This is a genomic window from Dissulfurirhabdus thermomarina (assembly GCF_012979235.1).
Classification (GTDB): Bacteria; Desulfobacterota; Dissulfuribacteria; order Dissulfuribacterales; family Dissulfurirhabdaceae; genus Dissulfurirhabdus; species Dissulfurirhabdus thermomarina.
This window is the reverse complement of sequence record NZ_JAATWC010000006.1, coordinates 1-56,216: the sequence shown is the minus strand read 5'-3', so window position 1 is coordinate 56,216 and position 56,216 is coordinate 1. Positions and strand designations below refer to the sequence as shown.

Genomic DNA, 56,216 nt, shown 5'->3' with positions numbered 1-56,216 from the left:
GGGAGCATGGTCCAGTCGAACTCCGTGGCGGTGGTCCTCCGCGAGGAATGGGGAGTGCCCGTCGCGGTCACCGGGGGGGTGCTGGCGGTGATGACCGGGGTGGTGATCATCGGCGGCATCCGGCGCATCGGGCGGGTGACGGAGCGCCTCGTGCCCGTCATGGCCGTCTTCTACGTGGCCGGTTCCCTCCTCGTCCTGCTGCTCCACCTCGACCGGCTGCCCGGGGCCCTCGCCCTGATCTTCCAGGGGGCCTTTCACGGAACGGCCGCCGCCGGGGGCGCGGCGGGGGCCACCGTGGCCGCGGCCGTCCGCTACGGGGTGGCACGGGGGGTCTTCTCCAACGAGGCGGGCCTCGGCAGCGCCCCCATCGCCCACGCCGCGGCCCGGACGGAGAGCCCCGTCCGCCAGGGCCTCGTCGCCATGACCGGGGTCTTTTTCGACACCATGGTCATCTGCACCATGACCGCCCTCGTGATCCTCACCACCGGGGCCTGGACTACCGGGGAGACCACCAGCACCCTCACCCGGCTGGCCTTCGAGCAGGGGCTTCCCCGGGGCGGGGGGGTCATCGTCAGCCTGGGGCTTGCCGTCTTCGCCTATTCCACCATGATCGGCTGGTCCTACTACGGCGAGGAGTGCATCGAGTACCTCCTGGGCCTCCGGGCCCGGATGCCCTACCGCTTCGTCTTCTGCGCGGCCATCGCCCTCGGGGCCTTCCAGAGGGTGGACGTCGTCTGGAACCTCGCCGACACCATGAACGGCGCCATGGCCATCCCCAACCTGGTGGGGCTGCTGGGGCTGTCGGGCCTCGTGGCCCGGCTCACCCGAGAGACCATGGCGCACCCGGAGCGGCTCTTCTCCTGACGGGGCGGCGCCGCCTCGCCACGAGCGCGCCTTTCCCATCCGCCGGCACCCGTGGTAGAAAGTCTCCAGGGCCCCGCGGGGCCCCGATTCCCCGCCGACCGGGCGGCGTGTTCACGGGAGGACGAGGCGGCATGGGCCGGGCCCGCATCCTGGTGGTGGACGACGAGGCCGACATCCGGCAACTGCTCGTCCACCATTTCACCCGCAACGGCTACCATGTCGAGGCGGCGGCCACGGGCGAGGAGGCGCTCCGGGCGGTCCGTGCCGCCCCCCCGGACCTCGTGGTCCTGGATCTCATGCTCCCGGGCATGGAGGGGCTCGACGTCTGCCGGGTCCTGAAGGGCGATCCGGCCACCCGCGGTGTCTCCGTGGTCATGCTGACGGCCCGGGGGGAGGAGGCCGATATCGTGGCCGGCCTCGAGCTCGGGGCCGACGACTACGTCACGAAGCCCTTCAGCCCGCGGGTCTTGGTGGCCCGGGTGCGCGCCGTCCTCCGGCGCCGGGCGGCTCCCGCCCCGGCGGCGGGTGAGGTGATCCGTGCCCACGGCATCGTCATCCACTCAGGCCGCCACGAGGTCACCGTGGCTGGCCGGCCCGTGGACCTCACTCCCACCGAGTTCCGCCTGCTCCGGTACCTGGCCGCGCGGCCCGGCTGGGTCTTCACCCGCGGCCAGATCGTCCGGGCGGTGCACGGAGAGGACTACCCGGTCACGGAGCGGTCGGTGGACGTCCAGGTGGTGGGCCTCCGGAAGAAGCTCGGCCCGGCCGGCGGGGTCATCGAGACGGTTCGGGGCGTGGGATACCGGTTCCGGGAGGAGGCGTGAAGGGGCGGCGGCTTCAGTGGCAGCTCTTCGCCGCCTTCGCGGGGGTCTCCCTCCTGGTCTTCTCCGGGCTCACCTGGCAATACGTGGACGCCATGCGCGGTTTTCACCGCGATCAGGCGGCGGCCGGCCTCGAGCAGGTGGCCCGGGGGCTCTTGCCGGAGATCCGACCCCTGGTGGCCGCCGGGCGCCTGGCGGCGCTTCGTGCCCTCTGCCGGCGCGCCGGCCGCGAGGCCGGGGTCCGCATCACGGTCATCCTGCCCGGCGGGCGCGTGGCGGCCGACTCGGAGCGGGATCCGGCCACCATGGACAACCACGCCGACCGGCCCGAGGTCATGGCCGCCCTGGCGAGCGGGAGGGGGGTGGCCGAGCGCTACAGCCACACCCTGCGCACCGAGATGCTCTACGTGGCCGTGGCGGCGCCGGAGGGCGCCGTGGTGGTGCGGGCGGCGCTGCCGGAGACCTCCGTCCGGGCCGCCCTGGCGGGGCTTAGAGGGCGGCTCCTGGCGGTGGCGCTGGCCGTCCTGGCCCTGGCCCTGGGAGCGAGCTTCCTGGTCGCGCGGCGGATCAGCCGCCCGCTGGAGAACCTCAGGCTCGGCGCCCAGCTCTTCGCCGAGGGGGCCCTCGACTACCGCCTCCACGTGCCGGACTCGGAGGAGACCCGCGGGCTTGCCGCGGCCATGAACGCCATGGCGGCGCAGCTGGGCGATCGGCTCGAGACCATCCGGCGCCAGCGCAACCAGACCGAGGCCATCCTCTCCAGCATGCGGGAGGGGGTGGTGGCCGTGGACGCCGACCGGCGCGTCATCACGGTGAACGAGGCGGCGTTGCGGCTGTTCCGGCGCAGGGCCGAGGACGTGTGCGGCCGTCCCATCCAGGAGGTGCTCCGCAATCCCTACCTCCAGCGCTTCCTCGGAGACGTCCTCCACGACGGCGCCCCGCGGGAGGGGGAGATGGTGCTGCGGGTGGGGGGCACGGAGCGCAACCTGCATCTCAACGGAACGATCCTCCGCGATGCCGCGGGCCGGAAGATCGGGGCGGTGGCGGTGCTCCACGACGTGACCCGGCTCCGCCGCCTCGAGCATCTTCGGCGCGACTTCGTGGCCAACGTCTCCCACGAGCTCCGGACGCCGGTGACCTCCATACGGGGGTTCGCCGAGACCCTGCTGGACGAGGAACTCGACCCGGCCGAGCGGCGGCGGTTCCTGGAGATCGTCCACCGCCAGGCCGAGCGCCTGGGCGACCTGGTGGAGGACCTCCTGGCCCTCTCGCGGATCGAGCGCGAGGTGGAGGCCGAGGCGGTCCGACTGGAGCCCGGACCGGTGGCGGCCGTGGTGCAGGGGGCCGTGGAGGCCTGCCGGCCGGCCGCGAAACGCCGGCGGGTGCGCCTTTCGGCGGAATGTCCGGCGGACCTCGAGGCGTCCATGGAGCCGCGGCTCCTCGAGCAGGCCCTGGTGAACCTCCTGGACAACGCGGTGAAGTATTCGCCGGAGGGCGGCGAGGTGGAGGTGACGGCCGCCCGGGAGGGCGGCGAGGTGGTCGTCCGGGTCCGGGACCAGGGCCCGGGGATCCCCCGGGAACACCTCCCGCGCATCTTCGAGCGCTTCTACCGGGTGGACAAGGCTCGAAGCCGGGAGCTCGGAGGCACCGGTCTGGGGCTCGCCATCGTGAAACACGTGATGCAGGCCCACGGGGGCCGCGTCACCGTGGAGAGCGAACCGGGCAAGGGGAGCGTCTTCGCGCTGCACCTTCCGGGGTGAGGGGCCGGCCGGCACGACCTCGGCCGCGTCGCCCGTCGTTTCCAACAGGTGGCCGGACCCGGCGGGTGGTGGCTTGACGGTCGGCAGATCGTCTGTTGAACAGGCTCAAAGAAAACAAAGGTTGCAAACACGAGTCATTTGGGTGGAGTTGTCTGTGAAGTGTTGCGCGCGTTATCCGGCCCCGCGATTCTACGTGAAATCTTCTGCTAAACTCTGGAGCAAAGAGGAGCGAAAGACGGAGAACCCCTTTCCCTGAATTCAAGGCCAATGGGGTGCCGGCAGTGTCGCAAGGGGACCGTCGAACGAATTTGAGGGATCAGTATGAAAAAGACATGTGTTTTTGGGATCATGATGGTCTTCTTGTTGTGTTCCTGCACGCGCGTCTATGTATATCCAGTTGATCCAGATGCAAAATATAACCGCAAGGAGCAGGTGCAGATCTTGCCCGCGTTTCCGGAGGTACCTTATAAAAAAATAGCCACAGTAGAGGCAGATTTTCTTATGGCGCGGGTATCTGTGGATCCGGGGAGGGTGGGCGGCCCCGTATCCCCAAGGCTAGAGGTTTATTATCACCTGCCGGAGATCCCCGTAGGTTCCATCAAGCCGAACTACATGAAAAAGATCAAGGAGAAGGCCGGTGAGTTCGGCGCAGACGCGGTGGTCATGACCGGGTCGCTATTATCAAGTGCGGAGGGATCGTTTCACGGGGTGGCGATCAGGTTCGTCGATGGTGGTGCGCATGACCGCGCGGATGGACTTGGCACGGGCCGATCGAACCGTGACTCACTCTAAATTTTTCACGCGGAGTGGGAGGCCGGGCGGGTTGTCCGGCCTTTTCAGCACCGATGCCGTTTGTCCCAAGACGCCGATGTGAGATGTCCTCCCGGTCAAGCTGGGGCATCCTTGCGGCCTCCGGCAGAAGGGGGGGGAGACAGGCGCTGAAGCCCCGGCGGTTCGGCCCAATGCCAGCTGAAAGCCGCCACGGATCCAGGCGGTAAAACGGAAAGAGGAAGAGAGGCGGTGTCGCCGGGGCGCCTTTGCCGGCTCGGGCCCGCCGGGGTCAGTGGAGGGGGGCCTTGCCTGCCGGGGCGGCGGACGGTTCGCCCGGCGGGGCGGCGGACCGCACCAGGACGGCCTCCAGGGCCTCCGGCGGCTCGGGGTGACCGAAGAGGAACCCCTGGGCCTCGTCGCAGCCCACCTCTTTGAGGAAGGCCCACTGCTCTCCCGTCTCGACGCCCTCCGCCGTGATCTTGAGGTTCAAGGCGTGGGCCATGGCCACCATGGCCCGGAGGATGGCGGCGCCTTCCCGGTCGGCGGGGACGTTGGCCAGGAAGGCCCGGTCGATCTTGAGCTCGTCCACCGGGAGCTGCTTGAGGTAACCGAAGGAGGAATACTCCTTCCCGAAGTCGTCCAGGGCGATCCGCACGCCCAGGCCCCGGAGGCGGTTGAAGACCTGGAGGTTGGCCTCCAGGTTCCGGATGGCCATGGTCTCGGTGACCTCGAGCACGAGCTCGCCGGGCGGGAAACCCGTGGCCTGCAGGCAATCGGCGACCATCTCCACCAGGTTGCGAGCCGCGAACTGCCGCCCCGACAGATTCACCGACAGGGCGAGCGGGGGCAGCCCCCGCCGCCGCCACTCCATCATCCGCCGGCAGGCCTCCTCGAGCACCCACCGCCCGGCGGGCACGATGAGCCCCGTCTTCTCCAGCATGGGGATGAAGGCGCCGGGGGGCTCCAGGCGGCCGCCCGGCCGCTGCCACCGCACGAGGGCCTCCACCCCCGTGGCGCGTCCCTCGGCCACGTCCACCTTGGGCTGGAAGTGGACGGTGAACTCCCGGCGTTCCACTGCGGCACGGAGTTCACCCTCCAGCCGCAGGCGGTCCATCACCTGGCGGTTCATCTCCGCGGTGCAGAGCCGCACGTTGTTCGGCCCCTCGCAGCGGGCGCGGTTTAAGGCCACGTTGGCGCTCCGGATCAGGGCCTCCGGGTCCGCGCCGTTTTCGGGGAAGAGGGCCGCGCCCACCTGGACCTCGAGGTAGACCTCCGCCCCGTCCTTGAGCCGGAGGGTGGGGGTGAGGGCCTGGACCAGCTTGAGACCCACGGCGACCGCTCCCTCCGGGTCGTCCACCTCGGGGAGCAGGACCCCGAACTGGTGGGCCCCGGTCCGGGCCACGGTGTCTTCCTCTCGAAGGCACCGCGTGAAGAGGCCCGCGGCCTTGCGCAGCACCCGTTCCGCGGTCTCGTGGCCCCGGGATTCCACCACGTCGGCGAAGTTGGCGAGCTCCACCAGGAGGACCGCGGCACCCGCCTCCTGGCGCTTCGCCACGGCGAGGTGCCGCCGGAGGTGGTCACGGAAGGCGGCGATGTTGGGCAGCCCGGTGACCGGGTCGTGCCGGGAGAGGTAGTCGAGGCGGACCTCGGCCTCTCGCCGGGCGTAGTAGCCGGCCAGCATGGCCGCCGCGGTTCGGACGGCCCGAACGTCTTCCGGGTGCCAGGCGTCGGGCCGGGCCCGGCCCGAGAAGGCGAGGAAGCCGAAGGGGGCCCCGCCCGGGAGGTCGAGGGGCACGGCGAGAAGCGCCCCGGTCTTTCCTCCCGGCGGCGAGATGCGCAACCCGCCCGCTCCGGGGGGGAGCGCCGAGACGTCCATCACCACGGCGGCGTCGCCGCCGGCCATGGCCTCCCGGAGCCATGCGGCGGCGGCCGGGTCGGGGGCCACGGGGCCCGCCTCGGGGGCCGGGGCGCCGCGGGCGTGCCAGGAGGCGACCCGGGCGAAGCCCTCGGAGGCGGACCAGCGGTAGATGCCGGCACGTTCGGCCCCGGCGGCCTCGGACAAGATGGCGAGGGCCTCACCCGGGGCCGCCTCCCGGTGGGTGATGAGGAGCTGGGCGAGGCGGTTCAACCGGGCCTCCATGTCGAGCCGGCGGCGGAGGTCGCGCTCCATGGCCCGGCGCTCGGTGATGTCGAGGAAGGTGAGCACGACGCCCACGGTGTGCCCGTCGCGGACCACGGGCCGGGCCCAGTACTCCACGGGGAAGGACGTCCCGTCGCATCGCCAGAAGAGGTCGTCGTCGGCGTGGACGATCTCGCCCCCCACCACCGCCCGGCAGATGCGGCAGTCTTGCTGGATGTGGGGGGTGCCGTCTTCCCGGGTGTGGTGGACCAGGGCGTGGAGGTTCTGGCCGAGGAGGTCCGAGGCGGCCTCGTAGCCCAGCAGGCGCAGGGCGGCGTCGTTGGCGAAGGTGCACCGGCCCGCCGGGTCCAGGCCGAGGAGGCCCTCGGCGGTGGAGTCGAGGAGGAGGCGGACCTCCCGTTCCTTCTCCCGGAGGCGGTATTGGTAGGCCACGGTGTCGAGCCGGTGACGGAGAAGTTCCAGGGCGAAGGAGACGCCCTGGGCGGCGCGGTCCAGGATCTCCACCTCGTCCGCCTCGAAGTAGTTCGGGACGTCCGCGTAGACGTTCAAGGCCCCGAGGATCCGCCCCCGGGCCACCAGGGGGAAGGCCGCGGACGAGCGGAAGCCCCGGCGGAGGGCCGCCTCGCGCCACGGGCGCATGGCGCCGTCGGCGGCGATGTCGTTCATGACCTGGGGCCGGCCCTCCAGGATGGCCCGCCCCGTGGGCCCCCGGCTGCGCGGGTCGGCCTCGTCCACGCTCACCCGGAGCCCCTCCAGGTAGTCCAGGCCGTGGCCGTGGGCGGCCGCCGGCTCCACGGCGCCGTCCGGGGCCACGAGGCCGATCCATGCCATCCGGAGGCCGCCGGTCTCCACGGCGATCCGGCAGGCCTCCCGGAAGAGGGTGTCGCGGTCTCCGGCCCGGAGGGTGGTGGTCACCACCTCGCCCAGGAGGGCGAGGAGGCGGTTCATGCGGTGGACCTTGAGGGCCCGGACCTCCCGAAGGAGGGCCCGCCGGTAGAGGAGGGCCGAGGCGGCGAGGGCGGCGAGGGCGACCCCCCGCATCCAGAGCTCGTGGGGGGCGGTGGGGAAGAGGGCCCGGGAGAGCGGGGTCCCGGGGAAGAAGACGAGGTGCCCGAGGCTCTCCACGAGGAGGTAGAGGAGGACGCCGCCGATGAACCACCCCCAGAACCGGCGGGACGGGCGTCTCCAGGCGGCGGGGTGTCGTCGGGTGCGGGTGCGGTGCACGGGTCTTCGGGCTCCCTCCTCACCTTGTCGGCCGGTCGCCCCCCGGGCATGAACCGGGCGGGCGGCCGGAGCCGCCCCGGATGCCGGGCCGGGTGAGGGCGAAGTCGTAGCGGACCGGGTCGTCGGTGCGGATCCGCCGGAAGGCCGCCGTCACCTCCAGGACGGCCTTGAGGTCCGGCCGCGGGCGCCGAGTGAAGCCGAGCCCGCGGACCATCCGGTGGAGGTGGGTGTCCAGGGGCACCAGGAGCAGCGACGGGGCCACGGCCCAGCCACCGGGGTCCACGTCGTCCCGGCGCACCATCCACCGGAGGTAGAGGTGGAGGCGCTTCGAGGCGCTCCCCTTTGCCGGGTCCGGCAGCAGCGTCGCCACGGGACCGGGGGCGAGGCCCCGGAGCTCCCGGGCGAAGGCCTCCACGGCGGCCGCCGTGGTTTCGTGGCCCGGCCGGAGGCCGGCCCGGAAGCAGGCCTCCAGGGACCCGTGGCGGTGGATGGCCCGGCCGGCGGCGGCCAGCAGGGCCGCCACCTCGCCCCCGCCGCTGAAGCGGTGGCGGAAACCGGACAGGAGGCAGGCGAGCTCCGCCGGCCCCGCGGCGCTCACGCGGGCCGCCGGGGCGGGGCCCAGGAGATCCAGGACCCGGCCCACGGCGGCCAGGATCTGCCGGACCCGCCCGTAGGCCAGGGCGGAGGCCACGAGCCCGGCCACTTCCCGGTCCCGGACGTCCGGGTACCGGTAGAGGAACTCGAGGGGATCGGGGTGGACCAGGGCGCGGCGGTTGCGGCGCCGGTAGAGGGCCTCCATGCGGCGCCGCAGGGCGGTGTCGGCGTCGGGGCCGGCCGCCACGGTTTCAGGCGAGCCGGGTCTCGCCGGCGGCGAGGTCCTCGAGGGCCGGCCGGTCCAGGATCCGGATCCGGGGGCCGTCCACGCGGACGAGGCCGCGGTCCGACATCTTCCGGAGGATGCGGGAGAGGGTCTCGGGCGTGGTCCCGAGGAGGCCGGCGATCTGGGCCTTGGGGATCTCGAGGACCACCGGCGCGGCGCTCCCGGCCCCCGGCAGCGCCAGCAGGTAGGCCGCCAGCCGCCCCGGCACCTCCCGGAGGGACAGGTCCTCGATGAGCCGGGCGAAGCGGTGGAGCCGGCGGGAGAGGACCGCCAGCATGCCCAGCGCCAGGGACGGGCGCCGCGTCACGAGGTCCACGAAGGCGGCCCTGGGGAAGAAGAGGAGCCGCGAGGGTGCCAGCGCCACGGCGTTGGCGGGAAAGTGCCGCCCGGCGAAGACCGCCGCCTCGCCGAAGGGGTCTCCGGGGCCGAAGAGGTGGAGGATCTGCTCCCGGCCCTCGGCCGAGAGCTTGAAGATCTTCACCCGGCCCTCCAGCACCACGTAGAAGCCGGTGCCCTCGTCCCCTTCCGAGAAGACGGCCGCGCCGGCGGGCACCGAATGCTCCACGGCGATCATGGCGAGCTCCCGGAGGTCGTCCTCCGGGAGCCCCTCGAAGAAGGGGATGGCGGCGAGGCGGCGCGGCACGGGCGGAAAGCTCCTCGACGGGGATCGGTGGCGTCATGGTAACGGATCCGGCCGGGGCCCGCCACGTGCCGCCGCGTTTTGCGCCGCCGCCCGGCTTCGTGGTAGAAGAGGGACATGGACCGGGAACGCGGCAGCGGCGGGCGGGGCGCGGAACCCGTCGTGGACTACGGCCGCTGCAACGGGTGCGGGGCCTGCGTGGAGCTCTGCCCCGGGGTCTTCGAACTCCGCGACGACAAGGCCTGGGTGGTGGACCCGGCGGGTTGCGGGGCCTGCGATTGCGGCCGGGCGGTGGTCATGTGCCCGCAGGACGCCATCTCGCTGGCCTGATCCTGGGCCGGGAAGGAGGACGGCGGATGCAGATCGGGATGATCGGCCTCGGGCGGATGGGCATGAACATGGCCCGGCGGCTGCTGCGCGGGGGGCACGAGGTGGCCGCCTACAACCGGACGGCGGAGAAGGTCCGCCGGATCGAGGCGGAGGGCGCCGCGGGGGCCGACTCCCCGGAGGCCCTGGTCCGACTCCTCGACCCGCCCCGGGTGGTGTGGCTCATGTTGCCGGTGGGGCCGCCGGTGGACGAGCACATCGAGCGCCTGCGCCCCCACCTCGGGCCGGGGGACCTCGTGGTGGACGGCGGCAACAGCGACTTCCGGGACGACCTCCGGCGGGCCGAGGCCCTCGGGGCCGAGGGCATCCGGTACGTGGACGCCGGGGTGTCGGGGGGCGTCTGGGGCCTCGAGAAGGGCTACTGCCTCATGCTGGGAGGCGGGGCCGACGACTATCGCCGCCTCGGGCCCGTCCTCGACACCCTGGCCCCGCCGGGCGGGCACATGCACTGCGGGCCGGTGGGGGCCGGCCACTTCGTCAAGATGGTCCACAACGGCATCGAGTACGCCCTCATGGAGGCCTACGGGGAGGGCTTCGAGCTCCTACGGGCCTCCCCCTACGGGCCCCATCTCGACTTCGGGGCGCTGGCGGCCCTCTGGAACCGGGGGAGCGTCATCCGGTCGTGGCTCCTCGAGCTCCTCGAAGACGTCTTCCGGGAGGACCCGGGCCTCGAGGAGGTCCGGGGCGTGGTGGCCGATTCCGGGGAGGGCCGGTGGACGGTGCGGGAGGCGGTCCGGCTCGGCGTGCCGGCCGACGCCATGGCCCACGCCCTCTTCAAGCGGTTCGCCTCCCAGCGGGAGGACCTCTTCTCCGACCGGGTGGTGGCGGCGCTCCGCCGGGCCTTCGGCGGGCACGAGGTGCGCCGGGCCGGCGGGGGAGGCAGATGACCGGCGGGCACGCCCGCGCCCGGGTCCTCCGCGAGGGGCCCTTCTGCCTCGAGGACCGGCCGCCGCCCTGCGGGGTGGTGATCTTCGGCGCCTCCGGGGATCTCGCCCACCGGAAGCTCCTTCCGGCCCTCTTCGCCCTCCACCGGCGGGGACTTTTGCCGCCGGCCTTCTTCGTCTTGGGGTGCGCCCGCTCCCCCCTGGGCGACGATGGGTTCCGGGAGCGGGTCCGGGCCACCCTGCGGGCCCGATTCCCGGACCGGCCGGCCGGCGCCGTGCGGGCCTTCGCCGACAGGCACGCCTATCTCAGCGGCGACTACGACGACCCGGCCTTCTACCGGCGGCTCGGGGAACGCCTGGCCGGGCTCGAGGCCGAGGCCGGAACCGGGGGCAACCGGCTCTTCTACCTCGCGGTGCCGCCCGGCGTGGCGCCCCGCATCATCGAGGGCCTCGGCGCCGCGGGCCTCGCCCGGGAGGAGGGCCGGGGCGGCGCCTGGGCCCGCGTGGTGGCGGAAAAGCCCTTCGGGCGCGACCTCGCCAGCGCCCTGGCCCTGGACGAAAGGCTCCACCGTGTCCTCTCCGAGCGCCAGATCTACCGGATCGACCACTACCTGGGCAAGGAGACGGTCCAGAACATCCTCATGTTCCGGTTCGCCAACGCCATCTTCGAGCCCGTCTGGAACCGGCGCTACGTGGACCACGTCCAGATCACCGTGGCCGAGGCCGCCGGGGTGGAACACCGGGCGGGCTACTACGAGGGGGCGGGGTGCCTGCGGGACATGTTCCAGAACCACATGCTCCAGATGCTCTCCCTGGTGGCCATGGAGCCGCCGGCCTCCTTCGGGGCGGACCGGGTGCGGGACGAGAAGGTGAAGCTGCTCCGGGCCGTCCGCCCCTTCCCCCCGGAGGAACTCGGCCGCTGGCTGGTCCGGGGGCAGTACGGGCCCGGCGGCACCGGAGACGACCGGGTGGCGGGCTACCGGGAGGAGCCCGGGGTGGCCCCCGACTCCCGGGTGGAGACCTTCGTGGCCGCGCGGCTCCTCGTGGACAACTGGCGGTGGAAAGGGGTCCCCTTCTACCTCCGTTCCGGCAAGCGGCTCGCCCGGCGCGTCAGCGAGATCGCCATCACCTTCAAGGAGGTGCCCCACTCCATGTTCGAGGGGCTGGTCCCGGCGGAGCCGGCCCCCAACGTCCTGGTGCTGAACGTCCAGCCCGAGGAGGGCGTGGCGCTGTCCATCCAGACCAAGAAGCCGGGGCCGAAGTCCTGCCTCACCATCCTCTCCATGGACTTTTCCTACCGGGACGTCTTCGGCGTGGAGATGCCGGAGGCCTACGAGCGCCTCCTCCTCGACTGCATGCTCGGCGACCAGACCCTCTTCCTCCGGCACGACGACATGGAGGTGGCCTGGTCGCTGCTCACCCCGGTGCTGGAGGCCTGGGCCGAGGAGCGGCCGGGGGTGGGCGAGGTGTACCCGTACGAGCCCGGCTCGTGGGGGCCGGCGGCGGCCGACGGCCTGCCCGGCGCGGACGGGCGGGGCTGGCGGCGACCCTGAGGTGCGCATGGGCGTGGAGATCAACAGGTTCCGAGACGCCGATGCCATGGCCGAGGCGGCGGCGGGGCGCGTGGCGGCGGCGGCGCGCCGGGCGGCGGCCGAGCGGGGCCGGTTCACCCTGGTGCTCGCCGGGGGGCGGACGCCGGAGGGACTCTACCTCCGGCTGGCCGCCGACCCGTGGCGGGCCCGGGTTCCCTGGGAGGCGGTCCACGTGTTCTGGGGGGACGAGCGCCTCGTGCCGCCGGAGGACCCGGCGAGCAACTTCGGCCGGGCCCGGGGCCTCTTCCTCTCCCGGGTGCCGATCCCGCCGGGGAACGTCCACCCCGTGCCCTTCGACCCGGACCCCGCCCGCGCTGCGGCGGCCTACGAGGCCCGGCTGCGGGCCTTCTTCAAGCCGGAGGGGGGCGGCCTGCCCGCCTTCGACCTCGTGCTCCTCGGCCTCGGCCCCGACGGGCACACCGCCTCCCTCTTTCCCGGGGCGCCGCCGGCCCCGCCCGGGCGCTGGGCGGCGGCCGTGCCGGCCCCCGACGCCGAGCCCCGGCTCCCCCGCGTCACCCTGACCTTTCCCGTCCTGAACCGGGCCCGGGAGGTGTGCGTCCTCGCCGCCGGCCCGGAAAAGGCGGCCCTGGTCGGCGAGATCCTCGACGACCCGGCCGCCGCGCGCCGTTACCCGGCGGCCATGCTCCGCCCCGAGGGGCGGCTGGCCTGGTACGTGGCGGCGGGCTGAACCGGCCGCGCCGGGACCCCCCGGAGAAAAAACACGGGCTTGATCCAGGTCAAGGCGCCGGCCCCCCCGGGCGTCTAGGATGGGGACACGATGCGGCGGGGGCCGGCACCGGGCCGGTGCCCCGGAGGCCTTCCCCCCGGAACCGAGGAGACGACGCGACGTGGAATGGGAGAACGATGCCCGGGAGACCCTGAGAAGGGTGCCCTTCTTCGTTCGGGGGCGGGTGCGCCGCCGGGTGGAGGACGCGGCCCGGGCCGCCGGGGCCCGGCGGGTCACCCTGGCGCACCTCGAGGCCTGCCGCCGGCGCTTCCTCGCGGACATGTCCGACGAGGTCCGGGGTTTCCAGGTGGAGACCTGCTTCGGGCCCGCCGGGTGCCCCAACCGGGCCGTGGCCTTCGAGGGATTCGCGGACGAGCTGGAGCGGCGCCTCGAGGCCCGGGACCTCAAGGGGTTCCTCCGGGCCACGGTCCGCGGGCCGCTCAAGATGCACCACGAGTTCCGCGTGGCCGTCTCCGACTGCCCCAATGCCTGTTCCCGGCCCCAGATCGTGGATGCGGGGTTCATCGGGGCCGTTCGGCCCCGGGTCACCGGCGAGCCCTGTATCGGGTGCGGGGCCTGCGAGGCGGCCTGCCGCGAGGCGGCGGTCCGGCCGGGCGGGGAGAAAGAGGCCCCCGCCGTGGACCCGGACCGGTGTCTCGCGTGCGGCGCCTGCATCCGGGCGTGCCCCACGGGCGCCCTGGCCGCCGGCGAGAGCGGCTTCCGGGTGCTCGTCGGCGGGCGCCTCGGCCGCCACCCCCGGCTCGCCGAGGAGCTGCCGGGGATCCACCCGCCGGAGGCGGCCGCGGCCCTGCTGGACCGGGCCTTGGACCTCTTCACGGGCGACAACCGCGGCGGCGAGCGCTTCGCCGACATCCTGGAGCGGACGGGGCTTCGGCCCCTGCTGCCGGCGGCGGAGCCGGATTTGACATCGAACCCTAATGCCTGAAACTCTTAAAAAAGGAGGCGACGACATGTTTTGTTTCCAGTGCGAACAGACGGCCAAGGGAACCGGGTGCACCCAGGTGGGGGTCTGCGGCAAGCGGCCCGACGTGGCGGCCCTTCAGGACCTCCTCCTCCACGTCCTCAAGGACCTGTCCCGGGTGGCCGTGGCCGGCCGGAAGGCCGGGGTGACGGACCCCGAGGTGAACGCCTTCACCGTGGAGGCCGCCTTCTCCACCCTGACCAACGTGGACTTCGACCCCGAGCGCTTCGTGGCCCTCATCCGGAAGGGGGCGGCGCTCCGGCGGGCCCTGGCGGAGAAGGTCCGGGCCGCCGGCGGGGACCCGGGTGACGACGCCGAGGCCGTGGTGCCGGCCGAGACCCTGGAGGGCCTCGTGGCCCAGGGCGAGCGGGTGGGCATCAAGGCGGATCCGGAGATCGACCCCGACATCCTGAGCCTCCGCGAGGCGGTGGTCTACGGCATCAAGGGACTGTCCGCCTACGCGGACCACGCCCGGATCCTCGGCCGCGAGGACGACGAGGTCTACGCCTTCGTCCACGAGGCGCTGGCCGCCACCCTCGACGCCGAACGCGGCCTCGACGACTGGCTCGACCTCGTGCTCCGGACCGGGAAGACCAACCTCCGGGCCATGGAACTCCTGGACGAGGCCAACACCGGGACCTACGGGCACCCCGTGCCCACCCGGGTGCCCCTCGGCGCCCGGAAGGGGAAGGCCATCCTCGTCTCGGGCCACGACCTCAAGGATCTCGAGGAGATCCTTCGCCAGAGCGAGGGGAAGGGGATCTACGTCTACACCCACGGGGAGATGCTCCCCTGCCACGGCTACCCGGGGCTCAAGAAGTATCCCCACTTTTACGGACACTACGGGACGGCCTGGCAGAACCAGGCGAAGGAGTTCCCCCTCTTCCCCGGTCCCATCGTCATGACCACCAACTGCATCCAGCGGCCCATGGAGAGCTACCAGGACCGCATCTTCACCCGGGGGCTCGTGGGCTGGCCGGGAGTCCGGCACATCCCCGACCTGGACTTCACCCCGGTGATCGCCAAGGCCCTCGAGATGCCGGGCTTTCCCGAGGACACGGACAAGGGGTCGGTGATGGTGGGCTTCGCCCGCAACACCGTGCTCTCCGTGGCGGACAAGGTGGTGGCGGCCGTCAAGGGGAAGGCCATCCGGCACTTCTTCCTGGTGGCCGGCTGCGACGGGGCCAAGCCGGGGCGCAACTACTACACGGAATTCGTGGAGAAGGTGCCCGCCGACTGCGTGGTCCTCACCCTGGCCTGCGGCAAGTTCCGGTTCTTCGACAAGGACCTGGGGGAGATCGGGGGGCTGCCGCGCCTCATGGACGTGGGACAGTGCAACGACGCCTACTCCGCCATCCGGATCGCGGGGGCCCTGGCCGACGCCTTCGGCTGCTCGGTGAACGATCTCCCGCTCTCCCTGGTACTCTCCTGGTACGAGCAGAAGGCGGTGGCCATCCTCCTCACGCTCCTCTACCTCGGGATCAAGGACATCCGGCTGGGGCCGACCCTGCCGGCCTTCCTCTCCCCGGGCGTCCTGGACGTGTTGGTGCAGCGGTTCGGCATCCGGCCCATCACCACGCCCGAGGACGACCTCCGGGCCATCCTGGGATGAGGCCCGCGGCGGTGGGGCGGCGGCCATGAAGTGCCCGGGACAGGACAGCCGGTACTGGAAGGGCGACGCCATCTTCGAGGTGGCGTGCCCGAAGTGCGGGACCCAGGTGGAGTTCTTCAAGGACGACGCCACCCGCCGGTGCCCGGGGTGCGGCCACCGCATGGCCAACCCGGGCATGGACTTCGGCTGCGCCGCCTACTGCCCCTACGCGGAGCAGTGCCTCGGCGCCCTGGCGCCGGCCGTCCGGGAGCGCCGCGGGGCCTTTCGGGACCGGCTCTCCCGGGCGGCCAAGCAGGCCCTCGGGACGGATTTCGGCCGGATCGGGCACCTTTCCCGGGCGGCGCGCCATGCCGAGACCCTGGCCCGGGCCGAGGGGGCCGACACCGGGGCGGTGCTGGCCGCCGCCCACCTCGCCGTTCTGGGACTTGCCCCGGCCGACGCCTCGGCCTTTCTCCGGGAGCTCGGGGCGGAGGAGGCGCTGGCCGGGGCCGCGGCGGGCATCCTCGCGGAGTTGGGCACCGGTTCCCCGGCCGGCCTCGAGGCCCGGGTGGTGCACGACGCCGAGATCCTGGCCGCCCTGGAGGCTGCGGGCCGAAGGGGCGGCCGGCCGCCGGCGGCGGAGCTTTTGACCCCGTCCGGCCGGGCCGCGGCCGCCGAGCTGACCGAAACGATACCGGGCGAGGCCCCCGGCAAGGAGACACCATGACCAAGATAAAACGCCAGATCATCGAGATCGACGAGGAGCTGTGCAACGGGTGCGGGGAGTGCGTCCCCAACTGCGCCGAGGGCTCGCTCCGCATCGTGGACGGCAAGGCCCGGCTCGTGGCCGAGAATCTCTGCGACGGCCTCGGGGCCTGCCTCGGCCATTGTCCCACCGGGGCGCTCCGCATCGTGGAACGCGAGGCGGACCCCTTCGACGAGGCCGCCGTGGAGGCCATGCTGGCGGCCCCGGGCGGGGCGGCGGGCCCCGCCTCCGAACCGGCGGCGTCGCTGCCCTGCGGGTGCCCCTCGGCCCAGGTCCAGGACTTCGGCGCGGCCGGGGCCTGCCAGGCCGCCAACCGGCCGGTGCGCCTCGATGCGCCCCGGGCCTCCGCGCTCACCCACTGGCCGGTCCAGATCCGGCTGGTGCCGCCCACCGCCCCGTTCCTCAAGGACGCCGACCTGCTGGTTACGGCCGACTGCGTGCCGGCGGCCCACCCGGACTTCCACGGGACGCTGCTCCCCGGGAAGGTGGTGCTGCTCGGGTGTCCCAAGTTCGACGACGCGGCGGCCTACGTGGCGCGGTTCACGGAGATCTTCCGCACGGCCCCGGTCCGGTCGGTCACCGTGGCCCGCATGGAGGTGCCGTGCTGCGGGGGACTGCCGGCCATCGTCCGCAAGGCCGTGGAGGCCGCCGGCCGCCCGATCCCGGTGCGCGAAGTGGTGATCGGCACCCGGGGCGAGGTGCTCCGGGCCGAATGACGCCCCCGGCCCACGGGGGACAGGAAAAGGAGGAGGTCATCATGAAGAAGGGAAGACGGATGCTCTGGATCGCTTCGGCCGCCGCGGCGGTGCTCGCCCTCGCCGCGGGGACGGCCATGGCTCGGCCCTCGCCCTGCGAGGACTGCCACAAGAAGATCTCGCCCAAGATGGTGGAGGACTTCAACCGGGGGAAGATGTCCCGGGTGCTGACCTGCAAGAGCTGCCACGGGACCGCCCACACCAGCGAGAAGGACGTGGCCAAGGCCCAGCTGCCCACCATCGCCACCTGCAAGCGTTGCCACAAGAAGCAGGCCGAGCAGTACCTTTCGGGCAAGCACGCCCTGGGCCTCGTCGCGGTCCAGGCCATGCCCCGGACCCACATGCAGCCGAAGGCCTTCGTGGAGGGGCAGAAGGGCTGCGGCGGCTGCCACACCCTGGGGCTCACCGGGCCCGAGCAGCGGGAGACCGAAGGCCGAAGGTACTACAAGTACGGCATGGATTGCCAGAACTGCCACACCCGCCACGCCTTTTCCAAGGCCGAGGCCCTTGAGCCCGAGGCCTGCCAGACCTGCCACATGGGCTTCGACCACGCGCAGTGGGAGATGTGGTCCGGTTCGAAGCACGGCGTCACCTACCTCATGAACCGCGCCATCGCTCCCGACCGGCGCGACCGCGCCCCCAAGTGCCAGACCTGCCACATGCCCGGCGGTGACCACCGGGTCTTCTCGGCGTGGGGCTTCCTGGCGGTGCGGCTGCCGGAGGACGACGCGGAGTGGATGGGCTACCGGGCCACCATCCTGAAGGGGCTCGGCGTCCTCGACCCGGAGGGCAACCCCACGGCCCGGCTCGACATCGTGAAGGCGGGCAAGGTGGCCCGGCTCACCAAGGCGGCCTTCGACGAGGAGCGCGCCCGGTTCGTCAAGGTGTGCGAAAAGTGCCACTCCCCCAACTTCGTCCGCGAGAACTTCAAGAACGCGGACCTCATGGTGAAGGAGGCGGACAAGATGCTGGCCGAGGCCATCGAGATTGTGGCCGGGCTCTACAAGGACGGCGTCATCGAGCGCCGGGAGGGCGCCCCCGCCTACCCGGATCTCCTCACCTTCTACGACGTGAACACCAAGATCGAGGAGGTCCTCTACGAGATGTTCATGGACCACCGGATGAAGGCCTTCCAGGCGGGCTTCCACATGAACCCCGACTACGCCACCTGGTACGGGTTCGCCAAGATGAAGAAGGACCTCGTGGAGATCCGGGAACTGGCGGCGAAGATGCGCCGCGAGCACGCCGCCACGCCCTAGCGGCGGGGCCCGGAAAGACCACCCGGGTTCCCGTCGGGGGACGGCCCGCCGCGGCGGGCCGTCCCCTTTTTCGTCGGGCGGCGCGTCAGTCGTCGCAGCGGCAGAGCTCGTTCACCTGGCGGTGGAGGGCCTTGGCCTTTCGCTCGTCCAGGGAGAGGGTGGCCATGAGGTCTGTGACGCCGAGCTCCATGAGGTCCCGCAGGAGGATGATCCGGCGCTGGACGAGCCGGTCCACGAGGCCGCGCTGGATCCCGGAGACGATGGTCACCGGGTAGAGGCGCTTGGCCTCGATCATGCGTTCGAGGCTCCCGTTCCGGGGGTGGCGCCACCCCATGATCTTGAGCCCCGCGCACTCGGCGTAGCGGACCGCGTCCCCGGTGCACCGGGTGTTGGTCACCAGCCACCCGGAGAAGGCCCGCCCCGGGTGACGGGCGGCGAGGACGGGTTCGAGGTCCCGCATCCGGGAGTGGACGTAGAGGGCCACCTTGACGTCCGAGGTACGGGCCGCGGTGTTGTGGTACTTGCACTCCATGGCGTAGACGCGGGTCTCGTCCACCGCCACCACGTCCACCTCGTGGGTGACGCACCGGCCCTCCACGAGGGCCCCCACCTCCACGCTGTAGCCGTAGTTGCGGAATATCTCGCCCACGTAGCGCTCGAAGGGATACCCCGTGGGCCCCAGGCGAAAGAGGGCACGCTTCAAGGAATAGCGGAGCCCGGAGGCGTGGTGGAGCCGGTTGAGGTGTCGGCGGGCGAGGCGATAGATCCGCTTGGTGCTGGTCTCGGGGGGGACCTCGCGAAGGACGCGCCGGACGATCTCGTCGGCGGTGGCCGGGTCCGCGCCCGAGCGGAGGAGCGAGGCGCGGAGCTTTTCGGCGTCGAAGGCCTCGACGTCGCCGGTGGATTTCTGGACCGTGACGGGCTTCATGGCGGCGGGTGCCGATGGACGCCCCCGGCGGCTCCACCGGGGACGTCCGCGCCGGCGGGAAGAGGCCCCGGCGGCGCCGTCGGGTTTCCCGGGACGGTATTTACCAGATGCGCCGGGCCGGCGCCAGCCGCTCCTTCCGGCCGGCGGGGCCCTCAGGCCTTGGGCGGGGTGTTGTAGAGGAGCCAGTAGAGACCCAGGACGCGGCAGACCTCCACGAAGCGCTGGAAGTCCACGGGTTTCACGATGTAGCTGTTGGCACCGAGGCGGTAGCTCTCTTCCAGGTCCCGGTCCAGGGCCGAGGTGGTGAGCACCACCACCGGGATCAGGGCCGTCCGGGGGTCGGCCCGGAGGCGGCGCAGCACCTCGAGCCCGTGCACCTTGGGAAGGTTGAGGTCGAGGAGGACGACCTTCGGAAGCGGGCCCGCCGCGTCCCCGTCGCCCAGGAGGCGGTCCAGGGCCTCCTGCCCGTCGCGGACCACGTGGACCCGGTTGGCGAGCCGGTACTTGCGGAAGGCGTGGAGGGTGAGTTCCACGTCGTCCGGGTTGTCTTCCACGAGGAGGATCTCGGGGGCGGATTCAGGCATCGGTTCGTTCTCCCAGTGTGAAGTAGAAGGCGGCGCCCCGGCCGGGCTCGGACCGGGCCCAGACGCGGCCGCCGTGCCGGGCGACGATCCGGTGGACGATGGCGAGGCCGAGGCCCGATCCCTCGAAGTCTTCCGGCCGGTGAAGGCGCTGGAAGGCCTGGAAGAGCATGCCGGCGTGGCGCATGTCGAAGCCCACGCCGTCGTCCGTCACCCTGTAGGCGCCCCGGCCCGGGGGAAGGGGCCCGCCCGGGGGCGGCGGAGGCGAGGGGTCGAAGCCCACCGCCACGTGGGCCGGGTCCCGCCCCCGCGAGAACTTGAGGGCATTGCCGAGGAGGTTGGCGAGGACCTGGCGGAGGAGGTCGGGGTCCCCTTGGGCGGGGGGGAGCTCCCCCAGGGAGAATTCCACCCGCCGGCCTTCCCGCTCGGAGCCGAGTTCTTCCCAGACCCGGCGGGCGAGGGCCCCCATGTCCACCGTGCGGGCCTTCGGGACGGGCCCCCGGGAGAGGCGGGAGAGCTCCAGCAGGTCGTCGATGAGCCGTCCCATGCGGCGGGCCCCGTCCCGGATGCGGGCGAGGTGGCGCCGAGCCTCCGCCGGAAGGGCCTCGGCGTAGTCTTCCTCGAGGATCCGGGAGAAGCCGTCCATGGACCGGAGCGGGGCCCGAAGGTCGTGGGAGACCGAGTAGGTGAAGGCCTCCAGCTCTCGGTTGGCCGCCTCGAGTTCGGCGGTCCGCTCGGCCACGCGCCGCTCCAGTTCCCCGGCGAGGCGGCGGAGTTCCTCCTCGGCCCGCTTCCGCTCGGTGATGTCCACGAAGGCGGCCTGGATGGCGGGGCGCCCGTTGAACTCGATGCGGCTCGAGGAGACCTCCACCCATCGCACCGTGCCGTCCCGGCGGATGCCGCGGAACTCGTATTTGGGCGGGACGTCCTCGCCCGAAAGACGGGCCCGGACACGGCGCAGGACCTCGTCGCGGTCCTCGGGGTGGATCAGGGCCACGGCCTCCTCCGCAGTGAGGGAGAGGAGCTCCTCCACCGAGTAGCCGGCGATACGGGCATAGGCGGGGTTGACGAAGACGATTCGGAGGTCCTGCACCACGATGAGGCCCTGGAGGGACTGCTCCACCATGGTCCGATACCGGGCCTCCGACTCGCGAAGGGCCTGCTCGGCCCGGTTTCGCTCCGCCTCCCGGCGCAGGTTCTCGATGCCCAGGGAGACCGCCGCCGCCATGTCTTCCAGGATGGAGACGATCTCGGCCTGGAAGCGGCCCGTGCGGCCGGTATAGAGAGCCAGGACACCGGCGGGGGCCCCCTGCACCCTGAGCGGAAAGGCCGCCAAGGCCCGGAGCCCCAGGGCGACGGCGCGGTCGCGCCACGGCGCCGGCCCCGGATGCGTCCGGAGGTCGTGCACCACCACCACCCGGTCCTGTGCCAGGGCGTCGGCCAGGGGCTCGCCCGGGGCGGGGGCGGCGCCGTCCGGGTGGAGCTCGGGAAGGTGGGCGGCCGCCGGCCCCGCCGCGGCCTCGGTACGTAGTACGCCGCCCCGGGGGTCCGAGAGGGCGATCCAGGCCAGGACGCAGCGGCCCTCCAGGGTGAGGAGGCGGCAGACCTGGCGGCAGAGTTCCCCCCGGTCGGCGCAGGTGGCCGCGGCCCGGTTGACCTCTCCCAGGAGGGCCAACACCCGGTTCTGATCCTGGAGGCGGGTCACGGTGCCCCGGAGCTCCGCCACCGCGGCCTCGAGGTTGGCGCGGCGGCGCTGGAGCTCCGTCACCTCCGCCCGGGGGCCCGGCATATCCTCTGCTGCTTCCGGGCCGGTCCTTTGTGGCGCCTTGTGCTTGGCCATCGTCTCGTCTCCTCGGGCGGCGGGGCCCCGTGCCCCTCGTCTCTCCTCATCTACTCATTCATACCGGGCGGGGCCTGTCAAGGAGGGGCGCCTCCTCCCCGGCGCCCGCGAAGTCTCGACGTCCGTTCCGGGTTTGACTCCGGGGCGGCCCGCCCCTATCATCGACCCGTGCGCCCGCCCATCCGGCCCGGCCCGGCGGGCGCCACCCGGCCATGATCCTCGTCGACGTCCCCGCCGAACGCACCACCGCCGCCACGGACCTCCTCCTGGCGGCCGTCACCCTCTGGGCCCTGGTCCGGGTCCGGGCGTTTCGCCGCCGCCATCCCTTCAAGTCGACCCTCTGGACATGGGTCTTCGCCTTGTCCGGTGCCGCCGCCCTGGCGGGGGCCTTGGTCCACGGCGTCGTGCTCCCCGGGGTGGTGTCGGCCTGGCTGTGGCGGGGCATCTACCTCTGCCTGGGCGTGGCGGTGGGGCTCTTCGGCGCCGGGGCGGCGCTCGACCTCCGGGGGGAACGGGCGGGGCGGATCGGGGCCGCGGCCGCCGCGGCGGCGGGCGGGGTCTCGCTCGCGCTCACCGAGGCGGCGGGCGGCGACTTCTCGGCCTTTCTCGCCTTCGAGGCGGCGGTCATGGCCTTCGTCCTGGCCGCCTACACGTGGTTGTGGCTGCGGCGGCGGTTGCCGGGGGCCGGGGCGGTGGCGGCGGCCGTGGTCCTCAGCGGGGCGGCGGCGGTGGTCCAGGCGGGCGGCGCCGAGCTGACCCTGGCCTGGACCTTCGATCACAACGGGCTCTACCACCTGGTGCAGGCCGCCGCGGTGGTGGTTCTCGCCGGGGGGCTCCGGGCCGGCCTTTCGGCCGCCCCCGGGCACCCGGCGGCGCGGGTTTAAGCGCGGCCGCCCGGATGCCGATCAGAGAGGCATATGGAGTGGGTTTCCTCGACACCCGGCGCCGGGCTTTGCGCCCCGGGCGCCGTCTTCCGGGCCGGAACCGGCCGGCCGGCGGCCCCGCCCGGATCCTCCCCGCGTCCCGGATCCTCGGGCCGTGGTCCCGCCGCGGCGGGCCCTTCCGCCGCTGTGCCCTCGCGGATCTGAACCCCGGGACAACATCCACCAGGAGGTTGCCATGACGTCGTCCATCTTTTTGAGCGTGGTCCCCGGCCACCCGGTGCTGTCGATCCTCATATGGGTCGTGGTGGGCATCGTGGCCCTGTACTTCGCCCGGAGTTACGCCCACCAGGCCATCCGCTCCGTCTTCCGCGTGGTTCGAAACGCCATGCGGGTGGCGGCCCGGTCGGTCTTGATCGCCGAGCGGAACGTGGTGGAGCGGAACCGCGAGGTGCTGCTTGCCGCCGGGCTCGAGAACGTGGAACGGTTCGTGGAGCGGGAGTTCCACCGGGTGGACGCGGTGGTGGAGCGCGATCTCCAGGGCTACCCGGCACTCCACCGGAAGCTGTCGGAGCAGATCGCCAAGATCGACGAGGACTACCGCGAGAGCACCGACGCGCCGCCGCTGCCCCCCACCTGGGTGAACGCCGTGGAGGCCGTGGCCAAGATCCCCGACCCGGGCAACAACATGGTGGCCTCCATGCTGGGGGACATCCACAAGACCCTGGTCAAGCAGCAGAAGCAGGCGCTGGCCGAGTACCGGGAGGCCACCAAGAAGCGCCACGCCCTCCTCAACAAGATGATGCCCTACTGGCGCCGGATGTCGCAGACCCTCGAGGACGTCGGAAAGAGCATCTCCGGCCTCCAGGAGCGGGCCAAGGCCATCGACGCCCGGATGCAGGAGTACGAGGAGATCCAGCGGGGCACCGACCGGGCCATCCGGATGCTGTCCTCCTCCGCCATGACCCAGTTCTTCATCTCGGGCTTCGTGCTGCTCATCGCCATCGGCGGCGCGGTGATCAACTTCAACCTCATCGCCCTGCCCATGTCCGAGATGGTGGGGGGCGGCAGCTACATCGGCGGCTTCCGCACCGCCGACGTGGCGGCCATGGTCATCATCCTGGTGGAGACGGCCATGGGGCTCTACCTCATGGAATCGCTCCGTATCACCCGGCTCTTCCCGGTGATCGGGAGCCTCGACGACAAGCTCCGGGTGCGGATGATCTGGATCAGCCTCTCCATCCTGGTGATCCTGGCCGGGGTGGAGTCGTCCCTGGCCTTCATGCGCGACATGATCGCCGCGGACATCCATGCCCTGCGCGCCTCGCTGGGCAGCGGCGAGGAGGTGGCCGCCTCGCCGAGCAAGATCCCCATGATCGGCCAGATGGTCATGGGTTTCATCTTTCCCTTCGCCCTGACCTTCGTGGCCATCCCCCTGGAGTCCTTCGTCCACTCGGGTCGGACGGTGATGGGGTCGGCCCTGGCGGCCTTTCTCCGGTTCGTGGCCTTCGGGCTCCGTTTCGTCGGGAACGTGGCCTACTACACCGGCGCCGCCCTGGTGGCCATCTACGATCTCCTGATCTTCCCGCCGCTCTGGATCGAGAACTACGTCCAGTCGCGGGGCGCCGAGGCCGCCAAGTCCGGCGGCCGGCCGGCGGCCCGCAAGGCGGCGAAGATCGCCGTGGAGGAGGTGAGCACGAAATGAAGACCTGCAAGAGACTCGTCCTGTTCCTGGCGGCGGCCGTGTGCCTCTGGCTCCCGCTTGCCGGGTGCGCCGACACCACCAGCCATTCCACGGGGGTCTACATGCTGCTGGACACCTCGGGGACCTACGCCCGGGAGCTTCGGAAGGCCCAGGCCATCCTGAACTACCTGCTCGGGACCCTCCAGCCCGGCGACTCCCTGGCCGTGGCCCGGATCGACAGCGGCAGCTTCAGCGAGAAGGACATCGTGGCCAAGGTGACCTTCGACCGGCGGCCCTCCGCCTCCAATGCCCAGAAGCGGGCCTTCGCCCAGAAGGTGGACGACTTCGTGAAAAGCGTGAGGGGCTCGGCCCACACCGACATCACCGGCGGTCTCCTCCAGGCCGTGGAATGGCTGAACGAGACCGGCGCGGGGCGGAAGTACATCCTGATCTACTCCGACCTCGAGGAGGACCTCGTCAAGGGCCAGGTCCGGGACATCCCCCTCCAGCTCAAGGGCTTCCGCGTGGTGGCCCTCAACGTCACCAAGCTCCGCACCGACAACATCGATCCGCGCCGCTACCTCAACCGCCTGGACTACTGGCGCGAGCGGGTGGAGAAGGGCGGCGGGGAGTTCCGGGTCATCAACGACCTCGAGCGGCTGGAGAAGATCCTGGCCGACTGACGCCGCCTGTGCCGGCGACGCAGGGGACCGGGCCGCCGCGGCCCGGTCCCTTTTGTGTGCCCCCGGCGTCGGTTGTGCCGAGAAGGAATTTGTTTTATTTTAAAATTATTAAACCTTTCATGGAGAGAGATACTTCCCCCTCGGTATGCCATCTGGAGATCGATGGTTTTCTTGCGTAGAGGCCTCGAATGGAAGGCGTGACACCTTCGGCCTATTGCCGCCCCCTGCCCTCTGTGGAGCCGAAGGCGTCGATGGCGGAGCCGGAAAAAGCGCGACGAACTGTTTGAGCCCCGCGAAGCGGGGCGAGTTCTCGTCGCGCCCGGCTCCGCCGAGACGCCGAGGGGACCCCGTTCCGCCCCGCCTTGGCGGGGGGACGGGGCTCCACAGTGGGCTGCCTTTTCTTTTGGTTACTTTTCTTTGGGCACGCAAAGAAAAGTAACGCCCGCCGCAGGCGGCGACGGTTCCATGCCTCAGCAAAGTTGTCGAGTCTGGATTCGTTGTGCGGGTTCGGGGTTGGAAGAGGGCCAAGCTCAATAGTTTACATGTCCCGCGGCGTTAGGGGTATCGGGCAATGAATTCCGCCGCCCACAAAAAATTGATCCATAACTATCTCAACTGGGAGGATGTTGAGAAAAGGCTTGATAGTTACGAGTTCATAAAAGCGGTATATCCCATTAAAGACCTTCTCTGTTGTTCTGAAACGGCTCCATATTACTGTCATTATCTCGCATGGCGCCTCGGAACATGGAAGAGAGATGAATTTTTTGAGTTTTTTAACGATTTGCTTAAGATTGGTGTCAAGCTGGAAGGCTGGGAAAATAATAAGAATTTACTCAAGAGCTGCGATTATGATGTTTTTTGGGGGCTCTTATGGCAGTTACAGGTAGCCAAATTTTTTTGCGACCAAGGGCATACAGTGACGTGGATGAACTCTCCTGCCCCTGACTTGAGAGTTACGGCCGGAGAGTCTTATTTTTTTGTCGAGTGTTATACTTATAGAAAATCTTTTAGAATACTTTCTTTTATAGAAGAATTGTTTTTAAAGATAGACCCAAGAATAAGAGTTGATTATAGGGCTTGCACAAAATTATCTATTCCAGATGACAAGAATGGTCTCAATAGATTCTTGGATGAGTTGTTTCGTCCATATATTAAGCCTGAGTTCTTGAGAGAGAAAATAAGGGAGTCAAAAACTTGTCAGCCAGTAGAATTACCTGTCCCTGATGCAGCTTTTCATCTCTATGTTGAGGGAGATGACCCATCTAAATATGTTCCAAGTTGTAACGCAACTGGAGGACCTGATTTATATTTAAAAAACGTTCTTCATGAACTCATTAAAAACAAGCAAAATTCGAACAAGCTCAGCAAGCATCATCCAAACATTTTGGCGGTCAACTGTATACTTCAGCATGACCTTGAATGGGTTTTTGATGAACACCAAGCAGTTGGAGAACAACCATCTATCGATCTGGGGAAAAATCTGGACGGAGTCCTCGTGTTCAGGTGTGGGATAAATGAGTTGCCATCGCCACGGAATTGTCTTTTGAGGAGGATTGGGCCCGCCTTGGAAGCTGTAAGAGGCCATGTAGATTTTTGAGAGGTTTGATGCACTCTCCGTGAAATGGTTGAGGTGGTCTCCATTTCCTGAACGGGGGAATGTCTCTCAGAGAAATTCCCGGTCCGCAGGCTACCGATATTTGCGCTGGGTCGGTGCATTTCCATTCCCGGGGAGATAGGCAGAGTCGTGCCGTCGGCTGTGGTGCACCGGCGGCGGTGGGTCTGGACGGTCGGTTCCGTGCGAAGAGGCCGGGCTTGGCGGGAGGACCATTGCCGACAAGACACTGAGGGCGCCGCCGTGTCGATCTCCGTCGTCATCCCCATGCTCGAGACCCGGCCCGGGCTGGTGGAACGGGCCGTGGCCAGCGCCGCGGCGCCGGGTGTGGAGGTGCTGGTGGTGGACGGGGGCAGCGGCCGCGCCGCCGTGGAGGCGGCGGCGCGGGCCGGGGCCCGGGTGCTGGAGTCCCCCCCGGGGCGCGCCCGCCAGATGAACGCCGGGGCCGCGGCCGCCGGCGGCGACGTCCTGCTCTTCCTCCACGCCGACACCCGCCTGCCGCCGGGCTACCCCGACCAGGTGCGCCGGGTGCTGGCCGCGCCCGGGGTGGCGGCCGGGGCCTTTCCGCTCCGGATCGACGGGGGCCGGCGGGGCTACCGGCTCATCGAGCGGCTGGTGGACTGGCGCTCCCGCCGGCTCGAGACTCCCTACGGGGACCAGGCCCTCTTCCTTCGCCGGGAGGTCTTCGCGGCCGCGGGCGGATTCCCGGACCTGCCGATCATGGAAGACTACGAGATGGTGCGGCGGCTGCGGCGGATGGGCCGCATCGGCCTTGCGGACGACCCGGTGGTGACCTCCGCCCGCCGGTGGGAGCGGCTGGGCCTCTGGCGGACCACCCTGTGGAACCGGGCGCTGGTCCTGGCCTACCGGGCCGGGGTCGCCCCGGAGCGGCTGGCGCGGCTCTACGGGACGGCGGGGCGGACGGACGGGGCCTAGCCGAGCTCGCGGGACCGCCGGGCCGCGGCCTGCACGCAGTCCATGAGGAGCCCCTTGAAGCCCCCTCGCTCCAGGACGTGGAGGCCGGCGATGGTGGTGCCGCCCGGGCTCGTCACCATGGCGGTGAGCTCGCCTGTCCCCTTGCCCGTCTCGCGGCAGAGGCGCACCGCGCCCTCCAGGGTCTGGAGGACGAGTTCCTCCGCCACGGGGCGGGGGAGCCCCTCGCGGACCCCGGCGTTCACCAGGCCCTCCACGAAGGCGAAGACGTAGGCCGGGCCGCTCCCGCTGAGGCCGGTCACGGCGTCCATGAGGCGTTCTTCCACCACCACCGTGGTCCCCACGGCCCCGAGGACGGCCCGGGCGGTGTCCAGGTCGCCGGGACGCGCCGCCGAGCCCGCGCACAGGGCCGCCGCGCCCTTCTGGACCAGGGCGGGGGTGTTGGGCATGACCCGGACCACCCGGGTGCCCGGGGGGAGGGCGGCCTCGAGGGCGGCCAGCCGCACCCCGGCGGCGATGGAGATCACCAGGTGGCGGTCGGTGACGGCCGGGGCGATCTCGGCGAGGACCGGGGCGATCACCTGGGGCTTCACCGCGAGCACCGCCACGTCGGCCCCGGCCAGGACCTCGGCGTTGGAGGCGGCCGCGGTGACCCCGTAGGCGGCGCGGAGGTGGGTGCTCCGCTCCGGCGAGGGGTCGAAGACGAGGATGCGCCCGGGCGCCGCGGCGCCGCTTGCGAGAAGGCCCTTCACCAGGGCCTCGGCCATCATGCCGCCGCCGATGAAGCCGATGTGGAGGTCGAGTGGGGCTGCCGTCATGGGGTCGCTCCCTCGGCCGGATTGCCCGCCCCCGGGGGGGCGGCGGGCGCGGCCGTCACGGCTGGATTTCTAGCCCCCGGCCCCAGGGGTTGTCAACCGCGGCCCCGGACCGGGCGGTCCGACGGGGGGCGACCGGGCGCTCTTGCCCGTTGTCAGGGGCTTTTGAAGATGTTAGGGTCGAAACCATGGAATTCGAACTCAAGTGGGTGGCCTGGGAGATCACCCGACGGTGCAACCTCCACTGCGTCCACTGCCGCTCGTCCTCCGAGCTGGAGGTGGCGGGCCACCCGGATTTTCCCACCGAGGAGGCCTACCGGGTCCTCGACGACATCGCCACCTTCGCCAAGCCGGTCATCGTCCTCTCGGGCGGCGAGCCGTTGCTCCGGGCCGACGTCTTCGACATCGCCGCCTACGGGACGGAGAAGGGGTTCCGCATGTGCCTGGCCACCAACGGGACCCTGGTGACCCCGGAGACCTGCGAGCGCATGAAGGCGGCGGGCATTCGGATGGTCTCCCTCAGCCTCGACGGGGCCGACGCCGGGGTCCACGACGATTTCCGCCAGCAGCCCGGGGCCTTCGACGGCACCCTGAACGCCGCCCGGCTCTTCCGGGAGCACGGCATCCCCTTCCTCGTCAACTCCTCCTTCACCAAGCGCAACCAGGACCAGATCCCCAAGGTGTACCGGCTCGCCAAGGAGCTCGGGGCCACCGCCTGGTACATGTTCATGATCGTCCCCACGGGCCGGGGCGAGGACATCCTCGAGGAGCTCATCTCCCCGGAGGACTACGAGGAGATCCTCAACTGGCACTACGAGATGGAAAGGGGCGAGGACGAGCTCCTGGTCCGGCCCACCTGCGCGCCGCACTACTACCGGGTGCGTCTCCAGCGGGCCAAGGAGGCCGGAGAGCGGGTCCGGCACCGGACCCTCAAGTTCTCCACGGGCGGGGCCAAGGGGTGCCTGGCCGGCCAGCTCATCGCCCTCATCGACGTGGACGGCAACGTCCTTCCCTGCAGCTACTTCCCCAAGGCGGCCGGCAACATCCGGAAGCAGTCCCTCCGGGAGATCTGGAATGAGAGCCCCCTCTTCAAGGAGCTTCGCGACTTCTCGAAGTACAAGGGGCGCTGCGGTTCGTGCGAGTACGTGGCGGTGTGCGGCGGATGCCGGGCCCGGGCCTACGCGGTGACCGGCGACTACCTCGATGAGGAGCCCTTCTGCGGCTACGTCCCCCGCCGGCTCAGGGCCGGGGAGGGGGCCTCGAAGCCGGGCGGCTGACCCCGCTCCGCCCCCGCCGTTTCCGACATCTGGACGAGAGGAGCGCAGCCCGATGAACGACACCTTCCTTCGGGCCTGCCGGGGGGAGCCGACGCCCTTCACCCCGGTCTGGCTCATGCGCCAGGCGGGGCGGTATCTCCCCGCCTACCAGGCCGTCCGGGGGACCACCGATTTTCTCACCCTGTGCAAGACCCCCGAGCTGGCCGTGGAGGTCACCCTCCAGCCGGTGGACATCCTCGGGGTGGACGCGGCCATCCTGTTCTCGGACATCCTGATCCCCCTCGAGCCCATGGGGGTCGGGCTCGCCTTTCACGAGGGGCGGGGGCCGGTGCTCGATCCCCCCGTCCGGACCGAGGATCAGGTCCGCTCCCTCCGGGGCATCGACCCGGAACGGGACGTGCCCTTCGTGCTGGAGACCATCCGGCGGCTGCGGCGGGAGCTGGCCGGCCGGGTGCCCCTCATCGGTTTCTCCGGGGCGCCCTTCACCCTGGCCACCTACCTGGTGGAGGGGGGCACCTCCCGGGGCTTTCTCCACACCAAGCGGATGATGTTCGAGGCACCGGAGGTCTTCGAGGAGCTCATGCGCCGCATCACCGACGTCACCGTGGCCTACCTCCGGGCCCAGGCGGCGGCGGGGGCGCAGGCCATCCAGGTCTTCGACACCTGGGCGGGGATCCTCTCCCCCGGGGACTACCGCGCCCACGCCCTGCCCCACGCCCGCCGGGTCATGGAGGCCCTGGCCGATACCGGGGTCCCGCGCATCTACTTCGTCCACGACGGCGGCCATCTCCTCGAGGACATCCGGACGGCCGGCGCCGACGTGGTGGGGCTCGACTGGCGCACCGACATCTCCGCGGCGCTGCAGAGGCTGGGCGCCGACGCGGTGGTCCAGGGCAACCTCGACCCCTGCGCCCTGTTCCTTCCGGAGGACCGGCTCAGGGAGCGGGTCCGGGGCATCCTGGAAGAGGGCCGCCGGGCCCGGGGCCACGTCTTCAACCTGGGGCACGGGGTGCTCCCGGAGATCCCGCCCGAGAAGGCGAAGCTGGTGGTGGACCTGGTCCACGAGCTCTCCGCATGACCGGGGTGGTCCTCCTCAACATGGGCGGGCCGGACGGGCCGGAGGCGGTCCGGCCCTTTCTCTTCAACCTGTTCTCCGACCGGCGCATCATCCGCCTCGGTCCACCGTTCCTCCAGCGGCCCCTGGCGTGGTGGATCTCCCGCCGCCGGGCCCCGAAGAGCCGGGCCGCCTATCTGCGCATCGGCGGGGCGAGCCCCCTCGCCCGCATCACCGCCGCCCAGGCGGCGGCCCTGGAAAGGGCCTTGAACGCCGGCGGCGGGGCGCCCGTGACCTGCCGCGCGGGGATGCGGTACTGGCACCCGAGGACGCCGGACGTCCTCCGCGAGCTCGCGGCCGCCGGCGTGCGGCGGGTGCTGGGCCTGTCGCTCTATCCCCACTTCAGCGGGGCCACTTCCGGGACCTCCCTGGACGAGTTCTTCCGGGAGGCGCGGCGCCTCGGCCTCGAGGCCGCGGCGGTGGAGGCCTGGCCGGACGATCCCGGCTACATCGAGGCGCTCCTGGAGGTCCTCCGGGAGGGCCTGTCGCTCCTGGGCGGGGCGGAGGGGCGGCTCCCGGGCGATGCGGCCCTCCTCTACAGCGCCCACAGCCTGCCCCGGCGCATGGTGGAGCGGGGCGACCCCTACGTGGCGCACCTCGAGCGGACCATCCGGGCCCTCGAGGCCCGCTCCGGCATCCGGGGACACTTGGCCTACCAGAGCCGGAGCGGGCCCGTCCGGTGGTTGGAGCCCGCCACGGACGTGCGCCTCCTGGAGCTGGTGCGGGAGGGTGCCCGCCGCGTTCTGGTGCTGCCCATCAGCTTCGTCTCGGACCACATCGAGACCCTGTACGAGATCGACATGCTCTACGCGGACATGGTGACCGAGGCCGGGGGGCGGCTCTTCCGGACCCCGTCCCTCAACGACCGGCTGCGGTTCATCGAGGCCCTGGCGGGGATCGCCGGGCGGCGCCTGGAGGCGGAGGGATGGCGAGGGTCGTCGTAGTCGGCGGGGGGATGAGCGGGCTTTCCCTGGCGTGGTTCCTGCGGGAGCGGCGGCCCGGGTGGGAGGTCCAGGTCCTGGAGGCGGCGGATCGGCCCGGGGGCAAGGCCTGGACCCTCCGCGAGGACGGCTTCCTCTGCGAGGCCGGGGTGAACGGGGTCCTGGACAACAAGCCCTCCACCCTGGGGCTTGCCCGCCGGCTGGGGCTGGCGCCGCTGCCCGCCGACGCGGCGGCCAAGCGGCGCTTCGTGGTGCGGCGGGGGCGGCTCGTCCCGCTCCCCGAGTCGCCGGGTGCCTTCCTGACCTCGCCGCTCCTGTCCCCGGCCGGCCGCCTCCGGGTGCTGCTCGAACCCTTCGTGCCCCGGGGCGACATGGCCGCCGACGAGTCCCTGGCCGACTTCGCCCGCCGCCGGCTCGGGCGCGAGGCCTTCGAGCGGCTCATCGATCCCATGGCCACCGGGATCTACGCCGGGGACCCGGAGCGGCTCTCGCTCAAGGCCTGCTTTCCCCGCATCCACGAGCTCGAGCGCGACCACGGCAGCCTCATCCGGGCCATGATCCGCCTCAAGCGCGAGGCCCGGCGGGCCGGCCGGGCCGGCCCCGGCGCCGGGCCGGGCGGGACCCTCACCTCCTTCGCCGGTGGCATGGGGGAGTTGGCCGCCCGGGTGGCCGAGGCCCTCGGGCCGGAGGTCGTCCGCACCGGCCGGCCGGTGGCGGCGGTGTCGCCCTCCGCGGCGGGCTGGGAGGTGGCGGCCGGCGAGGAGGTCATCCCGGCGGACCACGTGGTGCTCGCCTGCCCGGCCGAAGCGGCGGCCCGTGTGGTGCGCCGGTCGGTGCCGGAGCTGGCCGCGCTGGCCGACCAGGTCCCCTATCCCCCGGTCTCGGTGGTCTGCCTCGGCTACCGGGCCGCGGAGTTGCCGCGGCCCCTGGACGGCTTCGGGTTCCTCGCCCCGGGCCCGGAGGGGCGGCGCATCCTGGGCAGCCTCTGGGATTCCGCCATATTCCCCGGCCGGGCCCCGGAGGGGCACGCGCTCCTGCGGGTCCTGGTGGGCGGCGCCCGGGACCCGGAGCGGGCCCTCCTCCCCGATGGCCCCCTGGTGGACGTGGTCCGGGCGGAACTCCGCGAGCTCATGGGGATCACGGCGCTTCCCGTCTTCGAGAAGGTGATCCGCTGGCGCCGGGCCATCCCGCAGTACGAGGTGGGACACCTGGCCCTGGTGCGCCGGCTGGAGGAGATCCTCGCCCGCCACCCCGGGCTCTACGTCCGGTGCAACTGGGTCGGCGGCGTCAGCCTGAACGACTGCGTGGCCAACGCCGAAGTCCTGGCGGACCGGATCGCCGGGGCTCCCGGGCGGGGGGAGGGGGCGTGAGGGGCCGGTACCGGTCCATGTCGGCGCTGTCCGAGGTGCTCCGGCACTCGCTCGGCGCCGAGCGGGCGTGGCGGGAGCGGCTCCAGCGGGGGCGCGTGTGGGAGGTCTGGGAGGCGGCCGTGGGCCCCGGGGTCGCGGCCCACGCCTGGCCCGAGGGGTTCCGGGAGCGGGATGTCCTCGTGGTGGTGGTCTCGGACTCGGTCTGGATGCAGCAGCTCCACCTCCAGCGCCTCCTCGTCCTCCAGCGGCTCAACGCGCACCTCGAGGAGGCCCCCATCCGGGAGATCCGGTTCCGGCTCGGGGACGTGGAGGGGGAACGGCGCAAGTGGACGCGCCGGGCCGGCACGGCCGCCCGTCGGCCGGCGGCGTTGCCGCCGCCTTCGCGCGAGGATCTCGAGGCGGCGGAGCGGCTGGTGGCGGAGCTCCCCGACGGGGACCTGCGCCGGGCCTTCCGGGAGCTCTTCCTTCTGGACCGGCGGGCGCACCGGGCCGGCCGGGAGGGCGAGGAGGGCGGGGCCTGAAGGGCTCAGCCGGGGTCGTTCTCCGGGGGGGAGAGGACGAGCGGCGGCAGCACCGCCAGTTCCACGCCGGCGTCCCGGCAGGCTTCCACCAGGAGCAGCCGGGCCGGGGCCCCGGGCCCGGGATGGACCCACCGGAGGCGCTTGGGCTCGATGCGGGCCCCCCGCAGGGCGGTCAGGAGGTCCACCGCCCGCTCCGCCGCGTAGACCAGGGTGAGGCGCCCGCCGGGCCGGAGCAGGCGCCGGGCCGCGGCCACCAGGCCCCCGAGATCCACCCGTATCTCGTGGCGGGCCTGGGCCTCCTCGGGGTCGGGACACAGCCGCCCGGCCCCCGGCGGCCGGAAGGGGGGGTTGGCCACCACGTGGTCGAAGGTCCCGGCCGGGACCTCGGCGGGCAGGCCGGCCATGTCGGCCTCGACGACCGAGACGCGCCGGTCGAGGCCGTTTCTCCGGGCGTTCTCCCGGGCCAGGGCGGCCAGCCGGGGCTGGATCTCCACAGCGGTGACGGTGATCCGCGGGTGCCGCCGGGCCAGGACCAGGGCCACCACGCCGCAGCCGGTGCCGAGGTCGGCCACGCGGTCGCCGGGCCGGAGCCGGGCGAAGTCCGCGAGCAGCAGGGCGTCCAGGGAGAACCGGTAGCCCCGCCTCGGCTGGAGGAGCCGGAGGCCGTCGGCGGCCAGGTGGTCTTCGGTGAGCTCCCGCGCGTCCATCGTCTCTTCCGCCGCCATCATACCCCGCGGGCGGCCTTCCGGGGGAGGGGGCGGGCGGTTTGATCCCGCGGCCCCCCCGGGCTATATTCGCTGCGGCGCCCGGGCGAGGGCGCGGGGAGGTCACGATGCGGGCGGTCTGGCAGCGGGTCAGCGAGGCCGGGGTGAAGGTCGACGGCGAGGAGGTCGCCCGGATCGGCCGGGGGGCCCTGGTGCTCCTCGGGGTGGAACGGGGCGACGGGGAGGCGGACGCCCGGTACCTGGCGGAGAAGATCGTCTCCCTCCGGGCCTTCGAGGACGCGGAGGGGCGGATGAACCGCTCCGTGGCGGACATCGGCGGCGGCCTCCTCCTGGTCTCCCAGTTCACCCTGGCCGGCGACTGCCGGAAGGGGCGCCGGCCGTCGTTTGCCGGGGCGGCCCCGCCGGAGGAGGCGGAGCGGCTCTACCTCCGGGTGGCGGAGCTGGCCCGCGGGTTCGGGGTCCCCGTGGCCACGGGGCGGTTCCGGGCCCGGATGGCCGTCCGCCTCGTCAACGACGGGCCGGTGACGCTGCTCCTCGACAGCCGGAGGCGGTTCTAGCCGGCCGCGCGACCGAAGAAGGAGGCACGAGATGGCCATCGTGGACGACATCCGGGCCGCCATGAAGGCGGCCATGAAGGCGGGGGAGACGGAACGGCGGGACCACGCCCGCGTGGTGCTGGCCGAGTTCCAGCGACTGCCCACCAAGGAGGTGGACGACGCCCGGGCGGTGAAGATCCTCCGGGCCCTGGCGGCCTCCGAGCGGGAGATGCTCAAGGCCCGGGGCGAGGAGCGCTCCGGTTTCCTCGACTTCGTGGAGGAGTTTCTGCCCCGGATGATGGACGAGGCCGAGATCCGGGCCTGGATCGAGGCCAACGTCGACCTTTCGGCCTACCCCAACCGCCTCCAGGCCATGCGGCCCATCATGGAGGCCCTCTCGGGCCAGGCCGACGGCGCCCTGGTGAAGCGGGTCCTGTCCGGGATGTGACTCAGGCCCCGGCGGGGAAGCCCAGGCGCCGGTAGGCGTCGTAGACCACGATGCCCACCGCGGTGGCCAGGTTGAGGCTCCGGACCCGGCCCCAGATGGGAACGCGGAAGGTCCGCTCCCGGTGGGCCGAGAGCAGGTCGGCCGGAAGACCCGTGGCCTCCTTCCCGAAGACCAGGAAGGCACCGTCCGCCACCGGGGCCTCGGTGTAGGGCCGCCCGCCCCTGGCGGAGAAGAAGAGGTGGGGGCCCGGGGCGGTCACGCGGAAAAAGGCCGCCAGGCTCTCGTGTTCCCGGACCGCCACGTGGGGCCAGTAGTCGAGGCCCGCCCGCCGGAGGTGGCGGTCGTCGATCCGGAAGCCGAGGGGGTGGACCAGGTGGAGGACCGACCCCGTGGCGGCGCACAGCCGGGCGACGTTTCCGGTGTTGGGCGGGATCTCCGGTTCGACCAGGACGACGTTCAGGCGGGGGGCGGCGGGGTTCACGGCGCCGGCGTTCCGGTGCCGCTCCGGCGTCTTTGGCGCTCGCGGCAGGCCGGGCAGAGCCCCAGCACCTCCAGCTTGTGTCCCTGGACCCGGTAGCCGAAACGCTCCGCGAGCCGCCGCTCCACATCCTCGAGGGCCGGATCGGTGAATTCCTCGATGCGCCGGCACTGCGTGCACCGGAGGTGGCAGTGGTGGTCGTGCCCGTAGATGTGCTCGTAGTGCATGTGGCCGTCTTCGAAGAAGACCTCCTGGACGAGCCCGGCCTCGATGAGCAAGGGGAGCAGGCGGTAGATGGAGGCCTTGGAGACCCGGTGGCCCTTGCGCCGCATGCCGAGGTAGAGGGTCTCGACATCGAAGTGGTCGTGGGTGGCGAAGATCTCCCGGATGATCCGCTCCCGCTCCGGGGTGTAGCGGAGGCCCTTTCGGCGGATGAAGTCCCGGAAGATCTCGAGTTCGTCCATGGGGGTGCGGGCGCGGTGTTTGTTGAAAAAGGATCTCGATTGCTTTTTAGCAGGTGGGCTCCGGTGCGGTCAATACCGGTTTGAAGGCTCCCCTCGCCCTTGCGCGGGGCGGTGAATCTCCTTAAAGTGGGAATGGTTCGAAATATTCCTGAAACTCAATAGCGATAGTCACGGGAGGATGCGGCCATGGTGCCAGGCTGGCTTCGACACATGTTCCGCGGCGGCGGGGGGAGGGCGTGTCGTTCCGGCGGCGGCCCCGGCCGGCGGGACGGCAGCCTCCACGAGAACGAGCGGGAGGAATTCCTCCGCCTGCTCGGCGAGATGGGCGAGGACCTCTCCCGGGAGGGGCGCCTCGTGCTGGACCTCTTTCTCGACACCGAGGGGCATCTCGCGGCCGAGGAGGTGCAGGCCAGGCTGGCCGAGCGGGGCGTCCGGATCGATCTGGCCACGGTGACCTGCGCCCTGGAGCGCTTCTGCCGGTTCGGCATCGCCCAGAAGATCAAGCTCAACGGCAAGAAGGTCTACTACGAGCACCTCCACGTGGGCAGCCACCACGACCACCTCATGTGCACCCGGTGCGGGGCCGTGGAGGAGTTCTTCGAGCCCCGGCTCGAGGCCTGCCAGGAGGACGTGACCCGCCGCTACGCCTTCCTGCCCTTCCGGCACCGCCTGGTGATCTACGGCCTCTGCCGCCGGTGCGCCGCCGGCCTGGCGGCGGGTACGCTTCCCCTCCACGAGGCCGCCTGCGGCGAGAAGGTCCGGGTGGTGGGCTTCGCCGGGGGCGCCAACGTCCAGGGGCGGCTCGCGGCCATGGGGCTGTCCGTCGGCGACGAGGTGGAGGTGGTCAACAACGCCGGCCCGGTCATCGTGAGCCGCGGTGGCGTGCGGCTGGCCGTGGGGCTCGGTCTCGCCGAGAAGGTCCACGTCGCCCCGGCCCGGCCCGAGGTCCCCAGGGGTTCCGGTGCCGGGACCGGGCAGGGGGGTTGACCCACCGGCCCGGCCATGGTAACACCATTTGAAAATTCGTATGCCGCCTTCGGCCCTTCGGGGCCGCCGGGGAATCCGGTGCAAATCCGGAGCGGGCCCGCCACTGTGAGTGGGGACGACGGCCGCGGATGCCACTGTCCGGGTGAAGGGATGGGAAGGCGCGGCCGGTCGGGTGATCCACGAGCCAGGATACCCGGAAGCGGCCACGCGGCGGCGCCGGCGAGGCCCCCGGCGCCGCGGTGAGACACCTGGACGGCGCGAGCGGGCACGCCCCGGGTCCTGACGAGGGACTCGGGGTTTTTTCGTGCCAAGCGGGTCGGCCGGGTGGGGTCTCCCGGGGCCGGAGGAGAAAGGAGTCCACGAGATGAGGACCGCAAAGGGTATCTTGGCCATGGCGACGGCGGTGCTGCTCCTGGCCGCGGCGGGCGGGGCCGCCCGGGGGGAGACCGGCGGGGTGGTGCGTTTTCTCAAGCCCCGGTACGCGCCCGTCAAGCCCGCCATCGTGCTCGCCGCCTTCGGGACCAGCACCACGGCCCGAGCCACCTTCGACGTCCTGGACCGCCGGATCCGGGCGGCCTTTCCGGGCCACGAGGTCCGCTGGGCCTTCACCTCCCGGATCATCCGCGAGAAGGTGAACCGCCGGCGGGCGGACGCCGATCGGCTCAGGAGCCTCCCCGAGGTCCTCGCGGCCCTCCAGGCCGAGGGGGTCCGCCAGGTGGTGGTGCAGTCCATGCACGTCTTTCCGGGGGGTGAATACGTCCACATGCAGCGCCAGGCCCGGATGGAGGGGCTCCAGGTGGCCGTCGGGGAGCCGCTGCTCGCCACGTGGGAGGACGCGGCGCGGGTGTTCGCCGTGCTGGAGCGGGAGTTTCCGGCACCCGACGAGGGGTGCGTGGTCCTGGCCGGCCACGGGACGCCGAACACCTACTACGCCCCGTCCACGGCGGTCTACCTGGCCCTGGACCGCTGGATCCATGCCCGCTACCCCAACGTCTACCTCGGGAGCGTGGAGGGCGTTCCGGATCGGAAGGACGCCCTGGACCGCGCCAAGGCCCATCCCGGCCGGCGCGTCCGGATCGTCCCCTTCATGCTCGTCGCCGGCGACCACGTCATGAACGACATCATGGGAGAGGCCGCCGGGGAAGGAGAGGAAGCCTCCTGGGCCGAGGAACTTCGCCGGGCCGGGAAGGTCGTCGACTGTCCCACCGTGAAGCTGGGCGGGAAGGTCCTCTACAAGGGCCTCGGGCTCTACGACGTCACCGCCGAGATCCTCGTGGAACACATCCGGCAGGCGCTCCGGGACTTCCCCCGCTGGTAGGCGGCGGGCCCGGGGCTTGGCCGGATTCGGCGAAAACGGCGGCGCCACCCGCGCCGGAAGACCCGCGGGACCCCGTCCCGCGGGATGCAGGGAGGAAAGGGAGCGATGAGACGTGCAACGAGGGGAATCTTCTGGGCGGCGGCCGCGGTGCTGCTCGCCCTCGGGCCGGCGGTGGTCCGGGCCGCCACGGTGGACGAGCTTTCCCGGGACGTCCGGCGCCTCGAGGAGCGCAACCGTGAGTTGCTCGACCGGGTGGAAAGGCTGGAGCGGCGGGAGGCGCCCGCCGGAGACGCGGCGGAGGCGGGGCCCGCCTGGACGGACCGGATCCGCCTGAGCGGAGGCGTCACCACGGTGGTGCAGGCGACGGCCGGAAACGCCGACAACAACCCCGACGGCGGCAACCATGCCGACGGGACCTATACCCTGGACCTCGGGCTCGAGGCCGACCTCGACGGCCTCGGCACCGTCGTGGTGCACCTCGAGGGGGGCGACGGCGAGGGAGTCAACGACAACGTCCCTTCCTTCAGCGTCCCGAACTACGACGCCTACGCCACCCTGAACAACGCCAACCAGGCGGACCTCACCATCTCCGAGGCCTACTACGAGGCCCGGCTCCTCGGCGGCCGCCTCACCTTCGACGTCGGCAAGATGGACGTGAGCACCCTCTTCGACCAGAACGCGGCGGCCGGCGACGAGACCACCCAGTTCCTCTCCAACATCTTCGTGAAGAGCATGGGGCTCACCGTCCCGGAACCCGACGACTTCTACGCCCCGGCGGCCATGGTGGCCCTGGCCCCGGCGGATTTTCTGGAGTTCCGCCTCATCGGCGCCTCGGCCAACAACGAGCACGGCCACCTCTGGGAAGACATCTTCAGCAAGGGGTTCGTGGCGGCCCAGGCCGCCGTGAGCGCCGCCCCCTTCGGTCGCAAGGGCACCTACCGCCTCTACGGGTGGTGGGACGAGCGCCGCCACGTCAAGAACCGCCTCCTGCCGCTGGTCAACGCCGCCCCCACCCGGGCGGACCAGCGGGCGGACGAGCCCCTCTACGGCTGGGGGGTGAGCCTCGACCAGGAGCTGGCCGATGGCCTGGTGCTCTTCGCCCGCTACAGCCGGACCCTGGACGATCTCGCCGCCTGGGACGCCGATGCCGCCATGTGGGCGCCCATCCCCGTGGAGGAGGTCTATTCCGCGGGGCTGAGCCTCTCCGGCACCCCCTGGAACCGGCCCGGCGACGCCCTCGGCGTGGCCTGGGGCCAGGCGCTTCTCACCCGGGACTTCGCGCAATCCACCCGCAACCCGGCCGACGAGCGGTACGTGGAGGCCTACTACCGGTACGCCTGGAACGCCCACCTGGCCACCACGGCGGATCTCCAGTGGATCGAGAACCCCGGCGGGTCCTTCGCGGCGGACAACGTCTGGATCTTCGGGCTGCGCGGGCAGGTCGATTTCTGACCTGGATGCGGCGGCGGGGGTTCCCTTGGGACCCCGGGCGGCCCATAATCTTGGTATGAACACGGGGCCGGTCCCGCCGTCCGGGCCCGGCCCCGCCGGGAGGCCCGAGTCATGTGGCAGGAAGTGGTGGTCTGGACCCTCTTCGGGTTGTGCGCGGCCTGGCTGGCCGTGCGGATCTACCGGTCGCTCCGGGGCGGGGCCTGCGGGTGCGCCGACTCATGCCAGGGCTGCACCTATGCCGGCCATCCCGAGGGAGACGACGCCCCCCAGTGCCCCGGCCCGGGCGGCGGGCCGTCTCCCCCGGATGCCTGAGGGGCGCCGGGGCCGGGAAAATCGGGCCGCCCCCTTGGCGGACGTCGCCCCAGGTGCTATCTATTGAGCTCGATCGTCGAGGGACGGTGCGGGGGCGGCCGGTCGCGCCGCCGTGGAATGCGGATGCCGTGCCCCCGGCGGTCTGTGCCGAGTTTCCACCCAGGCTTGTCTCGTGGCGGCCTTCATCTCCGGTGAAGGCCGCCGCGGCCCCGGCCGCCCGGCGGGGCCCCAGAGGAGGGCGCCCTGTCGTCTCGGGCCGCCAGCCGCTTCGGAGGTACCGCTCGAATGAAGCCGATCCGGATAGCCGTGGCCGGCGTGGGTAACTGCGCCAGCTCCTTGATCCAGGGCATCCACTACTACCGGAACGCCGATCCCGGCCGGGCCATCGGGCTCATGCACTGGGAGATCGGGGGCTATGCCCCCGGCGACATCGAGGTGGTGGCCGCCTTCGACATCGACGCCCGCAAGGTGGGCCGCGACGTCGCCGAGGCCGTCTTCGCGCCGCCGAACTGCACCGCCGTCTTCTGCCCCGACCTTCCCAAGACCGGCGTCACCGTCCGCATGGGCCGCGTGCTCGACGGCTTTTCCGAGCACATGAAGGATTATCCCCCCGAGCGGACCTTCCTCCTGGCCGAGGCGCCCGAGCCCGACAGGGACGAGGTCGTCCGGGTCCTCCGGGAGTCCGGGGCGGAGATCCTCTTGAACTACCTCCCGGTGGGCTCCGAGCAGGCGGTGCGGTTCTATGCCGAGTGCGCCCTCGAGGCGGGGGTGGCCTTCGTGAACAACATGCCCGTCTTCATCGCCAGCGACCCGGAGTGGGCCCGGCGGTTCGAGGCCGCAGGGCTCCCCATCGTGGGCGACGACATCAAGGCGCAGCTCGGGGCCACCATCACCCACCGGACCCTCACCGACCTCTTCCGCAAGCGGGGCGTCCGCCTGGACCGGACGTACCAGCTGAATACCGGGGGCAACACGGATTTTCTCAACATGCTCAACCGGGCGCGCCTGGCCTCCAAGAAGGAGTCCAAGACGGAGGCGGTCCAGGCCGTGGCGGCCCACCGGCTGGCCGACGAGAACATCCACGTGGGCCCCAGTGACTACGTGGCCTGGCAGAACGACAACAAGGTCTGCTTCATCCGGATGGAGGGCCGGCTCTTCGGGGACGTGCCCATGAACCTCGAGCTCAGGCTCTCCGTGGAGGATTCCCCCAACTCCGCCGGGGTGGCCATCGACGCCGTCCGCTGCTGCCGGCTCGCCCTCGACCGCGGCATCGGCGGCCCCCTGGTCTCCGCCTCGGCCTACCTCATGAAGCACCCGCCCCGGCAGTTTCCCGACGACGAGGCCTACCGCATGGTGGAGGCCTTCATCCGGGGCGAGCGCCGGGACTGATCCCCCCGCGGCCCCGTCCCTTCACGCCGCTTCCCGGGCCAGGAGCCCCGCGAATTCGTCGGCGGGAACCGGCGGGCTGAAGTAGTAGCCCTGGACGGCGTCGCATCCCTGGCGGCGCAGGAAGTCGAGTTGCGCCGCGTCTTCCACCCCCTCGGCCACCACCTTGAGGTGCAGCTGGTGGGCCATGGCGATGATGGCCGCCGTGATGGCGGCGTCGTCGGCATCGGCCGGGATGTCCTGCACGAAGGACCGGTCGATCTTGAGGGACGTGACCGGGAAGTGTTTGAGGTAGCCCAGGGAGGAATATCCTGTCCCGAAGTCGTCGATGGCCACGTCGATGCCGGCTTCCCGGAATTCCCGGAGGAGCGCCACGGCGGCCTCACCCCGCTCCATGAGGATGGACTCGGTGATCTCGATCTCCAGCCAGCGGCTCTCCAGGCCGGCCGCCTCCAGGGCCCCGAGGACGGTCTTTCGGAGGTCCCGTTCCCGGAACTGGCGCGACGAGAGGTTCACCGCCACCCGGATCGGCGGGAGCCCCGCGTCGATCCAGGCCTTGGCCTGCCGGGCCGCCTCCGCCAGCACCCACGCCCCCAGCGGGACGATGAGGCCCGTCTCCTCGGCCAGCGGGATGAACTCCGCGGGCGAGACCAGGCCCATGTCCGGGTGCCGCCACCGGACCAGGGCCTCGCCCCCCACGATGCGCTCGGTCTCCAGCTCCACCTGAGGCTGGTAGTAGAGCAGGAATTCCCCCCGTTCCAGGGCCCGGCGAAGGCTGTTTTCCAGGGAGAGCCGCCGGAAGGCGTCGGCGGTCATGGACGTGGTGTAGTACTGGTAGGTGTTCTTGCCCTGGTCCTTGGCGGCGTACATGGCCGTGTCGGCGTTCTTGAGGAGCGTGGCGGCGTCCTGGCCGTCGAAGGGGAAGACCGAGATCCCGATGCTGGCGGTGAGGTAGACCTCGTGTCCCTCCACCTGGAAGGGGGGCGCCAGGGCCTCCTGGATCCGCCGGGCCACGATGGCCGCCGACTGGGGTGAGGCGAGGTCCACCAGGAGGATGGTGAACTCGTCCCCGGCGAGGCGGGCCGCCGAGGGTTCCGGGTCTTCCTCGGCTTCGGGCCGGGCGATCCGGTCGGTGGTGCGGACGCAGGCGTTCAGGCGGCGGCCCGCCTCGGCCAGCAGGCGGTCGCCGATTTCGGGCCCCAGGGAGTCGTTGATCCGCTTGAAGTTGTCGATGTCCACGAAGAGGACGGCCAAGAGGGCTTCCTTCCGCTTCGCCTGGGCCACGGAGGTCTCGAGGATCTCCATGAAGAGGGCGCGGTTGGCGAGCCCCGTGAGGTTGTCGTGGTAGGCGAGGTGGCGTATCTTTCGCTCGGCCGCCTTCCGGTCCGAGATGTCCTGGACGGTCCCCATGACCCCGGGCGGAAGGCCGTCGCCGCCGCCCGTGGGTTCCACGGTGTTCAAGACGTGGAAGGAGCGGCCGTCCGGGCCCTTCAGCCGGTGCTCGACGGCCTGGGGGGTTCCGTCCCGCGCCACCGCGGCCAGGATGCCCGCCACCCGCTCCCGGTCTTCCGGGGCCACGGCCTCCAGGAAGGCGGCGTAGGGGAGGACGGCGTCGCCCGGGGGCAGTCCCAGCATCCGGGCCAGGTTCTCGGAGCAGGTGACAACGCCGTTTTCGGGGATCCATGTCCAGTCTCCCATCCGGGCCATGCGCTGGGCCTTGCGCAGGCGGCGCTGGCTGGCGGTGAGCTCGGAGAAGGTCTTCCGGAGGCGGGCCTGCATGGACGTGAAGGCCTTGGCGAGTTCCCCCACCTCGTCGTCGCCCGTGACGGCCACCGACCGGTCGAACCGCCCCTCGGCGGCCTCCCGGGTGGCGTCCATGAGGGCCTGGAGGGGGGCGGCGAGGCGCCGGCCGAGGTGCAGCAGCACGAGGCCCCCGAGCACCAGGAGCGCCAGGGTGACCCCGGCCGTGGACAGGAGGATGTTCCGGACCTGGCGGTGGAGGCCTTCCCGGCTCACTCCCACCTGGACGAAGCCCAGGCGGGTCTCTCCGGGGCCTTGGACCGGGGCCGCGATGTCGAGGTAGCGGGTCCCGGTCCCGGGCGCGGCCAGTTGCCGGTGGACCGGGCCCCCAGGCCCCGAACGGGAAATCTCCCCGGGCAGCGGGGGCGGCAGCGGCGCCCCCGACCGGGAGGCACGGCCCAGGGTCTTTCCCCTCGCGTCGAGGAGCGCCACGTAGAGGAGGTCGTCGTTCACGGCCAGCCGCGCGGCGATGCGCGCCACCACGGCGTCCGGGGGAGTCTCCCGGAGACCGGCGGCCTCGCGGGCCGCCGCCCGGGCGGTCTCAAGGCCCATGGCCAGCAGCCGCTGGCCGCCCGTCCGTTTCACCTCGTGGACCACGTAGGTGCCCACGGCAAGGGTGTTGGCGATGACCAGGACGAGGGCCGGGAGGGTCATCCGGGCCGCCAGACCCAAACGCCGGCGCCGGCGGTTCATCCAGCCGCCTCCTCTCCGGGCCGCCGGAGGCGGGCGAGGGCCTCGGCCACCCGGCCGGCCTCCGCCTCGATCTCGCCCAGCCGCCGGCGGGCGTCCCCCAGGGAACCTTGCCGGCCGGTTTCTTCCAGCTCCTTGCACAGCGCGGCCAGGCGGGTGGCCCCCAGGTTCGCGCTGCTCGACTTCAAGGTGTGGGCGGCCCGGGTCATGGCCGGGGGGTCTCCGGCCTCCACGGCCGCCCGGAGGTCCTCGAGGAGCTTGGGGGTGTTGTCCAGGTAGATGTCGATGACCTTGGTGAGCACGTCCGGCTCCCCCTCGCGCTGGAGGGAACGGATGTTCTCCAGGGCCGTTTGGTCGAGTACCACGTCTTCTTCCTCCCTCGTCTCTTCCTGCTCGGCGGGGGCGGGGCGGGGCCCGGCGTCGGCCGCCGTCCCCGGGGCGAGCCAGCGTTCCAGGATCTCGCGGAGCTGGTCCATGCCGAAGGGCTTGCTCAGGTAGTCGTCCATGCCGGCGGCCAGGCACCGCTCCCGGTCGCCGTCCAGGGCGTGGGCCGTGAGGGCGATCACCGGGATGCGGGGCGGTCGGTCCGGCCCGCCCGCCCGGGCGGCCTCGACCCGTTCCCTCTCCCGGAGGACCCGGGCGGCCTCGTAGCCGTCGAGCTCCGGCATCTGGCAGTCCATGAAGATGAGGTCGTAGCGCCGTTCCCGGACCGCCTTCAGGGCCTCGAGCCCGTTGGTGGCCACGTCCACCGTGCAGCCCAGCTTCTCCAGGATCAGGCGGGCCACCTCCTGGTTTATGGGGTTGTCCTCCGCCAGGAGCACCCGGGCCTGGAACTGGGTGCGGGGGCCCGCCGCCGGGGGCGGTTCCCGGTCCGGCTCGTCGGGCGCCGGCTCCTGTCCGGCCTGGGCCGGCTCCTGGAGCCGGAGCGTGAACCAGAAGGTGGACCCCTTGCCGTACTGGCTTTCCACCCCGATCTCTCCGCCCATCATCTCCACCAGTTGCTTGGCGATGGCGAGGCCGAGGCCCGTGCCCCCGTGCTCTCGGGTGGCGGAATCGTCCGCCTGGGTGAAGGGGTGGAAGAGGTTCTTGCGCGCGTGGGGCGGGATGCCGATCCCCGTGTCGGTGACGGCGACGTACAGGTGCACGGTGTTCGCCCCGCCGCCTGGCGACTGGATGGTCTTGACCTCGATGTCCACGGCGCCGCGGTCGGTGAACTTCACGGCGTTGCCCACGAGGTTGACCAGGACCTGGCGGAGCCGGCCCGCGTCGCCCACGAGGCGGTCGGGGACGTCGGGGGCCACGGAGGCCCTGAGGACCAGTCCCTTCTCCTTGGCCCGCTCGGAGAAGAGGCGGACCACCCGGTCCAGGTGGGCGCGGAGCTCGAAGGGGCGGTGCTCCAGTTCCAGCCGCCCCGCCTCGATCTTGGAGAAGTCGAGGATGTCGTTGATGACCCGGAGGAGGCTCTCCGCGGATTCCTTGACGGTTCGGGCGAAGTCCGCCTGTTCCGGTGTCAGGCGGGTGTCCAGGAGGAGTTCCGTCATGCCGAGCACCCCGTTCATGGGGGTCCGGATCTCGTGGCTCATGTTGGCGAGGAACCGCGACTTGGCCCGGCTCGCCTCCTCGGCGGCCTCCTTGGCCTCCCGCAGCTCCATGATCACCTGCTCCAGCTCCTGGTTGGCCATGGTGAGCTCGGCGGTGCGGACGGCCACCTGCTTCTCCAGCTCTTCCCGGTGGCGCTGGAGTTCCCGGTCCCTGCGCTCGAGTTCCATGAGCATGTCGTTGAAGCCCTCCACCAGGGTGCCCAGCTCGTCGCCGCCGGCCTTTTCCATTCGGATGGAGAAGTCGCCGCTTTCCTGGACCGCCTTCATGGTGTGCAGGAGCCCGAGAATGGGGCGGGAGATCACCTCCTGGAGCCGGGCCGAGAGGAGATAGGCCAGGAAGGCGGAGGCGAGGAGGATGGCGAGGGCCACGCCGCCGAACCACCAGAGACCCGAGGTGAGCCGGCCGAGGTCCGACTGGATCCAGACGGTTCCCACCCGTTCCCCGTCGAGGGTCACGGGGAGCGCGAGTTCCATCCGGCCCTCCCGCACCAGGTAGGGGCGCAGGTCGCCCTCCGCGTTGGACGGCGTCATGCGCCGGGGCAGGATGTCCGGTGTCTCCCCGGAGCGGAGGTAGGTGGCGAACGGGGCACCGTCGGCGTCGTAGAGGGCGGCCGCGGTGACGTGGGGATCGGCGGAGAAGGCGGCCAGGTTTTCGCGGGCGGTCTTGGGGTCGTCGAAGACCAGGGCGGGGGCGCTGTTCAGGGCGGTCAACCGGGCCAGGCCCGACAGGTTCTCGGCCAGCTCCCGCTCGAAGGTGAACCACCGGGTGGCGGTGAAGGCCGCGGCGGCCACCAGGAGGACGAGGCAGCTCGTGCCCACCATGAGGAGGGTGAGCTTTTTTTTCAGGGACAGGTCCCGGAAGGCGACCATGGGGTGATGCTCCTTTGTCCTTGACGACGTCGCCGGCGGCCATCGGAAAGGAGGGCCCGGCCAAGATCACCGGATGCAAGGCGCAAGGCCGCCGCGGCCCGGGGCGGCATGGGATGCGCCTCGGTGACGCGGGCATCCGATGCACCGTGGCGGTCGGCGCATGCGTGCGACGTCATCACTCTTCCTTCTCAGATTCTTCGGCATAACGACGGGCGATCTCCAGCAATCTGGCGCTCACGGCGAGACCCTGGCGGCGGGCCGCCGCCGCGTCGATCTCGAACCGGAGATGCCGGTTCACCTTTCGGAGGCCGATGACGCCGCCCCGGCGGGCGAAGCCGGGAATGTCGCTCACCGTAAGGACCCCCCGGCCCTCGAGGGCCGCGAGTACCGCATCCAGGCGGTCCTCCTGGGAGCGGGGGACGAAGACCACGTGGCACGCGGCGGCCTCGGCGGGCGTCAACCCCGTCCGGACGGTGATCCGGCGGTCCCCGATGGGCTTCCCGTCGAGTTCCCCGAGGGCCTCGCCCACCGGGTCGGCCCCCACGACGCACAGGCGGATGGTCCCGCCGGCCTCCGGCCGGTGCGTTTCCGGCCACCGGACGAACCGGGCGAAGTTGTAGAGGAAGGCGGCCTTCGCCCGGGGCTCCTCCAGGACCGGGGGCGCGGCGGTCGCCACCGTGCACCCGAGCGCCAGGAGCAGTGCCAGGGCGAGGCACGTCCGGGTCCGGTCCGGGGGCATCGGTGGCGGTGCGTTCATGGCGCCGTCCTCTCTAGAAGTGCCACTCGACCCGGCCGTAGACGGATCTTTCCACCTCGGTGGGGACCGTGTCCAGGATGTCCGGGGCGAACTCGGGGTGGTGCGGATCCAGGAGGTTCCGCCCGGTGACGGAGACCTCCAGACCCTGCCGCGGCCGCCAGGCCAGCCTGAGGTCCAGCTCGAGGTAGGCGGCGATTCCCTGCGAGGGGAGTTCGTCCACGTAGCGAAGCCAGGTATCCAGTGAGACCCTCCCGGGCAGGTCCATGGAGGAGCGGAGCGAGGCCTGGTGCCGGGGGGAGTCGCCCTCGGCGGTCTCCGTGACCGTGTCCAGGCTGCCGTGCCGGGGTTCGAGGTCCAGTTCGAGGTAGGTGTAGGTGCCGGTGAGACGCCACCACGGGGCGGCCTCCCACGTGGCCGAGATTTCCGCGCCCCAGGCCCGGCCCTTGAAACGGTTCTCGGCCGTGATGGGCGCCAGGAGGTGGGCGGGGAGGGGGGTGGCCTCGGCGCGGGCGGGGAGGGGCTCGAAGCTCCGGAGATTGTGGTACCGGTTCAGGAAGACGGCGGCGTCGAGGGCCAGCATCGGCGCGGGGGCGTACCGGGCGCCGGCCTCCCAGGCGGTGAGCCTTTCCGAGTCGTAGTCCGGGTTTCCCACCAGGGCCACCAGGGCGGGCGGGGTGCCGGGGCCGAGGGCGCCGGCCGGGAGCCAGGCGCTGTCGTAGCGGACCGTCCGCTCGGCCCGGCTCGGGGTCCGGGCGGCCCGGGAGACCGCGGCCCAGAGGGCGGCCCGGGGCTCCGGGCGCCAGAGGATCCGCGCGTTGGGTTGGAACTCGAAGTCGGTCACGTCGTTGCGTTCCACCTTGGCGCCGAGGACCAGGAAGAGCCGATCCGGCAGGAGGGTGATCCGGTCCTGGATGAAGCCGCTCAGGAGGTTGTCGTCCTCGGCGTCGGGGTCGAAAGACACCACGGCGGAATCGTCCAGGCGGTCCCGGGTGTAGCGGTAGCCCAGGCCCCAGACCACGTCGTGGCGGGCGCCCGCGAAGGAGCGGTGCTGGAAGTCGATGTCCAGGGTGTGGCGGCGTTCCCCGGTGAGGAGGTCGTGGCGCTCGATGCGGTCGAAGTAGGCCTGGAGGACGGTCCCGGGGCCGTCCTCGCGGCCCGTCCGCCAGCGGCAGAGGATGTTCCCGCCGCTCAGGCTTACCTGGTCGTCCTGGAGCCGGATGAAGGCCGGGGGCGGTACGGCCACCCGGTACGTCTGCCCGGCTTCCCCGCCGTAGACGTCCCCCTGGAGGGTGACCTCTCCCGCCCGGGCGGGGTGCCAGTCCAGGCGGCCGCCCAGCTGGAGGATCGTCCATCCGTCGAAGGCCGGGTCTCCTTGGCGGTTCACCCCCTCTCCGGTGTCCGAGTAGCGGGCCGACAGGCGCCATTCGGCGGTCGGGCCGAGGGCGCCTCCCTGCCGCATGTCCAGCCCGGAGGTCTCCGTTCCGGATCGCAGGGCGATGCGGGTGCCGGGGGTCTCCGAGGCCCGCCGGGTGATGATGTTGATGACGCCGTTGACGGCGTTGCCCCCCCAGAGGGCGGCGCCCGGGCCCCGGACGACCTCCACCCGGTCGATGTCGTCCAGGGGGATGTCCTGGACCTCCCAGTAGACCCCGGAGAAGAGGGGGGTATAGACGGTGCGGCCGTCCACGAGGACGAGGAGCTTGTTGGCGAATCGCCCGTTGAAGCCCCTGGCCGAGACGGCCCACTTGTTGGCGTCGATGCGGGCCACCTGGAGGCCGGGGACCGCCCGGAGGGCCTCGGGCAGGGTCTCGGCGCCGGAACGAAGGATGTCGTCCCGGGTGAGGACGAAGACGGCGGCGGGGGTGTCCGGGAGCGGCCGGGGGGACCGGGCCGCCGAGATCACCTCGGCGTGCAAGAGATCTTCCAGGCTGATGGCCGTGAGATCCCCGGCCGGGGCCGTTCCCCGGCCCGCGGAGGGCCACGCGCAGAGCGCGAGGCACGCGGCGGCGACCACCCCGAGCAGGGGGCGGGCGGCGCGCTCGTGGCGGGTGCCGGTGTGGTGCATGGCGGTGTCGCTTTCTTCCAGGTTCGGGCGGTGGCCGGGGCCGGGCCTCAAGCCCCGCTCCGGCAGAGGGCCTCCAGGGCCGCCAGCGAGGCTTCGTAGGCGGCCTCTATGTCGGGCCACATGGCGGCCACCGGTTCGACCTCGCCCTTGCGGCCCAGCATCTCCGCCTCCCGGCACAGCTCGGAGAAGCGGCGGGCGCCGAGGTTGAGGCTGCTGGACTTGAGGCTGTGGGCGGCCCGGAAGAGGGCCTTCGGGTCCCCGGCCTCCAGGGCGCCGCGCAACTGGGCGAGGAGTTCCTCGGAGCTTTCCCGGTAGATGGCCACCATCCGCGCCAGGATGTCCGGTTCCCCCGCCCGCTGGAGCGCGCGGAGATTGGCGATGGCCTCGGGGTCGATCTCGTCTCCCGGCGGGGGCGGCGCGTCTTCCGGAGCCCGAGCCCGGTCCGCCTCCGGCTCCGAGGGCTTGAGCCACCGGGAGAGGACCTTGGCGAGGTCCTGCCGGTTGAAGGGCTTGCTGAGGTAGTCGTTCATCCCCGCCTCGAGGCAGCGTTCCCGGTCGCCTTGCATGGCGTGGGCCGTGAGGGCGACCACCGGCGTCGGGGAGCGGTCGCCGTCACGCGCCTGCTCCTTCTCGCGTATGCGCCGGGTGGCCTCGTAGCCGTCGAGCTCCGGCATCTGGCAGTCCATGAAGACCAGGTCGAATTCGCCGCGTTCCCAGGCGGCCACGGCCTCTCGGCCGTCGCCGGCCACCTCCACGCGGCAGCCCAGGGCTTCCAGCATGCCCACGGCCACCGCCTGGTTGACGGGGTTGTCCTCGGCGACGAGCACCGTGGCGCGGAACCGGGGCTCTTCGGGCGCCGGTCCGGCCGTCTCCGGCCTGTCGTTGCTCCGGTGGTCCCCGGCCTCGGCCTCCTCCGGCAGGCCGGCGATCTCGGCGAGGCGGTCGAAGAGCCGGGACTGGCGGACGGGCTTTTCGAGGCACGTGGTGATGCCGAGCTCGGCCATGCGGTCGGCGTACTCGGACATGTCGATGGAGGTCATCATGAGGATGGCGACGTCGCGGATGGCGGGGTCCTCCCGGATGTGCCCGGCCACCTCGATCCCGTCCATCCCGGGCATCATCATGTCGAGGAGCACCACGTCGTAGGGGCGCCCGGCGGCCGCCTCGGCCCTGAGTCTTTCCAGGGCCTCCGGGCCGTTCTCGGCGGTGCCGTTTCCCAGGCCCCACGAGGTCACCTGGTGGTGGACGATGCTGCGATTCGTGTGGTTGTCGTCCACCACCAGGATGCGCAGGGATCGCAGCCGCCGGGCGTGGTTTTCCACGGCCGGCCGGTCCGCGGCGGGCTGGAGGCCGGCCTGGATGGTGAACCAGAAGGTGGAGCCCCGTCCCGGCTCGCTCTCCACCCCGATCTCGCCGCCCATGAGCTCGGCGAGCTGCTTGGAGATGGTCAGGCCGAGGCCGGTGCCTCCGTACTTTCGCGTGGTGGAGCCGTCGGCCTGGACGAAGGGCTCGAAGAGGTGGCGGCGGATGTCCGGCGGGATGCCGATCCCGGTGTCCTTCACCTCGAAGCGGAGGAGACATCCGGCCCGGCGCCCCTCCGGCCGTTCGCCCAACGTCTTCACGTGGATGGAGACACCGCCCTCGTGGGTGAACTTGAGGGCGTTGCCCACCAGGTTCATGAGGATCTGGCGGAGGCGGACGGGGTCGCCGCGGAGCCGGGTGGGGACGCCGGCGTCGATGACGTAGGCGAGTTCCAGGCCGTTACGGTAGGCCCGCTCCCCGAAGAGTTCCACGATGTCCTCCACCACCGCGGCGAGGTCGAAGTCCACCACCTCCAGTTCCAGGCGCCCCGCCTCGATCTTGGAGAAGTCGAGGATGTCGTTGATGATGTTGAGAAGCGTCTCGCCGGAGCGTTGGACCGCCTCCGCGAACTTCCGCTGTTTCGGGGAGAGCTCCGTGTCCAGGAGGAGCTCGGTCATGCCGAGGACCCCGTTCATGGGGGTGCGGATCTCGTGGCTCATTCGGGCCAGGAACTGGGACTTGGTCCGGTTGGCCTCCTCGGCCTGGCGCGCCGCCTCCACGGCCTTCTGCGTGGCCTCCTCCAGCTCGAGGGTCCTAAGCCGCACCTCTTCCTCGAGGCCCTGCTGGTAGCGCTGGACCTCCGCCCGGTACTCCCGGAGCCGCCGAAGCATGACCTGGAAGTCCGCGGCCAGCTCGCCGATCTCGTCGCCGCTCTCCACCCGGATCTCGGACTCCAGGTTCCCCTCGGCCACGTCCCGGGCGGCCCGGGCCAGTTCCTGGACGGGCCTGGCGATGCGCCGGGTCATGATCACGGTGAGCGCGACGGCGAGGAGCACCAGGGGGACGGTCACCCAGAGGGCCGAGACCAGGAAGCTGCGGATCTTCTCGGTCACGCGATCCAGCGAGAGACCGATCTGGAGGTAGCCGACGGTCTTCGGCGGTCCCAGCTCGTCGCCGAGGTCGATGAAGAGCTGGAGGGGGTTGTTGGCCGGGTCGTCGATGACCGGGGCCAGGATGTCGAGGTACCGTGACCCGTCGGCCTGGCTCACGTAGTTGGTCACCAGGAGGCCCTTGCGGCCCGGCTTCGCCTCGTAGCGGCGTGAGCTGGGGAACCGAATCCCGGGACGCTTCGAACGGCTGATGAGGATCTCGTGCCGGTCGTTGATGAGGGCCACGTAGGCCACGCTGGGGTCCGCGGTGAGGCTGTCGGCGATGTTCAGGAGGGCGTCGTGGTTGGCGCTGTAGAGGGCGTACTCGCTGGTCTCCGCCACCCGCTGGGCGATGATGCGCCCGTGGTTCATGAGCTCTTCGTAACTCCGGGCGGCCTCCTGGCGGATGAGGAAGGAGGTGATGCCCACGGAGGCGAGGAGCACCAGGCCGATGCTCAGGACGTTGAACTTGGTGACGAGGCCGATGCGCCGGCCTTTCCGGCCGGACCCGGTACCGGTGGGGGGGCGGTGCTCGGGGGGCTTTCTGTCCATGGCGGCGTCGGCGACCTGGAGGTCTCGCCCGGGCGGTTCGGCCCCGGGGCGGCTTCTCTTCCTTATCGGTCCAGGCGGCCGGAAGATTTAGCCCGGGGCCGCGGCCCCGGGGCTTGCCTGGAGCCGAAAATCCGGTAAGGTGGCCCTCTCGTGCGGGGGTCTCCTCCCCGCCGGCACATCGGTCCAAGGAGTCAGATCATGCTCAAGCTCGGCATCTACGTGGACGCCGAAAACATCCGGCTTTCCGGCGGGTACGGCATGCGCTACGATGTCCTCCGGCGCCGCCTGGGCGGCGGGGCCCACATCCTCCGCGCCAACTCCTACGTGGTGGAGGATCCCCAGCGCCTCGACGCCGAGTCCGAGTACCGTTCCAAGCTCTACTCCTATTTCGAGAGCCTCCGCCGCGCCGGGTTCAAGGTGATCAAGAAGCAGATCCGGCACTTCCGAGACGAGGAAGGGCTGGACTGCCGCAAGGCCAACGCCGATCTCGACCTCGCCGTGGACGCCTTGGTCCAGTCGGAGAACCTCGACTGGGTGGTGCTCTGCTCCGGCGACGGCGACTTCGTCCGCCTGGTGACGGCCCTCCAGAACAAGGGGATCCGCGTGGAGGTGCTCGGTTTCCGCAACGTCAGCCGGGAACTCAAGGAGACGGCGGACCGCTTCGTCAACGGCTTCCTGGTGCCGGGGCTTTTGCCCGTGGAGGACGGCGAGCGGATCCGGGGTTGGAGCGCCTGGTACGACGGTGACAAGGGCTACGGCTTCTTCCACTACTACGACCCGGCGGAGCCCGGGCTGGTGGAGAAGGACGTCTTCTTCCACGTCTCCCAGTTCCGGGAGCCGGTGGACGAGGCCGTTCTCGGCCGGGGGGACAACGTCTTCGAGTTCGAGCTCGCCCCCAGCGCCTCCCGGCCGGGCGAGGTACAGGCGGTGAACATCAGCGTCTTCCAGGAGCGGGTCCTCATCTGAGGGCGGGGGGTGGTCCGGCCATGTCCCAGCTCAACATCGACTGCGAGGGTCCCATCACCCAGAACGACAACGCCTTCGAGCTGTGCGAGGCGCTGATCCCCGGGGGCGGTGACTTTTTCGCCCGGGTCAGCCGCTACGACGACTACCTGGCCGACGTGGAACGGCGGCCGGGGTACAAGGCCGGCGACACCCTGAAGCTGGTCCTTCCCTTCCTCGCCGCCTTCGGCGCCACCCGGGCCGCCATGGAGGACTTCTCGCGCCGGACGCTGGCGCTCCTTCCCGGGGCGCGGGAGATGCTCGCCCGCCTGGCGGCGGAGCTGCCCACCTTCATCGTCAGCACGAGCTACCGGCCCTACCTCGACGCCCTGTGCGCCGCCACGGGCTTTCCGCCGGAGAACGTCTACTGCACCGAGGTGGACCCGGACGCGTGCCCGGTCCCGCCGGCGGAGAAGGGGCGCCTTTCGGCCCTGGCCGCCGAGATCGCCGCCATGCCGCTCCTTTCCTGGCCCGACGGCGCCGCCCGGCCGGAGGATCTCCCGCCGGGGATGGGGGCCGTCGTCCGGCGGCTCGACGAGATCTTCTGGGAGGAGATCCCGGCCATGGCGGCGGGCCGGATCCTCGAGGGAGTGAACCCGGTGGGCGGGCCCGAGAAGGCCCGGGCCGTGGCGGACAGCCTCCGGCGGACCGGGAACCCGGTCTCCGGCGTGACCTACGTGGGCGACAGCATCACCGACGTCGAGGCCCTGCGCCTGGTGGAGGAGGGCGGCGGCGCGGGGATCTCCTTCAACGGGAACGCCTACGCCGTGCGGGCCGCGGGTTGGGCCTGCACCTCCGGGCATGCCGGGATCGTGGCGGCCCTGGTGCGCCTTTCGGCCGCCGCCGGCCGGGAGGCCCTCGAGGCCCTTCCCTGGCCCGAGGGAGGGGCGCCCCTGGAGGGGGCCGCCTTGCTGGGGGCCCTGGAGGCGGCCGGGGTCCCGGCGGATCTTCTCGCGCCGCTCCGGGATCCCCCGGGCGGTCTGCCCCCCCGGCTCTGGCGCCTCGACGACGGGATCCGGCCACGGGTCATCCCCGAGAGCGAGCGGGTCCGCCGGGCGGTCCGGGGACTCGCCGTGGGCGCCCTGGGCTAGGGGCGGGCCGTGCTCTCGCAGCACCTCATCCTGAGCCTCCTCGAGATCCTGGCCGCGGCCTGGCTCCTGGGGGCGATCTTCCAGCGCTTCGGGCTCCCGGTGATGCTCGGGGAGCTGCTGGCCGGGGTGGTGCTCGGCCCGGCGCTCCTCGGGGCCGTCTCCGCCTCGGAGCCCCTCGAATTCCTGGCGGAGCTGGGCATCTTCTTCGCCATGTTCCACGCGGGCATGGAGATGGACCCCAAGCTGCTCCTCCGGCACTTCTGGCCCTCGCTCCTGGTGGCGGCGGGCGGTTTCCTCCTCCCCTTCGGCCTGGGCTACCTCGTCTCCCGGTGGTTCGGGGGCACCGTGTTCCAGTCGCTCTTCGTGGGGATGGGGCTGTCGGTGACGGCCATCGCCGTCCAGGCCGTCATCCTCCAGGACCTCGGGATCCACCGGACGCGGGTGGGCCACGTCATCATCGGGGCCGCCATCGCCGACGACGTCTTCTCCCTGGTGACCCTGTCGATCCTTATCGGCCTCGCCGAGGCGGGGACCTTCCAGTGGCAGGCCCTGGGCCTCGTGCTCCTCAAGGTGGCGGCCTTCTTCGGGTTCACCGCCCTGGCGGGGGAGCTCCTCGTCCCGCGGGTCGCCCGGCGGCTCACGGACCAGGGCGGCAAGGCCTTCACCTTCGCCATCGTCTCCGCCCTGGTCATGGCGGAGCTGGCGGAGCTGGCGGGCCTCCACCTCGTCATCGGGGCCTTTCTCGCCGGGCAGTTCGTCCGGAAGGAGATCATGGACGAGGGGATCGTGGCTCTCATCGGCGACCGCTTCTTCGCCATCAGCTACGGCTTCCTCACCCCGGTCTTCTTCGCCTCGCTGGCCTTTCACCTCCATTTCGAGGCCTCCTGGTCCTTCGCCCTCTTCACCGGCGCCATCCTCATCGCCGCCGTGGCGGGCAAGTTCCTCGGCAGCGGGGCCGGCGCCCTCGCCGCCGGCCTCGACCGGCACCAGGCCGCCGTGGTGGGCTTCGGGATGAACGGCCGGGGCGCCGTGGAGCTGGTGGTGGCCTCGGTGGTGCTGGAGGTGAGCCGGCGGCTCCTCGCCGAGGGCCGGATCGCCGAGCCGCTCCTCACCGCGCCCCAGTTCTCCGGTCTGGTCCTCATGGCCTTCGTCACCACCTTCCTTGCCCCGCTCACCTTGAAGTGGGCCGCCCGCCGGGGGCGTACCGGGGCCTGACCCCGATCGGGTCCGCCCGGGCCCGCCTCGGGGAAAAAAGCATTTCCCTGTTCTTGGGATGCTGGAATTTTAATTTGACAAATTTTAATATATTAATTAGTTTGACCATAATCGATTTTTATTAGAGCAATTCCAAACTAATTGGGGCCGTGACCGAGACCCTTCCACCATGGCCGCCGGCCGGCGGCACGAAGTCTTGACCTTGTCCGGCATGAGGCATACCGGGCCCGCCGGGGTCCGGGCAGGCAGCACGGCGGCCCCGGCCGCCGAGGATGACGGGGCCGTCCGGGTGGACGGCATCCCGCGGTGGTGCGCCCTTGGAGAAAGGAGGTGATGGAAGGAAGGCCCCCGCGGCTGACATCCAGGTTGGTCTTTCCGTGAGAACACTTGCCAAGAAGGAGAGAGAGTGATGCGAAGATTTCTTTCACTACTGGGAGTTTTGAGCCTCGCGGCCTGTTTCGCGGCCGTCCCCGTCCACGCCGGAAAGCCCGTGGACAACGACAAGGACGGCTACACCACCAAGGATGACTGCAACGACAACGATCCCCTCATCAACCCCGGCGCCACGGAGGTCTGCGACGGGGTGGACAACAACTGCGACGGCGTGATCGACGAGGGCTGCAGCCCGACCTCCGGCCGCGACGTCATCGTGATCGCCACCAACGACCTCGGCATGCACTGTGCCTGCCCCGGGGCCGAGACCTTCCTGCTGCTGCCGCCCTTCAACACCCTGAGGGCCCAGGTCTTCGAGCGGGGCGACCGGGATCCCGTGGTCCTCGCCGACCCGGCGGACA

Annotated in this window: 49 protein-coding genes and 1 riboswitch (1 of these 50 running past the window's edge); of the genes, 34 read left to right on the top strand and 15 right to left on the bottom strand. The window is 71.4% G+C overall.

Annotated features, from left to right (window positions below):
* From HCU62_RS08045 to HCU62_RS08030, 4 genes are all read left to right on the top strand, one after another.
* On the top strand, positions 1-864 hold the 3' portion of the coding sequence (locus HCU62_RS08045) for an alanine/glycine:cation symporter family protein (RefSeq protein WP_163297649.1). Its footprint begins 483 nt before the window's first position; only the last 864 of its 1,347 coding nucleotides appear in the window; its start codon lies beyond the left edge, outside the window; its stop codon occupies positions 862-864.
* Between the two features lie 131 nt (positions 865-995).
* Complete coding sequence (locus HCU62_RS08040) at positions 996-1,688, top strand: response regulator (RefSeq protein WP_163297650.1); 693 nt, start codon at positions 996-998, stop codon at positions 1,686-1,688.
* Positions 1,685-3,445 carry a sensor histidine kinase gene (locus HCU62_RS08035; RefSeq protein ID WP_163297651.1) on the top strand — a complete coding sequence of 587 codons (1,761 nt, stop codon included), beginning with the start codon at positions 1,685-1,687 and terminating at the stop codon, positions 3,443-3,445. The genes HCU62_RS08040 and HCU62_RS08035 overlap by 4 nt, the downstream gene beginning before the upstream one ends.
* 348 nt (positions 3,446-3,793) lie before the next feature.
* Positions 3,794-4,237 carry a hypothetical protein gene (locus HCU62_RS08030; protein ID WP_169755552.1) on the top strand — a complete coding sequence of 148 codons (444 nt, stop codon included), beginning with the start codon at positions 3,794-3,796 and terminating at the stop codon, positions 4,235-4,237.
* Positions 4,238-4,505: 268 nt separating this feature from the next.
* Here HCU62_RS08030 and HCU62_RS08025 read toward each other — a convergent pair whose 3' ends face one another.
* The 3 genes from HCU62_RS08025 to HCU62_RS08015 are packed head-to-tail and all read right to left on the bottom strand — an operon-like array spanning position 4,506 to position 9,103.
* Positions 4,506-7,580, bottom strand: a complete 3,075-nt coding sequence (locus HCU62_RS08025) for an EAL domain-containing protein (RefSeq protein WP_163297653.1) — start codon at positions 7,578-7,580, stop codon at positions 4,506-4,508.
* 19 nt (positions 7,581-7,599) lie between these two features.
* A complete protein-coding gene (locus HCU62_RS08020; RefSeq protein ID WP_309474755.1) occupies positions 7,600-8,421 on the bottom strand; it encodes a TIGR02757 family protein in 822 nt (273 codons plus the stop codon).
* A gap of 4 nt (positions 8,422-8,425) precedes the next feature.
* Positions 8,426-9,103: a Crp/Fnr family transcriptional regulator gene (locus tag HCU62_RS08015; RefSeq protein WP_309474756.1), complete on the bottom strand. Its 678-nt coding sequence runs from the start codon at positions 9,101-9,103 to the stop codon at positions 8,426-8,428.
* A 114-nt stretch (positions 9,104-9,217) separates the two neighbouring features.
* On the opposite strand from HCU62_RS08015, the gene HCU62_RS08010 reads away from it, so the two are divergent.
* The 9 genes from HCU62_RS08010 (at position 9,218) to HCU62_RS07970 (ending at position 18,043) form a co-directional block, all read left to right on the top strand.
* Entirely contained in the window at positions 9,218-9,430 is a 213-nt protein-coding gene (locus tag HCU62_RS08010; RefSeq protein WP_163297654.1) for a 4Fe-4S domain-containing protein, read from the top strand.
* 26 nt (positions 9,431-9,456) lie between these two features.
* A complete protein-coding gene (gnd, locus tag HCU62_RS08005; RefSeq protein ID WP_163297655.1) occupies positions 9,457-10,374 on the top strand; it encodes a phosphogluconate dehydrogenase (NAD(+)-dependent, decarboxylating) in 918 nt (305 codons plus the stop codon).
* Positions 10,371-11,924: a glucose-6-phosphate dehydrogenase gene (gene zwf / locus HCU62_RS08000; protein ID WP_163297656.1), complete on the top strand. Its 1,554-nt coding sequence runs from the start codon at positions 10,371-10,373 to the stop codon at positions 11,922-11,924. The genes gnd and zwf overlap by 4 nt, the downstream gene beginning before the upstream one ends.
* Positions 11,925-11,937: 13 nt before the next feature.
* Positions 11,938-12,651 carry a 6-phosphogluconolactonase gene (gene pgl / locus HCU62_RS07995; RefSeq protein ID WP_163297657.1) on the top strand — a complete coding sequence of 238 codons (714 nt, stop codon included), beginning with the start codon at positions 11,938-11,940 and terminating at the stop codon, positions 12,649-12,651.
* A gap of 160 nt (positions 12,652-12,811) precedes the next feature.
* The gene (locus HCU62_RS07990) at positions 12,812-13,636 is read left to right on the top strand and encodes a 4Fe-4S dicluster domain-containing protein (protein WP_163297658.1); all 825 of its coding nucleotides are present in this window, start codon (positions 12,812-12,814) and stop codon (positions 13,634-13,636) included.
* Positions 13,637-13,661: 25 nt separating this feature from the next.
* On the top strand, positions 13,662-15,284 hold the full coding sequence (gene hcp / locus HCU62_RS07985) for a hydroxylamine reductase (protein ID WP_163297659.1): 1,623 nt from the start codon (positions 13,662-13,664) through the stop codon (positions 15,282-15,284).
* Between the two features lie 25 nt (positions 15,285-15,309).
* Positions 15,310-15,990 (top strand): TFIIB-type zinc ribbon-containing protein, encoded by a 681-nt coding sequence (locus HCU62_RS07980; RefSeq protein ID WP_163297660.1) that lies wholly within the window; start codon positions 15,310-15,312, stop codon positions 15,988-15,990.
* On the top strand, positions 15,987-16,745 hold the full coding sequence (locus tag HCU62_RS07975; RefSeq protein ID WP_163297661.1) for an ATP-binding protein: 759 nt from the start codon (positions 15,987-15,989) through the stop codon (positions 16,743-16,745). The genes HCU62_RS07980 and HCU62_RS07975 overlap by 4 nt, the downstream gene beginning before the upstream one ends.
* 41 nt (positions 16,746-16,786) lie before the next feature.
* Positions 16,787-18,043: a multiheme c-type cytochrome gene (locus HCU62_RS07970; RefSeq protein ID WP_163297662.1), complete on the top strand. Its 1,257-nt coding sequence runs from the start codon at positions 16,787-16,789 to the stop codon at positions 18,041-18,043.
* An 85-nt stretch (positions 18,044-18,128) separates the two neighbouring features.
* Here the strand turns inward: HCU62_RS07970 and HCU62_RS07965 are convergent, their stop codons facing one another.
* The 3 genes from HCU62_RS07965 to HCU62_RS07955 form a co-directional block, all read right to left on the bottom strand.
* Positions 18,129-18,971, bottom strand: coding sequence for a restriction endonuclease (locus HCU62_RS07965; RefSeq protein ID WP_163297663.1), 843 nt, complete (start codon positions 18,969-18,971; stop codon positions 18,129-18,131).
* 152 nt (positions 18,972-19,123) lie between these two features.
* Positions 19,124-19,555 (bottom strand): response regulator, encoded by a 432-nt coding sequence (locus HCU62_RS07960; RefSeq protein ID WP_163297664.1) that lies wholly within the window; start codon positions 19,553-19,555, stop codon positions 19,124-19,126.
* Complete coding sequence (locus HCU62_RS07955) at positions 19,548-21,341, bottom strand: sensor histidine kinase (protein ID WP_169755551.1); 1,794 nt, start codon at positions 21,339-21,341, stop codon at positions 19,548-19,550. The genes HCU62_RS07960 and HCU62_RS07955 overlap by 8 nt, the downstream gene beginning before the upstream one ends.
* 263 nt (positions 21,342-21,604) lie before the next feature.
* Between HCU62_RS07955 and HCU62_RS07950 the strand changes: the two genes are divergently transcribed.
* From HCU62_RS07950 to HCU62_RS07930, 5 genes are all read left to right on the top strand, one after another.
* On the top strand, positions 21,605-22,276 hold the full coding sequence (locus tag HCU62_RS07950) for a DUF6962 family protein (RefSeq protein ID WP_169755550.1): 672 nt from the start codon (positions 21,605-21,607) through the stop codon (positions 22,274-22,276).
* A gap of 235 nt (positions 22,277-22,511) precedes the next feature.
* On the top strand, positions 22,512-23,978 hold the full coding sequence (locus HCU62_RS07945; RefSeq protein WP_163298923.1) for a hypothetical protein: 1,467 nt from the start codon (positions 22,512-22,514) through the stop codon (positions 23,976-23,978).
* Positions 23,975-24,640 carry a VWA domain-containing protein gene (locus HCU62_RS07940; protein ID WP_163298924.1) on the top strand — a complete coding sequence of 222 codons (666 nt, stop codon included), beginning with the start codon at positions 23,975-23,977 and terminating at the stop codon, positions 24,638-24,640. Before HCU62_RS07945 ends, HCU62_RS07940 begins: the two co-directional genes overlap by 4 nt.
* Before the next feature lie 571 nt (positions 24,641-25,211).
* Entirely contained in the window at positions 25,212-26,237 is a 1,026-nt protein-coding gene (locus HCU62_RS07935) for a hypothetical protein (RefSeq protein WP_163298925.1), read from the top strand.
* Between the two features lie 258 nt (positions 26,238-26,495).
* Positions 26,496-27,188, top strand: a complete 693-nt coding sequence (locus tag HCU62_RS07930; protein WP_309474814.1) for a TIGR04283 family arsenosugar biosynthesis glycosyltransferase — start codon at positions 26,496-26,498, stop codon at positions 27,186-27,188.
* Here the strand turns inward: HCU62_RS07930 and proC are convergent.
* Positions 27,185-28,003: a pyrroline-5-carboxylate reductase gene (gene proC / locus HCU62_RS07925; protein WP_163298926.1), complete on the bottom strand. Its 819-nt coding sequence runs from the start codon at positions 28,001-28,003 to the stop codon at positions 27,185-27,187. The two genes, HCU62_RS07930 and proC, sit on opposite strands and share 4 nt — an antisense overlap.
* Before the next feature lie 185 nt (positions 28,004-28,188).
* Here proC and HCU62_RS07920 point away from each other — a divergent pair, with 185 nt between their 5' ends.
* From HCU62_RS07920 to HCU62_RS07900, 5 genes are read left to right on the top strand one after another with little or no spacing between them, the layout of a single operon-like run.
* On the top strand, positions 28,189-29,277 hold the full coding sequence (locus HCU62_RS07920) for a radical SAM/SPASM domain-containing protein (RefSeq protein WP_163298927.1): 1,089 nt from the start codon (positions 28,189-28,191) through the stop codon (positions 29,275-29,277).
* Positions 29,278-29,329: 52 nt separating this feature from the next.
* Positions 29,330-30,355, top strand: coding sequence for a uroporphyrinogen decarboxylase (gene hemE, locus HCU62_RS07915; RefSeq protein WP_163298928.1), 1,026 nt, complete (start codon positions 29,330-29,332; stop codon positions 30,353-30,355).
* Positions 30,352-31,335, top strand: a complete 984-nt coding sequence (gene hemH, locus HCU62_RS07910; protein WP_163298929.1) for a ferrochelatase — start codon at positions 30,352-30,354, stop codon at positions 31,333-31,335. Before hemE ends, hemH begins: the two co-directional genes overlap by 4 nt.
* Positions 31,317-32,702 carry a protoporphyrinogen oxidase gene (hemG, locus tag HCU62_RS07905; RefSeq protein ID WP_169755549.1) on the top strand — a complete coding sequence of 462 codons (1,386 nt, stop codon included), beginning with the start codon at positions 31,317-31,319 and terminating at the stop codon, positions 32,700-32,702. Before hemH ends, hemG begins: the two co-directional genes overlap by 19 nt.
* The gene (locus tag HCU62_RS07900; RefSeq protein WP_169755548.1) at positions 32,699-33,223 is read left to right on the top strand and encodes a DciA family protein; all 525 of its coding nucleotides are present in this window, start codon (positions 32,699-32,701) and stop codon (positions 33,221-33,223) included. Before hemG ends, HCU62_RS07900 begins: the two co-directional genes overlap by 4 nt.
* A 5-nt stretch (positions 33,224-33,228) precedes the next feature.
* Here the strand turns inward: HCU62_RS07900 and HCU62_RS07895 are convergent, their stop codons facing one another.
* The gene (locus tag HCU62_RS07895; protein ID WP_163298606.1) at positions 33,229-33,930 is read right to left on the bottom strand and encodes a tRNA1(Val) (adenine(37)-N6)-methyltransferase; all 702 of its coding nucleotides are present in this window, start codon (positions 33,928-33,930) and stop codon (positions 33,229-33,231) included.
* 125 nt (positions 33,931-34,055) lie between these two features.
* Here HCU62_RS07895 and dtd point away from each other — a divergent pair, with 125 nt between their 5' ends.
* Entirely contained in the window at positions 34,056-34,505 is a 450-nt protein-coding gene (dtd, locus tag HCU62_RS07890) for a D-aminoacyl-tRNA deacylase (protein ID WP_163298605.1), read from the top strand.
* Between the two features lie 31 nt (positions 34,506-34,536).
* Positions 34,537-34,932, top strand: a complete 396-nt coding sequence (locus tag HCU62_RS07885) for a GatB/YqeY domain-containing protein (RefSeq protein ID WP_163298604.1) — start codon at positions 34,537-34,539, stop codon at positions 34,930-34,932.
* 1 nt (position 34,933) lies between these two features.
* Here the strand turns inward: HCU62_RS07885 and HCU62_RS07880 are convergent, their stop codons facing one another.
* Both HCU62_RS07880 and HCU62_RS07875 read right to left on the bottom strand, forming a co-directional pair.
* The gene (locus tag HCU62_RS07880; protein ID WP_309474794.1) at positions 34,934-35,413 is read right to left on the bottom strand and encodes a tRNA (cytidine(34)-2'-O)-methyltransferase; all 480 of its coding nucleotides are present in this window, start codon (positions 35,411-35,413) and stop codon (positions 34,934-34,936) included.
* Positions 35,410-35,874 carry a Fur family transcriptional regulator gene (locus HCU62_RS07875; protein ID WP_163298603.1) on the bottom strand — a complete coding sequence of 155 codons (465 nt, stop codon included), beginning with the start codon at positions 35,872-35,874 and terminating at the stop codon, positions 35,410-35,412. Before HCU62_RS07875 ends, HCU62_RS07880 begins: the two co-directional genes overlap by 4 nt.
* Positions 35,875-36,060: 186 nt before the next feature.
* On the opposite strand from HCU62_RS07875, the gene HCU62_RS11630 reads away from it, so the two are divergent.
* The 5 genes from HCU62_RS11630 (at position 36,061) to HCU62_RS07850 (ending at position 41,332) form a co-directional block, all read left to right on the top strand.
* Entirely contained in the window at positions 36,061-36,861 is an 801-nt protein-coding gene (locus HCU62_RS11630; protein ID WP_163298602.1) for a transcriptional repressor, read from the top strand.
* 68 nt (positions 36,862-36,929) lie between these two features.
* A riboswitch (cobalamin riboswitch) is annotated at positions 36,930-37,056 on the top strand.
* Between the two features lie 169 nt (positions 37,057-37,225).
* Positions 37,226-38,179, top strand: coding sequence for a sirohydrochlorin cobaltochelatase (locus HCU62_RS07865; protein ID WP_163298601.1), 954 nt, complete (start codon positions 37,226-37,228; stop codon positions 38,177-38,179).
* A gap of 105 nt (positions 38,180-38,284) precedes the next feature.
* Entirely contained in the window at positions 38,285-39,631 is a 1,347-nt protein-coding gene (locus HCU62_RS07860) for a carbohydrate porin (RefSeq protein ID WP_163298600.1), read from the top strand.
* A 111-nt stretch (positions 39,632-39,742) separates the two neighbouring features.
* Positions 39,743-39,943: a hypothetical protein gene (locus HCU62_RS07855; RefSeq protein WP_163298599.1), complete on the top strand. Its 201-nt coding sequence runs from the start codon at positions 39,743-39,745 to the stop codon at positions 39,941-39,943.
* A 285-nt stretch (positions 39,944-40,228) separates the two neighbouring features.
* Positions 40,229-41,332, top strand: coding sequence for an inositol-3-phosphate synthase (locus tag HCU62_RS07850; RefSeq protein ID WP_163298598.1), 1,104 nt, complete (start codon positions 40,229-40,231; stop codon positions 41,330-41,332).
* A gap of 21 nt (positions 41,333-41,353) precedes the next feature.
* Here the strand turns inward: HCU62_RS07850 and HCU62_RS07845 are convergent, their stop codons facing one another.
* The 5 genes from HCU62_RS07845 to HCU62_RS07825 form a co-directional block, all read right to left on the bottom strand.
* Complete coding sequence (locus tag HCU62_RS07845; RefSeq protein WP_163298597.1) at positions 41,354-43,822, bottom strand: putative bifunctional diguanylate cyclase/phosphodiesterase; 2,469 nt, start codon at positions 43,820-43,822, stop codon at positions 41,354-41,356.
* Positions 43,819-46,290 carry a sensor histidine kinase, YfiR-like protein-associated gene (locus HCU62_RS07840; RefSeq protein WP_163298596.1) on the bottom strand — a complete coding sequence of 824 codons (2,472 nt, stop codon included), beginning with the start codon at positions 46,288-46,290 and terminating at the stop codon, positions 43,819-43,821. Before HCU62_RS07840 ends, HCU62_RS07845 begins: the two co-directional genes overlap by 4 nt.
* A gap of 175 nt (positions 46,291-46,465) precedes the next feature.
* Positions 46,466-47,047, bottom strand: a complete 582-nt coding sequence (locus HCU62_RS07835) for a TOL_0243 family YfiR-like periplasmic protein (protein ID WP_163298595.1) — start codon at positions 47,045-47,047, stop codon at positions 46,466-46,468.
* A 13-nt stretch (positions 47,048-47,060) separates the two neighbouring features.
* Positions 47,061-49,163, bottom strand: coding sequence for a TOL_0244 family TonB-dependent receptor (locus tag HCU62_RS07830; RefSeq protein WP_169755547.1), 2,103 nt, complete (start codon positions 49,161-49,163; stop codon positions 47,061-47,063).
* Entirely contained in the window at positions 49,160-52,114 is a 2,955-nt protein-coding gene (locus HCU62_RS07825) for a response regulator (protein ID WP_163297993.1), read from the bottom strand. Before HCU62_RS07825 ends, HCU62_RS07830 begins: the two co-directional genes overlap by 4 nt.
* A gap of 198 nt (positions 52,115-52,312) precedes the next feature.
* Between HCU62_RS07825 and HCU62_RS07820 the strand changes: the two genes are divergently transcribed.
* The 4 genes from HCU62_RS07820 to HCU62_RS12645 form a co-directional block, all read left to right on the top strand.
* Entirely contained in the window at positions 52,313-53,080 is a 768-nt protein-coding gene (locus HCU62_RS07820; RefSeq protein WP_163297994.1) for an NYN domain-containing protein, read from the top strand.
* Between the two features lie 20 nt (positions 53,081-53,100).
* On the top strand, positions 53,101-54,207 hold the full coding sequence (locus tag HCU62_RS07815; protein WP_163297995.1) for a haloacid dehalogenase-like hydrolase: 1,107 nt from the start codon (positions 53,101-53,103) through the stop codon (positions 54,205-54,207).
* 9 nt (positions 54,208-54,216) lie between these two features.
* Positions 54,217-55,422, top strand: a complete 1,206-nt coding sequence (locus HCU62_RS07810) for a cation:proton antiporter (RefSeq protein ID WP_163297996.1) — start codon at positions 54,217-54,219, stop codon at positions 55,420-55,422.
* Between the two features lie 409 nt (positions 55,423-55,831).
* On the top strand, positions 55,832-56,216 hold a 385-nt coding region (locus HCU62_RS12645), incomplete at its 3' end, for a putative metal-binding motif-containing protein (protein ID WP_281382987.1).

What these genes read in the sequence shown, in the direction of transcription:
- HCU62_RS08040 (WP_163297650.1), top strand. Translation starts at nt 996, where the DNA reads ATGGGCCGGGCCCGCATCCTGGTGGTGGACGACGAGGCCGACATCCGG.
- HCU62_RS08030 (WP_169755552.1), top strand. Translation starts at nt 3,794, where the DNA reads ATGATGGTCTTCTTGTTGTGTTCCTGCACGCGCGTCTATGTATATCCA.
- HCU62_RS08010 (WP_163297654.1), top strand. Translation starts at nt 9,218, where the DNA reads ATGGACCGGGAACGCGGCAGCGGCGGGCGGGGCGCGGAACCCGTCGTG.
- gnd (WP_163297655.1), top strand. Translation starts at nt 9,457, where the DNA reads ATGCAGATCGGGATGATCGGCCTCGGGCGGATGGGCATGAACATGGCC.
- zwf (WP_163297656.1), top strand. Translation starts at nt 10,371, where the DNA reads ATGACCGGCGGGCACGCCCGCGCCCGGGTCCTCCGCGAGGGGCCCTTC.
- hcp (WP_163297659.1), top strand. Translation starts at nt 13,662, where the DNA reads ATGTTTTGTTTCCAGTGCGAACAGACGGCCAAGGGAACCGGGTGCACC.
- HCU62_RS07980 (WP_163297660.1), top strand. Translation starts at nt 15,310, where the DNA reads ATGAAGTGCCCGGGACAGGACAGCCGGTACTGGAAGGGCGACGCCATC.
- HCU62_RS07975 (WP_163297661.1), top strand. Translation starts at nt 15,987, where the DNA reads ATGACCAAGATAAAACGCCAGATCATCGAGATCGACGAGGAGCTGTGC.
- HCU62_RS07970 (WP_163297662.1), top strand. Translation starts at nt 16,787, where the DNA reads ATGAAGAAGGGAAGACGGATGCTCTGGATCGCTTCGGCCGCCGCGGCG.
- HCU62_RS07965 (WP_163297663.1), bottom strand. Translation starts at nt 18,971, where the DNA reads ATGAAGCCCGTCACGGTCCAGAAATCCACCGGCGACGTCGAGGCCTTC.
- HCU62_RS07960 (WP_163297664.1), bottom strand. Translation starts at nt 19,555, where the DNA reads ATGCCTGAATCCGCCCCCGAGATCCTCCTCGTGGAAGACAACCCGGAC.
- HCU62_RS07955 (WP_169755551.1), bottom strand. Translation starts at nt 21,341, where the DNA reads ATGCCGGGCCCCCGGGCGGAGGTGACGGAGCTCCAGCGCCGCCGCGCC.
- HCU62_RS07950 (WP_169755550.1), top strand. Translation starts at nt 21,605, where the DNA reads ATGATCCTCGTCGACGTCCCCGCCGAACGCACCACCGCCGCCACGGAC.
- HCU62_RS07945 (WP_163298923.1), top strand. Translation starts at nt 22,512, where the DNA reads ATGACGTCGTCCATCTTTTTGAGCGTGGTCCCCGGCCACCCGGTGCTG.
- HCU62_RS07940 (WP_163298924.1), top strand. Translation starts at nt 23,975, where the DNA reads ATGAAGACCTGCAAGAGACTCGTCCTGTTCCTGGCGGCGGCCGTGTGC.
- HCU62_RS07935 (WP_163298925.1), top strand. Translation starts at nt 25,212, where the DNA reads ATGAATTCCGCCGCCCACAAAAAATTGATCCATAACTATCTCAACTGG.
- proC (WP_163298926.1), bottom strand. Translation starts at nt 28,003, where the DNA reads ATGACGGCAGCCCCACTCGACCTCCACATCGGCTTCATCGGCGGCGGC.
- HCU62_RS07920 (WP_163298927.1), top strand. Translation starts at nt 28,189, where the DNA reads ATGGAATTCGAACTCAAGTGGGTGGCCTGGGAGATCACCCGACGGTGC.
- hemE (WP_163298928.1), top strand. Translation starts at nt 29,330, where the DNA reads ATGAACGACACCTTCCTTCGGGCCTGCCGGGGGGAGCCGACGCCCTTC.
- hemH (WP_163298929.1), top strand. Translation starts at nt 30,352, where the DNA reads ATGACCGGGGTGGTCCTCCTCAACATGGGCGGGCCGGACGGGCCGGAG.
- hemG (WP_169755549.1), top strand. Translation starts at nt 31,317, where the DNA reads ATGGCGAGGGTCGTCGTAGTCGGCGGGGGGATGAGCGGGCTTTCCCTG.
- HCU62_RS07895 (WP_163298606.1), bottom strand. Translation starts at nt 33,930, where the DNA reads ATGGACGCGCGGGAGCTCACCGAAGACCACCTGGCCGCCGACGGCCTC.
- dtd (WP_163298605.1), top strand. Translation starts at nt 34,056, where the DNA reads ATGCGGGCGGTCTGGCAGCGGGTCAGCGAGGCCGGGGTGAAGGTCGAC.
- HCU62_RS07885 (WP_163298604.1), top strand. Translation starts at nt 34,537, where the DNA reads ATGGCCATCGTGGACGACATCCGGGCCGCCATGAAGGCGGCCATGAAG.
- HCU62_RS07875 (WP_163298603.1), bottom strand. Translation starts at nt 35,874, where the DNA reads ATGGACGAACTCGAGATCTTCCGGGACTTCATCCGCCGAAAGGGCCTC.
- HCU62_RS11630 (WP_163298602.1), top strand. Translation starts at nt 36,061, where the DNA reads ATGGTGCCAGGCTGGCTTCGACACATGTTCCGCGGCGGCGGGGGGAGG.
- HCU62_RS07865 (WP_163298601.1), top strand. Translation starts at nt 37,226, where the DNA reads ATGAGGACCGCAAAGGGTATCTTGGCCATGGCGACGGCGGTGCTGCTC.
- HCU62_RS07860 (WP_163298600.1), top strand. Translation starts at nt 38,285, where the DNA reads ATGAGACGTGCAACGAGGGGAATCTTCTGGGCGGCGGCCGCGGTGCTG.
- HCU62_RS07855 (WP_163298599.1), top strand. Translation starts at nt 39,743, where the DNA reads ATGTGGCAGGAAGTGGTGGTCTGGACCCTCTTCGGGTTGTGCGCGGCC.
- HCU62_RS07850 (WP_163298598.1), top strand. Translation starts at nt 40,229, where the DNA reads ATGAAGCCGATCCGGATAGCCGTGGCCGGCGTGGGTAACTGCGCCAGC.
- HCU62_RS07845 (WP_163298597.1), bottom strand. Translation starts at nt 43,822, where the DNA reads ATGAACCGCCGGCGCCGGCGTTTGGGTCTGGCGGCCCGGATGACCCTC.
- HCU62_RS07840 (WP_163298596.1), bottom strand. Translation starts at nt 46,290, where the DNA reads ATGGTCGCCTTCCGGGACCTGTCCCTGAAAAAAAAGCTCACCCTCCTC.
- HCU62_RS07835 (WP_163298595.1), bottom strand. Translation starts at nt 47,047, where the DNA reads ATGAACGCACCGCCACCGATGCCCCCGGACCGGACCCGGACGTGCCTC.
- HCU62_RS07825 (WP_163297993.1), bottom strand. Translation starts at nt 52,114, where the DNA reads ATGGACAGAAAGCCCCCCGAGCACCGCCCCCCCACCGGTACCGGGTCC.
- HCU62_RS07820 (WP_163297994.1), top strand. Translation starts at nt 52,313, where the DNA reads ATGCTCAAGCTCGGCATCTACGTGGACGCCGAAAACATCCGGCTTTCC.
- HCU62_RS07815 (WP_163297995.1), top strand. Translation starts at nt 53,101, where the DNA reads ATGTCCCAGCTCAACATCGACTGCGAGGGTCCCATCACCCAGAACGAC.